The organism is Salipiger sp. PrR007 (genome assembly GCF_010499845.1).
GTDB lineage: Bacteria > Pseudomonadota > Alphaproteobacteria > Rhodobacterales > Rhodobacteraceae > Salipiger > Salipiger pacificus_A.
Map to the genome: position 1 here is coordinate 1 of NZ_JAAGOZ010000021.1, position 55,196 is coordinate 55,196.

Sequence of the window (55,196 nt, forward strand, 5' to 3'; positions counted from 1 at the left end):
TCGAGTGATGCGCTTCTGCCCGGTCCTCGGACCGGGCGGGCATTGCGAAGGGGCCGCCCATCGGGCGGCCCCTTTTCGTTGGCCAGTTGTTGCACGCCGTGGCCGCCCCTGCGGCGCCCGGATCATGAACCGGCACACGAAAAGGCCGACCCGCGAACGGACCGGCCCTCGCGCCGCGATCGGCGCATCTGGGGCTGCGGAAGCCGCAGCCCGGAGTGGCTTATTGCTCTGCCTTGAACTGCAGCGACTTGATCAGCGCGCGGGTCACACCGGCTTTCTTGGCGGCGCCGCCGTCGGTGTTCTGCAGGGTGCCCGCGACGGCCACCAGCTGCTCGGTGCTCAGCGCCGAAAGATCGGTGCCGGGCAGCGCGCTTTCGATGATGTTGGTCGCGTTCGCAGCGGTGGAGGCAGCAGATGCTGCACCGGTCAAGGCTGCGGTGGCGATCAGGGCGGAGGTGATGAGGGTTTTCATGGGAGGATCCTTCCGTAACATTTTGAGCGGCATTCTTCGATGCCATTTGGGGAGGCGCCGAGGCGCTGGGGACTGTTGCCCCGGGGAGGGGCGGGTCGTTCAGTTCGGACGGCCCGCCGTATCCGTCACGCGAGGTGTCGCGTGAAGGGGAAAGCGAGGGCGCGTGGGAGGACGCGCCGCGCCGCTCACTGCAGCGATTTGATCAGGGCCTCGCCGGTGCCGATCTTCTGCGCGGCGCCGTCGACGCGGTCCATCGCCTGGGCAACCGAGACGATCTCGGCGGCGGTCAGACCCGACAGTTCTGCCTGCGGGATCAGGGACAGGATTTCCCTCTGTGCGGCAGCGGAGGTCGAGGTTGCTGCGGAGGCAGCGCCTGTCAAGGCAGCGGTGGCGATCAGTGCGGATGCGATGAGAGTTTTCATGACGACATTCCTATTTCTTGCGGTTGATTGCGGTGGCGTCAGGCGTCGCCGCATCCCTTCTTGCGTCGGGGATGAGAAGTAAATCGTTGTTCTGAGGACATTTATCAAATCACCGGATTGCTCACGGCTGATCGCGAAATCGTGGGCTTGAAAGTGAGCGACCGGCTTCCCATAGGGCGGGAACCTGCAGATTTTCTGAGGAAATGAACTGAGGGGTTTAGTTTCAGGCGCAGATTTTTTGTGAACTAAACTTAAAAAACCCTAGGGTTTCCAAAAAATCACCAGGCCCTGTGCGTTTTTGAACAGCCTGGATCGACGCCCGGGTCCACCCAGTGGAGTCCTTGAAATGGCGTCGAATTTCCGCGCAACCGGAGCGCTTGTCCTTTGCCTGATCCGGTGTACTTTCTGGCCCATGCAAGAGCTTGTCCCACACCCCGAAAACCTGATCGAAACCGGATTCGTGCTCTCGGGGCCGGAGCGTGGGCGGCGCCTGCTACCCCCAGAGGCCCCGGAGGTGTTGCGCAGCGACACGCTGGGCTGGGTGCACCTGCGCGCCGCGCATCCCGATGCGCCGGGGTGGATCGTGGATAACCTCTCGTACCTCGACCCGACGATCATCGACGCGCTGGTGGCCGAGGAAACCCGGCCGCGCATCACCCGCATCGGTGACGGGCTCATCGTCATCCTGCGCGGCATCAACACGATCGAGGGGGAAGACCCCGAGGACATGGTCTCGATCCGCCTGTGGATCGACGAGAACCGCATCGTCAGCCTGTCGCGCCGAAAGGTGCGGGCGGTGGAGGACATTGCGCAGGCGCTCGAACTGGGCAGCGGTCCCGAGGATTGTGCCGCGTTCCTGTCGCTGCTGGTCGAGCGGCTGACCTACCGGATCGAGGCCTTCTGGAGCGGCATCGAGGACGAGGCCGACCAGCTCGAGGAGGACGTGCTCGAGGAGGGGCACGAGGCGATGCGCCAGCAGCTGGTCGAGTTGCGCCGCCGCGCCATCATCCTTCGGCGCTACCTGCTGCCGCAGCGCGACGCCCTGCGGGCCTTGCAGAGCAGCCATCCGGACTGGCTTGAGATCGACGACCTGCGCCAGCTCGAGGAGGAGCTGGATGCGCTGGAGCGGGTGGTGGAAGATGCCGACGCGATGCGCGAGCGCATGGCGCTGGTGCGCGACGAGCTGGCAGGGCAGCTCTCGGACCGGCTGAACCGCAACATGTACATGCTGTCGGTGCTCTCGGCGCTCTTCCTGCCGCTCGGCTTTCTGACCGGGCTCTTCGGGATCAACGTCGCGGGGATGCCGGGCGCAAGCGAGCCGGTGGCGTTCTGGCTGTTCTGCGGCGGACTTCTGATCGTCGTCGCGCTGCAAATGCTGATCCTGCGCAAGCTGCGCTGGATCTGAGGGCATCCACGCCCGCGCCGACCTCAGGCGTGGTCAGGCCAGGTTGAGCTCCTTGGCGATCATGGCCGCGTGGGTGCGATTGCGCGCCTCGAGCTTGCGGCTGAGGGTCTTCACGTGCAGCTTTATCGTCACTTCCTGCAGGTCGAGATCGCGGGCGATCTCCTTGTTGGACTTGCCGGCGCAGAGGCCACGGAGCACCTCGCGCTCGCGCGGTGTCAGCTCGGCGGCCTTGCCGTCGGGAACCTGGGTCATGAAGCTATAGGGGGCAAAAACCTCGCCCGCGGCCATCACCTGCGCGGCGCTGACAATCGTCTTGGAGGGCAGGGTCTTGGGAATGAATCCCGCCGCGCCGGAGCGAATCGCCGCCTGGGCGATGTCGGCCGTCGCGGTGCCCGAAAGCAGCGCCACGGGCACACCCGCGCAGGCCTCGCGCATGCGGTCGAGCCCCGTGAGGCCGGACATGCCGGGCATATTGTAGTCGAGCAGGATCAGGTCGAAGGAAATGCCTCGGTCGACAAGCGCGATCGCCTCGTCCAGCGTTGCCGCAGTGTCCACGTCATCGATACCCTCCGAGCGCAGGAAGGCGGCAATCGTTTCTCGGACGAGGTCGTGGTCATCGGCGACCAGAATACGCATATGTCCTCCGGGTGCGGCCTATGCCACAAGCGATTTCTGGCGCAAAATTATTACCGGTTGGTTTCGCTAACTGGTTCGGTCACTCGCAATATGGTAGCTCTTTGCGCTTGGGTAACTGGCTCGTATGATATTGAGCGGCAATAAGGTTCGCAAGGAGGTTGAGCGTCATGTTCCGTTGGGTAGCTTGCTGTGCGTTTCTCCTTCTCAAAACCGTTCCGGCGTTTGCCATTTCGCTGGAAGCGCCCCAGGGGCCGGTGCTGCTGACGGTGACCGGCGCGGTGCCCGTGACAAACGCTCCCGAGGGCGCCCAATTTGATTTGCACATGCTGGAATCCATCGGGACCACGACCTTCACCACCGCCACCATCTGGACCGAGGGAGCGCAGCGCTTCACCGGCGTGTCGCTGCACGATCTGATTCAGGCGCTGCAGGTGACCGAGGGGTCGCTGCGGGCGGTGGCGATCAACGAGTATTCCGCCGAAATTCCGCTCGAGGACGCGGTTCCGGAGGGGCCGATCATCGCCTGGGCCCGCAACGGCTCGCTGATGAGCGTGCGCGACAAGGGGCCGCTCTGGATCGTCTACCCCTTTGACGACTATCCCGAGTACCGCAGCGAGATCATCTTTGCGCGCAGCATCTGGCAGCTCAGCCGGATCGTTATCGAGCCGTGAGCGCCGCAACCTCCTCCGAAGAGGGCAGTAGCCTTCCAACCCGCAAACGCTGGGCCGCGCTGAGCGCGCCCTTTATCGTTTTGTGTCTCGCGGCCTTGGTGTTGCTGACGGTCGATGCCGCCCGGCAGATCCAGGGGCTCGCCACCGCCAATTCGGACAATGGTCAATGGTCGCTGGCGCAAATGGAGGTGGAATTCAGCCGCCTGCAAAGCGAGCTGGACCGGCCGGTCGAATATCTGCGGATCGACGAATTGCGGTTGGCCTTCGACATTTTCTTCAGCCGTTACCAGACCGTTTCGCGGGGCGCGCTTTACGCCGGGATCGTGAATACGCCGAACGCGCAGCAGCCGATGGAGACGGTGAGGTCCTTTCTCGACCGGGCCGTGCCATATCTAGATGGCCCCGACAGCGGGCTTCTGGCTGCGCTGCCGAAGCTGCGCACCGAGGCCGAGCAGGTGCGGCTTGCCGTGCGGGAGGTCTCGCTCTCGGGGGTGCGGGCCTTCTCGGCGGCTTCGGACATGCAGCGGCGCAAGGTGATGAATTCGCTCGTGCGCCTCTCGGGCATGGCGCTGATCCTCGTGCTGGCGCTGGCGCTCGGCGTCGTGGCGCTGTGGCAGCTGATGCATGTGGCGCGCGACCAGGCGCAACGGCGGGCGAAGGCAAACCACCGGCTCGAGGCGGTGGTCTCCACCGCGCTCGACGGGATCGTGGTCACAGATCGTGACGGGGTCATCCTGCAGTTCAACGGTGCGGCGGGCTGTATCTCGGGCCATGACCGTCGGCAGGTGCTGGGCCAGCGCGTCTCGACGCTGCTGTTTCCGAAAGACAGCGAAGAGGCCAAAGGTCAGGGCCTTGGACGCCACGCAGGGCGCGGGCGGGTGCGGTGCGAGGGGGTGCGGGCCGATGGCAGCCGCTACCCGATGGAACTCTCGGTGACCGAGACCGAGCACGAGGGCGATCTGCTGCGGGCGATCTACTTCCGCGATATCACCCGCGACATCAGCGCCGAAGAGGAGCTGGTCGAGGCGCGGGACCGCGCAGTCGAGGGGGAGCAGGCAAAGGCCCGCTTCATCGCGATCATGAGCCACGAGATGCGCACCCCGCTGAACGGGATGATCGGCGCGCTCGAGCTGCTGAGCGAGACCGAACTGGGCCGCGATCAGCGCGAATACCTGCAGATCCTGCGCCGCGCCGGCGACGTGCTGCTGCAGCACGTGAACGACGTTCTCGACCATTCGCGGCTCGAGAACGGGCGGTTCAGCTTCGCCCGCACGCCCTATTGCCCGGTGGATCTGGTGCGCGAGGTCGTCGACGTGCTGCGCCCCACCGCCGCTGCGCGAGGCAACATGCTGCAGGTCCGGCTGCCCGATGAGACCGTCCCGCTGCTGATGGGTGACCGGGCGCGGCTTCGGCAGGTGCTGGTGAACCTCGTCGGCAATGCGATCAAGTTCACCGAGAACGGCGAGATCCAGCTCTCGCTCTTCGCCCTGTCGCAGGACGGGAGGTTGACCTTCGAGGTCGACGACAACGGCATCGGCATTCCGCAGGACCAGCTTGAACGCATCTTCGAGGATTTCGTCACGCTCGACTCCTCCTACATGCGGGCCGCCGAGGGCACCGGGCTCGGCCTTGGCATCGTACGGAGGCTGGTGCGGGCCATGGGCGGCGAGGTTTCGGTCGAGAGCGATCCGGGCGAGGGCACGCGGTTCCATGTCTCTCTGCCCGCCGAGCGCGCGCCGAAGAAGACGGTGCTGACGCAGCCGGTCGAGTCCATCCCCGAGATGGCCCCTTCGCGGGTCCTCGTGGTCGAGGACAACCCGGTGAACCGCCTCGTCGCGACGGCCATGCTGCGCAAGATGGGCCATTCGGTGACCGAGGCGCATGACGGCGCCGAGGGGCTGCGCATCGCCGCGACAGAGCGTTTCGACATCGTGCTGATGGATATTTCCATGCCGGGTCTCGATGGGGTCGAGACGACGCGGCGCATCCGCATCGGCGGCGGCGCCAACGTCGAGACACCGATCGTCGCACTCACGGCCCACGCGTTGCCGGCCGACGTGGCGCGCTTCCGCGATGCTGGCATGAGCGCCACGCTGACCAAGCCGATCACCTGGCGCGCGTTGGCCGAGGTGATCTCCGGCCTCGCGCCGAGGGCGGACAGCAGCACCGACCGCTCCGGCACCGGCGCGGATGGCCCACCAGGGACGGCCGAGGATGTGCTCGACGACGTCGCGCTCGGCGCGGCGGCAGAGTCGCTCGGGCCCGAGCTTTTCGCCACCCTGCGCGACCGTTTCCTGCAGGAAACCGAGACCGGCCTCGCCGGTCTGGCCGAGGAGCTGGGCGCGGGGATCGAGCCCGAGCGCTACGCGGAAAAGGTTCACCGCATCGCCGGCTCCGCGGCGGTCTTCGGCGCCAGTGCGCTGCACCGAGTGCTGCGCCTTCAGGAGGACAGGGCGCGCGCGGGTGCGCAGCTGCCTCCGGACAGCCTGGACGTGGTCCTGCCGGTCTGGCGCGCCACGCGCACGGCGCTGCTCGGGCTGGAGCTTCAGGACTGAGGTTCAGCCCTGGCTGCGGGCAAGGTCCGTGAGGATCGGGCAATCCGGGCGGTCGTCGCCGTGGCAGGCCTGGACCAGATGCGCAAGCGTGTCGCGCATCTGCTGAAGCTGGGAAAGCTTCTCGTCGATCTGCGCCAGATGCTCCTCGGCGATGTGCTTCACCTCGGCGCTGGCGCGGCTTTCGTCCTCGTAGAGGGCGAGCAGAGCGCGGCAGTCCTCGATGGTGAACCCGAGCGCGCGGGCCCGTGCCAGGAAGGCCAGCTTGTGCACGTCCCGTTCGGTGAAGGCGCGGTACCCGTTGCTGCCGCGGTGCGGGGTAACGAGGCCGATGTCCTCGTAATAGCGGATGGTCTTGGGCGGCAGCCCGGCGCGGGTCGCGACGTCTCCGATGTTCATGCCTGCGCCTCCTCGTGGCTGTGGCCTTGTGCCCGGTGCGGGCGGGTCTCTGGCGGCATGGCGGGGACGAGCCGTCGCAACCGCAGCGCGTTGCTCAGTACAAAGACCGACGAAAGCGCCATCGCCCCCGCCGCCAGCATCGGCGAGAGCAGCGTGCCGAACGCCGGGTAGAAGACACCCGCCGCCACCGGGATCAGCGCGACGTTGTACCCGAAGGCCCAGAAGAGGTTCTGCCGGATATTGCGCAGCACCGCGCGGCTGAGATGCACCGCCTCGACCACGCCTTTCGTGTCACCCGAGACCAGCACCACGTCGGCGCTTTCGATGGCGACATCCGTGCCGGTGCCCATGGCGAGACCCACCTCGGCCTCGGCCAGCGCCGGGGCGTCGTTGATGCCGTCCCCGACGAAAGCCACGGCGCCATGCGCATCGCGCAGCGCCCGCACCGCGTCGCGCTTGCCTTCGGGCAGCACCTCGGCCTCGACGTGGTCGATGCCGAGCTCGGCGGCGATGGACCGCGCCGTGGCGCGCGTGTCGCCGGTGATCATCGCGGTCTTGAGCCCCATCTCGTGCAGCTTCGCAACCGCTGCCCTGGCCCCGGGCTTGACCTTGTCGGCGACGGCCAGCGCCCCGGCGATCTGCCCATCGACCGCAACCAGCACGGGCGTCTGCCCGGCACCGGCGATCTCGTCATGCGCGGCGCTGAGAGGGCCGAGCTCTATGCTCTCGCGCGCCATCAGTCGGGCGGCGCCAACCAGGATGCGGCGGCCCTCCACGGCGGCGCTGAGACCATGCCCCGCGATCGCCTCGACGTCCTCGGCCTGTGGAAGGGGGCCCTCGGCGGCGCGCTCCAGCGCCCGTGCGATGGGATGCTCCGAGCTTCGCTCGGCGCTGGCGGCAAGGCGCAGCACCTCGGCCTCGGCGAAGCCCGGCGCGGCGACGCTGCGGACCAGCTCGGGACGGCCTTCGGTCAACGTGCCGGTCTTGTCGAAAGCGACGATGCCGACGCTTTCCAGCCGTTGCAGCGCGTCCCCCTTGCGGAAGAGCACACCCAGTTCGGCCGCCCGCCCGGTGCCCACCATGATCGAGGTCGGCGTGGCGAGCCCCATGGCGCAGGGGCAGGCCACGATCAGCACCGAGACCCCGGCGACCAGCGCGTAGGTGAGGGCGGGGGAGGGGCCGAAGATGAGCCAGGCCAGAAAGGTCAGCGCAGCCACGGCCATGACCGCGGGCACGAACCAGATCACCACCTTGTCGGCGAGCGCCTGGATCGGCAGCTTGGCCCCCTGCGCCTCTTCGACCATGGCGATGATCCGCGCCAGCATGGTGTCTGCGCCGACAGCCGTCGCCCGGAAGCTGAGTGCGCCCGCGCCGTTGACCGTGCCGCCAACGACGGTGGCGCCTTCGGATTTCTCGACGGGCACAGCTTCGCCGGTGATCATGCTTTCATCGACGTAGGAGCGCCCGGTGAGCACCTCGCCATCGACTGCGATGCGCTCGCCGGGGCGGACATGAAGCACATCGCCGAGCGTCACCTCGGCAATTGGCTGCTCGGTGATCTCGCCGCCGCGCTCGACCCGCGCGGTCGAGGGTTTCAGCCCGACCAGCCGCTTGATCGCCGCACCGGTGAGGCCCTTCGCCCGTGCCTCGAGGAATCGACCGAGCAGGATCAGCGTGACAATGACCGCCGCGGCCTCGAAATAGACCGCCCGCGTGCCCTCGGGCAGCAGCCCGGGCAGGAAAAGCGCGACGGTGGAATAGAGCCAGGCCGCCAGCGTGCCGAGCGCAACCAGCGAATTCATGTCCGGAGCGCCCTTGAGCAGCAATGGCAGGCCGATCTGGTAGAAGCGCCGGCCCGGCCATACGAGCACGGCGGTGACCAGCACGAACTGAATCAGCCAGGCGCTGGTGGTGCCGATGGTCGAGGCGATCAAATGATGCACGCCGGGGATGAAATGCCCGCCCATCTCCATTAGGAAGACTGGCGCTGTCAGCGCCGCGGCAATGATCAGGTCACGCTTCAGCGCCGCCTGCTCGGCGGTCTTGCGCGCCGCCTGTTCGGCGCTGTCGTCGCTGGTGAGGCTGGCCTTGTAGCCCGCCCCCTCGACCGCGCGGATCAGCGCGGGTGCCTCGGCGGAGCCCGCGAGCAATTTCACCTCGGCGGTCTCGCTGGCGAGGTTCACATTGGCCGAGAGCACACCCGGTACACCCGCCAGCGCCCGCTCCACGCGCCCCGCACAGGAGGCGCAGCTCATCCCCGCGATACCAAGCCTCAGGGCGGCCTCGCGCGCTGGGTAGCCCGCCTTGTCGAGCGCGGCGCGCAGGGCAGGGACGCCGGCGCTGCCCTCGACCCGGGCCATCTTCGTCGCGAGGTTTACCGAGGCGTCGGTCACCCCCTCGACCCCCGCGAGCGCCCTTTGGGCGCGCCCGGCGCAGCCGCCGCAGGTCATCTTCATCACTTCGAAGCGCAGGCTGTCTTGGGCCATGGCGCGACTCCTTCCAATACTGGTCGGCTCCCTACATAGGGGTTCCAGTCACTGGAAGGTCAAGGGGCGCAGTGTCGCATTGTGCGATGGAGGCAGCGGTCAGTTGAGCGGACACTCCAGCCGCCTGCGGCATTCCTCGCAGAGCAGCGGCAGCCCGACCCGCTCGGCGGCATTGGCGAGCGGCAGGATATGCGCCGGCAGCACCAGCATGGCGGCCTCGGCCAGCGCGAGGTCGCGGTCCTGCTCGGTGGCGGTCATGACGAAGCGGGCGATCGCGCGCTCGTCGTCCGAGACACCCAAGGCGTCGGTGGGCAGAATCAGCGGCCCGTGCCAGCCGTGGCGGGTCAGGATCTCGGCGAAGTCCCCAAAGGCGCGCAGGCAGGAACGCGCGCGGCTGAACCCGAGCGCATCGCGCAGCTCGAGCTGCGCAGTGGCCTCGTCCGCCTCGCGCCAGAGCCGCAGCAGCTGTACCACCCGCGTTTCCGCGGGGCGCAGAGCCACCCGGTCGAACCTTTCATGTCGCATGGAACCTCTCCCAGCCAGTCGCCCCTGAAGGGCCGTCGATCCGGGCTGTCCCGAAGACGGGACTGGCTGGGTGAGGTAATCCTGATTGTTTAAATCAGGTAAGTCAAGCCGCGCCGCCGAGGCCAGTCTCGGCCTCGATTTGCTTGCGCGATTTGCGGGCGCGTTCGGTGGCCGATTTCAGCTGGCCGCAGGCGGCCATGATGTCCTCGCCGCGCGGGGTACGGATCGGCGAGGCGTAACCTGCCTTGTAGATGATGTCGGCGAACTGCTTGATCCGCGGCCAATCCGAGCGCTGGTAGGGGGCGCCGGGCCATTCGTTGAACGGGATGAGGTTGATCTTGGCGGGAATGCCCTGGATCAGCTTCACCAGGCGGCGCGCATCGGCATCCGTGTCGTTCACGTCCTTGAGCATCACATACTCAAAAGTGATGCGCTCGGAGTTCGACAAGCGCGGATACTCGCGAAGGGTGTTCAGCAGCTCCTCGATGTTCCAGCGCTTGTTGATCGGCACCAGCTTGTTGCGCACCTCGTCGGTGGTGGCGTGGAAGCTTACGGCCAGCAGGCAGCCGATCTCTTCGGCGCATTTGGCGATCTCCGGCACCACGCCCGAGGTCGAGAGGGTGATGCGGCGGCGCGACAGGGCGATGCCCTCGCCGTCCATGGCGATCTTCATCGCGTCGCGCACGTTGTCGAAGTTGTAGAGCGGCTCGCCCATGCCCATCAGCACGATGTTCGACAAAAGGCGCGGCCCGCTCTCGCCGGTGCCTGTACCGGGTTCGGGCCACTCGCCGAGGTCGTCCCGCGCCAGCATGACCTGGCCGATGATCTCGCCCGCGGTGAGGTTGCGCACCAGTTTCTGCGTGCCGGTGTGGCAGAACGAGCAGGTCAATGTGCAGCCCACCTGGCTCGAGATGCAGAGCGTGCCACGGTCTTCCTCGGGGATGTAGACCACCTCGACCTCGTGTCCGCCGGCGATCCGTACGAGATACTTGCGGGTGCCGTCTTCCGAAACCTGTTTCGAGACGATCTCGGGCAGGTCGATGGTGAACTTGTCGTCGAGCAGCGTCCGATAGTCCTTGGCGAGGTTGGTCATCTCGGCGAAGTCGCGCACGCCCCAGTGATAGACCCACTGCCAGATCTGACCCACACGCATCTTCGCCTGCTTCTCGGGCGTTCCGGCCTCGATCAGCGCGGCGCGCAGGGCGTCGCGGGTGAGCCCGACGAGGTTCAGCTTGCCGTCTTCCGGCAGCTTGCGGGGGATCGTCACCACGTCCTGGGTGATCGGCGCGCTGGCAGTCATCACGTCATCCTCGGAAAAAGAAGGCCTCTCCATACAGGATTCGGCTGCAATAAGTCAAAGGGAACGCGCAGGCGCGTTCCCTCGAAGAAGCTCATCTGTGGATGGCCCCGGAAAAATTCAACAGACCTGCGGCCTTTCGGCCCCGAGGGCGACGTGCCTGCGGCTCAGCCGCTGCAGCGCTTCTGGGCGTCTTCCACCGCGGCCGTGAAGCCGAGCAGCGAGAAGGTGTCCTTGGTCTTGGTGCCGCGGCTCGAACCGGCGCTGAGCACCGCGTCGGAGCCGCGCTTCATCGCCGCGATGATCTTGGCATCGTCCTGCGGAGTCGCCGGCCAGGCCCATTCCCCCTCGGTGTAAAGGTCGAACTTCTCGCCCGAGATGTCCACGGCCACGGTCGAGCCGCCCGCAAAGGGATAACCGCCGGTGAAGGCCACCTGACCCATGACATTGGCCTCGGGACGGTAGAAGACCATAAGCAGGATGTCGCCGCGCTTCACCGATACGACGCGGCCGTCCTTGGTGTTGACGCTTTCCTTGTAGGTGGTCACCGCCCAGCATTCGCGGGGGCTCTGCCCCTCGAAGACCGACCAGTCGGTGATCGCGTTCACCCGGTTGGTGCTTTCCTCCTGCGCAACCGCAGCCGTCGCGCCAAGCGCGAGCGCCGCGCCCAGAACCCCACCGAGAATTGACTTCATACCTGCAGCCTCCAGCCGTGCTTGCCTCTTGTTGCCCGTTCGCGCCCCGACCTGTGACAGCTCTGTTCCAGACATCTGTCGGTCTCTTGACCGGCGCGACCATTCGTGCTCGACGGCGGGACAATAGACCGAAACACGCGGGGCGAGAAAGCCCCGATGGCAGAATATCGCTTGTTTGTGAGGACCCACATGCCCCAAGACACCGTCACCGCTGCCGTGCCCCTCGTCGAGGTTCGCCGCGGACCGCTGACCGAGAGCCTGCACCTTGGCCATGCGGTCATCTGTGACACATCCGGCGGCATCGTCGAGGCCTGGGGTGACCCGCAGGCGGTGGTCTACCCGCGCTCCTCGTCGAAGATGATTCAGGCCCTGCCGCTGGTCGCCTCGGGCGCCGCCGAGGCCTGGCATCTAACGCCGCCGCAGCTGGCGCTCGCCTGCGCCTCGCATCAGGGCGCGCCGATGCACGTGGGGGCGGTCGAGGCCTGGCTCGCCGACCTCGAGCTCTCCGACGACGACCTGCGCTGCGGCCCCCAGCCGAGCCGGGACAAGGCGCTGAAACTGCAGATGATCCGCGAGGGCAAAAGCCCCTGCCGGGTGCACAACAACTGCTCGGGCAAACACGCCGGCTTCCTGACATTGAGCCAGTATCTTGGCGCGGGCCCGGACTACGTTCTTCCCGAACACCCGGTGCAACTTGCAGTGCGCGACGCCTTCGAGACCGTCACCGATGAGGTCAGCCCCTGCTATGGCATCGACGGCTGCTCGGCGCCAAACCTTGCCACCTCGATGCTTGGCATGGCGCGGGCCATGGCCTGGTTCGCCGGCGCGCATCACCGCTACGACGGTCTCAGCCGCGCCGGGGCGCAGCTGGTCGAGTCGATCTACACCTATCCCGATCTCGTCGCCGGCGAGGGCCGCGCCTGCACGCTGCTGATGCGCGCCGCGCTCGAGCCGGTTGCCATCAAGACAGGCGCCGAGGGGTATTTCGTCGCGATCCTGCCGCAGCGTGGCCTCGGCGTTGCGGTGAAGATTCTCGACGGCGCAACCCGCGCGGCGGAATGCGTCATGGCCTCGCTTCTGGTGCGGCTTGGCGTCGCGGATCCGGCGCATCCCGACGTGCACCGTTTCCTCAACCCCGAGCTGTGCAATTTCGACGGGCTGGTGACCGGCGAGGTCCGCCCCCTCGACACGCTCTTTGCCGCATGAAAGGATAAGGGGCGCCAAGAGTGCCCCTTCTTCTCTTTGCAATCGCGCCGGGGTGAGTTGACCGAAGGCCAAGAGGGTCTGATCCCCCCTTGCTCCTTCCCCAATCGCCGTCCGTTCAGCCCTCGAAATCGCTGCGGGCATAGCCCTGCAGGAACAGCAGCGCCGTCAGATCGCCGAGGTTCACCCGCAGGTCGCACTCCGCCTGAACCGAGGGTTTTGCATGCAAGGCGACGCCAAAGCCGGCACGGCCGAGCATGCCCAGGTCATTCGCCCCGTCGCCCACCGCCAGCACGTCTGCCTCGGAGATGCCGAGCCGCGCGCTGATCTCCTCCAGCGCCTGCACCTTGGCCTCGCGCCCCAGGATCGGCTGCGCCGGCACGCCGGTCAGCTTGCCGTCTTGCACCAGCAGCGTGTTGGCGCGGTTCTCGTCGAAGCCGATCCTCTCGGCAACGCGCGCGGTGAAGGCGGTGAAGCCGCCCGATACCAGCGCGGCATAGGCGCCATTCGCCTTCATCGTCGCGACCAGCTCGGGCCCGCCCGGCATCAGCGTGATGCGGGTCTCGAGCACCTTGCCGATCACACTCTCAGGCAGGCCCTTAAGCAGCGCAACGCGCTCGGTCAGCGCGCCCTCGAAGTCGAGCTCGCCGTTCATCGCGCGGGCGGTGATCTCTTTCACATGCGCGCCGACCCCGGCTTCCTCGGCCAGCTCGTCGATGCATTCCTGCTGGATCATCGTGCTGTCCATGTCCGCCAGCAGCATCTTCTTGCGGCGCCCCTCGGCGGCCACGATGTTGACGTCGGCTTGCGCGGTAAGCGAGCTGCGCACCTCCTCGAAATTGCCGGGCATTGACTCGACCGGGAATTCCGCCGCCTCACCGTCCGAGAGCACGGTGACCGGACCGCCGCCGAAGGCGTTGCGCAGGCTCTCGACCAGCGCGGTATCCAATGTGCCGGGGCGGGCGATGAGCGAGACGATCTGCATGAGGAGCACTCCAATGTCTGACGCGGCGGCTTCTGGCACGGCGCGCGGGGCTTTTCCAGCCTCCGCGGCGGGGAGGGCGGCGGCATGTGCGTGAGATGTGCACGAAATGCGCACGCGAAGCGCACTGGCCCGTGACTTGCAATCGCGCCCTTGCCCCGACATATCCAAGGGCACTGGAGGACCGCACAATGCTCCGAAACATCCTGATCATTCCCGCATTTGCCATCGCCGTCACCGCAGCCCCGGCCCTCGCCGAGAGCCAGGTTCCGCAGAGCCAGGCGGAGATTTCCCTCTCGTTCGTACCACTGGTGAAACAGGCCACCCCCGCGGTGGTGAACATCTACGCCAGCCGCGTGGTCGAGGCCCACAGTCCGTTTGCAGGAGATCCTCTTTTCGGGAACCTTTTCCAAGACTTCCGCGGCCGCCCGCGGGTACAGAACTCGCTCGGCTCGGGGGTGATCCTGTCCGAAGACGGCATCGTCGTGTCGAACTACCACGTGGTCGGCCAGGCCACCGACATTCGCGTGGTGCTCAACAATGGTGCCGAATACGACGCCGAGGTGCTCTTGGCGGACGAGGAGGCCGATCTCGCCATCCTCAAGCTCGACGGCGCCAAGGGCATGCCGTTCCTGCCGCTGCGCGACAGCGACACCGTCGAGGTGGGCGAGCTGGCGCTGGCGATCGGCAACCCCTTCGGCGTGGGGCAGACCGTGAGCTCGGGGATCGTCTCGGGGCTCGCCCGCTCGGGCACCGCGACCGGCAATGCCCGCGGCTATTTCATCCAGACCGACGCGCCGATCAACCCGGGCAACTCCGGCGGTGCGCTGATCGACGTGAAGGGCCAGCTCATTGGCGTGAACACCTCGATCCTCACCCGCTCGGGCGGCTCCAACGGCATCGGCTTCGCCATCCCCTCGGCGCTGGTGAAGCAGTTCGTCGAGCAGGCCGAGGCGGGCAAGACGTCCTTCGAGCGGCCTTGGGCGGGAATGAGCGGGCAGAGCGTCGACGCAGACCTCTCGCAGAGCCTCGGCATGGGGCTGCCCGGCGGCGTGCTGGTCTCTGAGCTCCACGAGGCCAGCCCCTTCGCGCAGGCCGGGATGGACGTTGGCGATGTGGTGCTGGCGGTGGACGGGCAGGGGGTGAACACCCCCGCCGAGATGCTGTACCGCATGTCGGTCACCGGGCTCGGCCACAAGGCAGAGGTCACCTATCTGCACGACGGTACGCAGCAGCAGGCCAAGGTCGCGATGATCGCCGCCCCCGACGATCCGCCGCAGCAGCGCGTGACGCTGGACGAGCGCGCGGTGCTGCCCGGCCTCACGCTGGCGCGTGTGAACCCGGCGGTGCAGACCGAACTCGGCCTGCCTCTGTCGGGCGGTGAGGGCGTGGTGGTCGTCGATCCCGGCCCCTGGGGCGCCCGGATCGGGCTGCAGCGGGGGGACCTACTGCGCGCGGTCAACGGCCACGGCATCGAGCTGCCGGGCGACGTTGACGGGCTGCTGAAGAGCGCCGCCCCGCGCGTCCAGATTGATGCGCAGCGCGGCAATGGCCGCATCTCGCTGCGCTTCCGCGTCTGAGGGCACCGCGCGTGGCCGATCTCTTCGACGACCCCCCGGGCAGTCGCCCCGAGCCCGAGCGGAGCGGTCCCCGCCCGCTGGCGGATCGGCTGCGTCCGACGGCGCTCGGCGAGGTGATCGGCCAAGCCCATGTGCTTGGTCCCGAGGCGCCTCTCGGCATCATGCTCGCCTCGGGCGCGCTCTCGAGCCTGATTTTCTGGGGTCCGCCCGGAGTCGGCAAGACCACGATCGCGCGGCTGCTGGCGGATGCCACTGACCTGCATTTCGTCCAGATCAGCGCCATCTTCACCGGCGTGCCCGAGCTGAGGAAGGTCTTCGAGGCCGCCCGTATCCGCCACCGCAACGGCCAGGGCACGCTGCTCTTCGTCGACGAGATCCACCGGTTCAACAAGGCGCAGCAGGACGGTTTTCTGCCGCATATGGAGGACGGCACGATCCTCCTTGTCGGCGCCACCACCGAGAACCCCAGCTTCGAGCTCAACGCGGCGCTGCTGTCGCGCGCGCAGGTTCTGGTGCTGGAGCGACTCTCGCGAGACGATCTCGAGCGTCTCGCACAGCGCGCCGAGCAGGAGTTGGGCCGCCCCCTGCCGCTTGACGGGGCCGCCCGCGCGGCGCTGGTGGAAATGGCTGACGGCGACGGTCGCGCGCTGCTCAACTTGATCGAGCAGATCGCGGCCTGGACTGTCGAGGGCGTGCTCTCCACCGACGCGCTTTCGACCCGGCTCATGCGCCGCGCCGCGCAATACGACAAGTCCGGCGACGGGCATTACAACCTGATCTCGGCGCTGCACAAATCTGTGCGCGGCTCGGACCCCGATGCCACGCTCTACTGGTTCGCCCGTATGCTCGAGGCCGGGGAGGACCCGCGCTTCCTCGCTCGGCGCATCACCCGCATGTCGGTCGAGGACATCGGCCTTGCCGATCCGCAGGCGCAGGCGATCTGCCTGCAGGCCTGGCAGACCTACGAGCGGCTCGGCTCTCCCGAGGGCGAGCTGGCGCTGGCGCAGGCGCTGGTCTACCTCGCGCTGGCGCCGAAATCGAACGCCACCTACGTGGCCTACAAGGCCGCTCGCGCCGCTGCGAAGAAGACCGGCTCGCTGCCGCCGCCCAAGCACATCCTCAACGCCCCGACAAAGCTGATGAAGGAACAGGGCTACGGCAGCGGCTACGCCTATGACCACGATGCCGAGGACGGCTTTTCCGGCCAGGACTACTTCCCCGAGGAGATCGGCAGGGACAGCTATTACACCCCGGTCGAGCGCGGCTTCGAGCGCGACCTGAAGAAGCGCCTGGAGTATTTTACCAAGCTGCGGAGGGAGCGGTCCCCTTGAGCTTCTCCTAGGCGGAAATATCCCGGGGCAGTCGCGGCGTGGCCAGAGCGCTCTCTCGGCGCGGCGCGTGCCGGACGCGCGCACATGGCGGCCATGCGCCGCAGCATTGGCTCCGAACCCCCGAAAATCTTGACATTCCGCGCCCCCTCGCACATGTCCCGCGGATGATCCTCACGGTCTTACAAGTTGCGCTCGGGGGAGCGCTTGGCGCCAGCGGGCGCTATCTGACCGGCCTCGCCATGACGCGGCTGCTCGGAAGGGGATTCCCGTGGGGGACGCTGACGGTGAACATCCTCGGCTCCTTTGCCATGGGGGCCCTCGTGGTGATCCTCGCCAATACCTCCAACCGCTTCGCGCCGTTCCTGATGACCGGCGTGCTGGGCGGGTTCACAACCTTCTCGGCCTTCTCTCTGGACTTCGCCACGCTCTACGAGCGCGGGGATGTCGCGCAGGCGGGCCTTTACGTGGCGGCCTCGGTGGCCGTCTCGCTGGCAGCACTCTTCGCGGGGCTGCTGGTCACTCGGAGTTTCTTCGCATGAGCCGCGTTCAGACAGTCACCGTGGGGCCGGGCGACGGCGATCAGCGCCTCGACCGCTGGATGAAGCGGCATTTCCCGCACGTCCCGCAGGGCCGCATTGAAAAGATGTGCCGCAAGGGCGAGATCCGGGTTGATGGCGGTCGGGTGAAAGCCTCGACGCGCCTCGCGGTGGGCAACCAGGTGCGCATTCCGCCGCTGCCGGAGCCCGAGGAGATGGCCAAACTCGCAGCGACGCCGAAGTCCAAGGTCTCGGATGCAGACACCAAGCTGATCCAGTCCTGCGTGCTGTGGAAGGACGATCACATCATCGCGCTCAACAAGCCGCCGGGCATGCCGACGCAGGGCGGCTCCAAGCAGACCCGCCACGTCGACGGGCTGTCGGAGGCGCTGAAGTTCGGCAGCGACGAGAAGCCGCGGCTGGTCCACCGGCTCGACAAGGACACCTCGGGCGTGCTGCTGCTTGCGCGCACCCGCGAGATGGCGCAGGCGCTTACCGCCGCGATCCGCCACAAGGAAACCCGCAAGATCTATTGGGGGCTGGTGGCCGGTGTGCCGACGCCCTACCTCGGCGAGATCAAGTACGGGCTGGTGAAGGCCGGCGGCCATGGCGCCTTGGGCGAGGGCGAGAAGATGCGCGCGATCCACCCGCGCGACATCGACAGCACCCCCGGCGCCAAGCGCGCGCATACGCTTTATGCCACGCTCTACCGGGTTGCCGGGCGGGCGAGCTGGGTGGCGATGGAGCCCGTGACGGGCCGCACGCACCAGCTGCGCGCGCATATGGCCGAGATCGGACATCCGATCATCGGCGACGGCAAATACGGCGGCTCGGGGCAGGAGAACCTTGGCGACGGCTGGGGCGCGCAGCTCGGCGGCATCATCTCGAAGAAGCTGCACCTGCACGCGCGCTCGATGACCTTCCTGCATCCGGTCACCAAGAAACCGATGACCGTCACCGCGCCGCTGCCAGACCACATGGCACAAAGCTGGGAGACCTTCGGCTGGACCGAAGAACTCGCCGCGGACGATCCCTTCGAAGAGCTGCACTGAGGGGGCGGGTGCCATGGATCTGAAGCTGATCATCTTCGACGTCGACGGCACGTTGGTCGACAGCCAGGCGGATATTCTCGCGTCGATGCGCGGGGCCTTTGCCCAGGTCGGCATGGAGGCTCCGAGCCGCGAGGAGATCCTCGGCATCGTGGGGCTGTCGCTGCCTCTGGCCGTGGCGCGGCTCGCACCGGGCGTCGATGCCGCCACCCTCGAGGCCATGGTCGAGGGCTACAAAGCCTCCTACATGCGCCTGCGAACCGAGAATGGCACCGAGGCCAGCTCGCCGCTCTACCCGCACGTCCGCGAGGTGCTGGACGCGCTGCACGCCCGACCCGAGTGGCTGCTCGGCATCGCCACCGGCAAGTCGCGCCGCGGGCTCGACCGGCTGGTCGACGCGCATGGCATCCGCCGCCTCTTCGTCACCCAGCAATGCGCCGACGATCATCCCTCGAAGCCGCATCCCGCGATGATCGAGGCGGCACTGGCCGAGGCCGGCGTCGCGCCGCATCAGGCGGTGATGCTGGGCGACACCAGCTTCGACATGGACATGGCGCGCGACGCCGGGGTCCACGGGATCGGTGTCAGCTGGGGCTATCACGACCGCGCGCGGCTTGCGTCCGCGCGCACCATCATCGACGACATCCGCGCGCTTCCGGCGCTGCTGGACCAACTCTGGAGCCAAGCCGCATGAGCGAATGGGCCCCCCGCCGCTTCTACAAGGACGCCACGGTCGAAACGGCCGAGGGCGGCTTCATCGTGCATCTCGACGGTCGCCCGCTGCGCACGCCGGGCAAGGCGCCGCTGGTGGTGCCGAGCCGTGGGATCGCCGAGGCCATGGCCGAGGAATGGCGCGCGCAGGACGAAAAGATCGACCCGCGCACCATGCCCTTTACCCGCACCGCCAACAGCGCCATCGACAAGGTCGCGCCGCAGCACCCCGAAGTGGCCGACATGCTGGCGGAATACGGCGACAGCGATCTGCTGTGCTACCGCGCCGAGAGCCCGGCGGAACTGGTCGCGCGGCAGGCCGAACGCTGGGATCCGCTGCTCGACTGGGCGGCGCGCGAGATGGGAGCGCGGCTCGAGCCGCGTGCCGGGATCATGCATGCCGCGCAGCCCGAGGCGGCGCTGCGCCGTCTTGCGGAGCGCACCCACGCGTTCAGCCCGTTCGAGCTGGCAGCTTTCCACGACCTCGTTGCGCTGACCGGCTCGCTGGTGCTTGGTTTTGCCGCCACTCGAAGCGAGCACGATGCCGAGGAACTCTGGGCACTGTCGCGTCTCGACGAAACCTTCCAGGAAGAGCTTTGGGGAGAGGACGAGGAAGCGCAGCAAGCGGCGGAAATCAAACGCCTGGCATTCCTGCACGCGCACCGGTTTTTTGCCCTCTGCCAAGCTGCCTAATCTCAAACCTCTCAAGGGATCCTTGCGTAAGATCCGGGCATTTGCATGCCCTTTTCGCGCCGGAGCGGCTTGACCTAGCCAAAACTTTCCTCCCAAACTCCCCTCAGCACAGGGAGGGAGCCCCTGGCTAATAAGCCGATCCAGCAAGGATCAAGGAACCGGCTCAAGAGGGCCGGACAACAGGAAGAGGTTAACATGAAAAAGACCGTAACTCTCGGCGCTCTGACCGTCGCCGCACTCGCGGCCGGTGCAGCCGGCGCCGCGACCCTGGACGACGTGAAAGCGCGGGGGGAGCTGAAGTGCGGTGTGTCCACGGGCCTCGCCGGTTTCTCGGCGCCCGATGCAAACAACGTGTGGCAGGGCTTTGACGTGGCATATTGCCGTGCGCTCGCCGCAGCGGTCCTTGGCGATCCGATGAAGGTTGCCTTCACGCAGACCACCGGTCAGACCCGCTTTACCGCGCTGGCGTCCGGCGAGATCGACGTGCTGGCCCGCAACACCACCTGGACCTTCTCGCGCGACGTCGACCTGAAGTTCGAATTCATCGGCGTGAACTACTACGACGGCCAGGGCTTCATCGCTCCGAAGTCGCTGGGTGTGGCCTCGGCCAAGGAACTCGATGGCGCCACCGTCTGCATCCAGACCGGCACCACCACCGAGCTGAACCTCGCGGACTTCTTCCGCGCCAACAACATCAGCTACGAGCCGGTTCCGATCGAGACCAACGCCGAAGCGCAGCAGCAGTACCTTGCCGGCGCCTGTGACGTCTACACCACCGATGCTTCGGGCCTCGCCGCCACCCGCGCCACTTTCGAGAACCCGTCGGATCACGTGATCCTGCCGGAAATCATCTCGAAAGAGCCGCTCGGTCCGCTCGTTCGCCACGGCGACAGCGAGTGGGGCGACATCGCCCGCTGGACTCTCAACGCGCTGATCGCGGCCGAAGAATACGGCGTGACCTCGGCCAACATCGCGGAACTGTCCTCGGCACCGACGAACAACCCCGAGATCAACCGTCTGCTCGGCACCGAGGGTGAACTGGGCGCGATGCTCGGCCTCGACGCCGAATGGGCCCAGCGTGCCATCATGGCCGGCGGCAACTACGGCGAGATCTTCGAGAAGAACATCGGCGAAGCCACCCCGATCGGCCTGTCGCGCGGCCTGAACGCGCAGTGGACCGAAGGCGGCCTGCTCTACAGCCCGCCCTTCCGCTAATACCGGATTCGGCGAGGGGCGCAGGGACAACCTGCGCCCCTTTCCACCTATCAAGACGATTTCGCCTTCATAATACGAAAGCGCGCTTCCGGCAGGACAGACGGTGGAGCAACCACCGCGGTATCCTTCGGTGACGGAAGCGTCCGGGGAGAACTAAATGGCGACCATCTCGGATCCGCCGGAGCGTGGCTTCCGGCTGAGTCAGCTTATTTTCGACACGCGCTACCGCTCGATGACCATCCAGGTCGTCGCGATGGTCCTGATAGGGCTGCTGCTGTCGTGGCTGATTTCCAACACGATCCATAACCTCGAGGCACTGGGCAAGGACTTCAACTTCGGATTCCTGTCGCAGCCCGCAGGCTATGACATCAACCAGCAGCTCATCGACTACAACAACCAGATGACCCACGGTCGGGCGGCGCTGGTGGGCATCCTCAACACGCTGCTCGTGGCTGTCCTGGGCTGTGCCCTTGCCACGGTGCTGGGCGTGATCGCGGGCGTGCTGCGCCTGTCCAACAACTGGGTCGTCTCGCGGCTGACCGCGGTCTACGTCGAGGGCTTCCGGAACGTGCCGCTGCTGCTGTGGATCGTGCTGATCTTCGCGCTGATGACCGAATCCATGCCGTCCCCGCGGGACTTCCGCGGCGAGGACGGCTCCTCGATGCTGCTGGGTGAGAGCGTGGCGATCACCAATCGCGGCGTCTACATTCCCAACGTGGTGTTCAGCCGCTCGCTGGGGGGCAACGAGATCGCCGCCCCCGAGCCAGAGGCGCCCGCCGCGGCCGCAACGCCCGGCACCAACATGGCCGGCACCTACGGCGCGAGCCGCATCGCCACCGGCGGGGCAGGCGTACAGACCGGTCAAAATGACACCGCAGCCGGCTCGGGCAGCGCCTCGGGGGATGGCGCCGCAGGCGGCGCTGAAGTCGGCGAGGTCATCCCGACCTCTTCCTTCTGGGACTGGCTGCTGATCATCGCGGTGCTCATCGCGGGCGGGATCGGCGCAAAATTCCTCGGCAAGCGCGCTGCGCGCATCCAAGAGGCCACGGGCAAGCGACCGATGACCCTGCCGCTGCAGATTGCCGCGATCCTGGTACCGCTTATCGTGGTCCTAGTGGGGCTTGGCGCCTCGCTCGACAAGCCCGAGCTGGGGGGCTTCAACTTCGACGGCGGCGTGCACCTGCGCAACTCGCTGATCGCCCTGTGGCTGGCCCTGTCGCTCTATACCGGCGCCTTCATCGCCGAGATCGTGCGCGGCGGTATCCTCGCGATCTCCAATGGCCAGACCGAGGCAGCCTACGCATTGGGCCTGCGTCCGGGCACGACGATGAACCTGGTGATCCTGCCGCAGGCGCTGCGGGTGATCATCCCGCCGCTGATCTCGCAGTTCCTCAACCTCACCAAGAACAGCTCGCTCGCCATCGCGGTGGGCTACATGGACGTGCGCTCGACCCTCGGGGGCATCACCATCAACCAGACCGGCCGCGAGCTCGAGGGCATGCTGCTGCTGGGCCTGTTCTATCTGGTGCTGAGCCTGCTGATCTCGGGCGTGATGAACGTCTACAACTCCTCTGTGAAGCTGAAGGAGCGGTGACATGAGCGATACCCACGCACAGACGGTCCCCTTTGTCCGCGACACCATGCTGGACCAGCAGGATCCACCGCTTACCCAGATCGGTGCGGTGAAGTGGATCCGCGAGAACCTCTTCTCGAGCTGGCTGAACATCCTGCTCACCCTGCTCTCGCTCTGGGTGATCTATGCCGCCCTGAGCCACCTTCTGCCCTGGGCGCTGCGGGGCATCTGGGATGCCTCCAACTTGTCCGAGTGCCGCGCGCTGGCGGCAGAGCGCTATGGCGCCGATGCCTCGGTTGCCTGCTGGGCGGTGCTGGCAGAGCGCTGGCCGCAGCTTGTCTTCGGCTTCTTCCCCAAGGAGCTCTACTGGCGCCCGATCCTGGCCTTCCTCCTCTTTCTTGCCGCGGTCGCCCCGGTGCTGTTCAGCTCGGTGCCGCGCAAGATGCTCTGGGTTACGGCACTCGCGCCTTTCTTGCTCTTCTGGCTGATCTGGGGTGGCTCGCTCTGGGGGCCGATCGCGGCGGTCCTCGGCTTCGTCATCAGCTGGGCGATCATGACCTATGCCGCGCCGAAGATCGGCGCGCTGCTGTCGGTCATCCTGGCGATCGTCGTACCGGTGCTCTACTGGCTGTTCGTCTGCGGCCCGCTCGCCGACGCGCTGGCCTCGGTTGTGCCGCTGGCGTTGCAGCCCGTGGCGACCCAGAAGATGGGCGGCTTCCTTCTGGCCACGATCATCGGCGTGTCGGGCATCGTCCTGTCGCTGCCGCTGGGTATCCTCCTGGCGCTGGGGCGGCAGTCGGACATGTTCATCATCAACAAGTTCTCGGTTGCCTTCATCGAGATCATCCGCGGCGTGCCGCTGATCGTCTGGCTGTTCACCGCGTCCCTGCTGCTGAACTACTTCCTGCCGCCGGGCACCAACTTCGACCTGATGCTGCGCGTCATCATCATGGTGACCCTCTTCTCGGCGGCCTATATCGCCGAGGTGGTAAGGGGCGGTCTTGCCGCCCTGCCAAAGGGCCAATACGAGGCCGCCGACGCGCTGGGGCTGGACTACTGGAAGTCGATGCGGCTGATCATCCTCCCGCAGGCGCTGAAGATTTCGATCCCGGGGATCGTGAACACCTTCATCGGCCTGTTCAAGGATACGACGCTGGTCGTTTTCATCGGCCTTCTCGATCCCATTGGCCTGTCCAGCTCGATCCGGGCAAGCACCGATTGGAATGGCGTTTACTGGGAACTCTTCGTCTTTATCGGCCTGTGCTTCTTCATCTTCTGCTTCAGCATGGGCCGCTATTCGCTCTTCCTCGAGAAAAAGCTCCGTAGAGAGCACCGCTAAGGAGACCTTTTATGTCTGAACTTGCAACACGCGAAGTCGATCGCAGCCAGATGAAGGTCTCCGACGAGGTGGCCATCCAGATCACGAACATGAACAAGTGGTACGGGACCTTCCACGTGCTCCGCGACATCGATCTGACTGTCTATCGCGGCGAGCGGATCGTCATCGCCGGGCCTTCGGGGTCGGGCAAGTCGACGATGATCCGCTGCATCAACCGCCTGGAGGAGCACCAGTCGGGCAGCATCGTTGTCGACGGCATCGAGCTGAGCTCGGATCTGAAGAATATCGACAAGATCCGCTCCGAGGTCGGCATGTGCTTCCAGCACTTCAACCTCTTCCCGCACCTGACAATCCTCGAGAATTGCACGCTCGCGCCAATCTGGGTTCGCAAGATTCCCAAGAAGCAGGCGGAAGAGACCGCGATGCATTTCCTCGAGAAGGTGAAGATCCCCGAGCAGGCCAACAAGTACCCCGGCCAGCTGTCGGGCGGCCAGCAGCAGCGCGTGGCGATCGCCCGCTCGCTGTGCATGAAGCCGCGCATCATGCTCTTTGACGAGCCCACATCGGCGCTCGACCCCGAGATGATCAAGGAAGTGCTCGATACGATGGTCGAACTGGCCGAAGAGGGGATGACCATGCTCTGTGTCACGCACGAAATGGGATTCGCCCGGCAGGTCGCGAATCGGGTCATCTTTATGGATGCCGGACAGATCGTGGAGCAGAATGAGCCGGAGGAATTCTTTAATAATCCGCAGCACGAGCGGACGAAACTCTTCCTAAGCCAAATTCTCGGGCACTAATCCACAGAAAAAACCTGAAATTTAGTCACGAGCCCCATTAAATTGGGGCTCGTTTTTTTGTCATTTGTGTTACAGTCCGTTACGAAGCGTCTCAGTTTTGACGCTTTTGGCCAAGAGCCGAAAGAAATCTGTACCGGTTTTCAAGAAGGGACTTGCGCAACGTGGTCGACCGAGCGTCGGCCGAGATCGGATCGCCGTAGGGGAGGATGTGCGATGCGATGCGGCTGACCCGGACCACGTAACGTCAGGGACTTCGCCTAGTGACCGGCACAGCGGCGCTCGCGATCCTTTGGGAGGGGGATCGCGGGCGTCACTTTTTTCTGCGTATCGCGGTGTCAGCGGCTTCTCAGGACAGTAATTCGCGCGGCACGGTAAACGCATGGCAGCGGGCGCCGCCCATGCGCGCGCCCGACCACTCTCCTATCTCGAAATCCGCGACCAGCGTGGCCCCGGTGGGGTAGGTGCCGAATCTCGGGTGCTCGGGAGCGCGCGCAACGAGTCCCCGCGCGAAATCGCCGATTCCCGGATTGTGCGCGAGCATAAGAACGGTACTGCCCTTCGCGCCCTGCAGGCTCTTCAGCAGCGTTGCCGGCTCTGCGAGGTAGAGCCGGTCCTCGAACCGTGTCGCAACTTCTCCAAGGTGCAGCAGGTCCAGGGTCTCGCGGGTGCGCGCGGCTGACGAGCAGAGCACCTGATCGGGCAGGATATCCTGCGCCCGGAGCCAGACCCCGAGCGCCTCGGCGCTCTTGCGCCCGCGCGGGTTGAGCGGTCGCGCGTGATCGGGCATGCCGACCGACCAATCGGATTTCGCGTGGCGCATGAGGATGAGACGTTTCATAGCCCTCTCCCTTCAGGCCACGCGCCGCCGTTCAGCTGCGTGGGCGCGCGGGTTCCAGATCGGCACGGCGGATCAGCGACCCCGCGCCATGCTCGGTGAAAAGCTCGAGCAGGCAGGCGTTGGGCACGCGTCCGTCGAGGATGACCACCGCGCGCACGCCTTCCTCGACCGCCTTCAGCGCGGTCTCGGTCTTGGGGATCATGCCGCCGGCAATGGTGCCGTCCGCGGTCATGGCGCGGACGTCTTCGGGAGTCATCTGGGTGACAACGTCGCCGGCCTTGTTCTTGACGCCCGACACGTCGGTCAGCAGCAGCAGGCGATCGGCCTTCAGCGCCGCGGCGAGCGCGCCGGCGGCGGTGTCGCCGTTGACGTTGAAGGTCTCGAGGTAATCCATGCCGGTGGCGACCGGTGCCACCACGGGGATGATCCCGGCGGCGAAGAGGTCGTGCAGCACCTGCACGTTGCACTCGACGGGGCGGCCGACGAAGCCCAGCTCCGGATCGTCCGCCTCGCAGACGATGAGATCATCGTCCTTTCCCGAGAGGCCAACTGCGCGGCCTCCTTCGTCCATGATGGCCTGAACGATGCGCTTGTTCACGAGGCCGGTCAGCACCATCTCGACCACCTCGACGGTGGCCTGATCGGTGACCCGTTTGCCGCGCTTGAACTCGGACTGGATGTTCAGCTTGGCAAGCATGTCGTTGATCATCGGGCCGCCGCCATGCACGACGACCGGGTTCACGCCGACCTGACGCATGAGCACGATATCCCGGGCAAATTCGGCCATGGCGTCGGTGTCGCCCATGGCATTGCCGCCGAATTTCACCACCACGATCGCGCCCGTGTAGCGCTGCAGGTAGGGCAGGGCTTCGTTCAGGGTGCGGGCGGTGGCGATCCAGTCTCGGTTCATCGTCTGCTTCTTCATCTGGGGTGCATCCTCGATGCGGGAAAGGCTCTGGATGGCAGAACTAGTCCCAACGCCGGGAATTGCGAAGAGGAAATTCAGGAAAGGCCGGCGATGATTGCCCTCAAAGTGGGAATGCCGTCGCCCTTTTCCGAGCTGGTGAGCACGATCTCGGGATAGGCCGCGGGGTGCTTCGAGAGCTTTTCGCGCACCTGCGTCAGGATCTTGTCGAGGTCATTGGCCTTGAGCTTGTCGGTCTTGGTCAGGACCGCCTGGAAGGTCACGGCGGACTTGTCGAGAAGGTCCATGATCTCTTCGTCCACGGCCTTCACCCCGTGACGGGCGTCGATCAGCACGAAGGCGCGGCGCAGAGAGACGCGACCCGAGAGATACTGCTTGAGCAGACGCTGCCATTTCTCGACCACCGCGACGGGTGCGTTGGCAAAGCCGTAGCCCGGAAGGTCGACGAGATAGTGGCTCTCGTTCAGCGTGAAGAAGTTGATCTCCTGCGTCCGGCCCGGCGTATTCGACGCGCGGGCGATCCCCTTGCGTCCGGTCAACGCGTTGATCAGGCTTGACTTGCCGACATTGGAGCGCCCTGCAAAGCAGACCTCGGGGCGGTCGTCGGGCGGCAGCCCGTCCATGGCGACCACGCCCTTGAGGAATTGAACGTCACCGGCAAAGGCCTTGCGCGCCGCCTCGCGGGTCGCGTCATCGGGCTCTTCGGCGATGGGAAAGGGAAGGGGGGTCGTCACAGCAGGGTCACCTCGTCGTCATGGGCGATCTCGCCGCCCGTCGTCACTTCGGCCTGCACCGAGAAATCCGTATGTCCCCAGTGACGCAGCGCACCAAGCGTATCCGCATCGCGCTGGCCTGTCTCGGGGTTTGCAGTGGTGGCGGCGCAGCGGCCGGTCCGTTCGCGCACGATCAAGGTCGCGCCGCCGATGCGAATCTCGCGCCCGACCCAGTCGAATTCTTCCCAGGGCCCGAGCCCGTCCAGCCAGATATTGCCACGCCAGCGGTGAATCGACAGCGGCTGGCCGATCTGGGCTTCGACCGCGCGGTGCGAGGCCATGTTGCACAGGGTGATCGAGGGGAAGGCCGCGTCGGTCATGCCGCGCGCCTGCGCCCGGATCAGCCGCGCCGATTGCGTGCGGTCCTCGGGCATCAGCGGGCGGACCCAATCGAGGAACGTCTCGCCGTCGCGGTCGGGATCGATGGTCAGGTCGGGGCGGTCCGGGTGGTGCAGGGTGATGGTGCCCGCCGCCTCGTTCATCTCGGCGCTGATCGCCATGAGCTGGGGCGCCTTGGCGCCCCGGCTGAAGTTGCCGCAGCGGACCCATTCGGAGCCGTCCGCGTCCGAGAGCTCATGCGCCACGGCCCAGGCCCTATCGAAGGGCAGGCATTCATGGGCGCGCAGGGTCACCCGGTCCAGCGCCTCGCGGCCATGGGCCTTGATCGGGTGGCGCCAGATCTGGGTGACCCGTCCGATCATTTGCTGTCCGACTTGGCGTCCTTGGGCTTGCGCTTGAAGCTCGACCTGATGTTGCCGAAGACATCAGGCTTGGCCCCGTGGCTGCGCATGATCAGGTACTGCTGGGTGAAGGTGATCGTGTTGTTGGTGATCCAGTAGAGCACCAGGCCGGAGGCGAAGCCGCCGAGCATGAACATGAACACCCAGGGCATCCAGGCAAAGATCATCGCCTGCGCCGGATCGGTCGGCGTCGGGTTGAGCTTCTGCTGAAGGAACATCGAGATGCCGAGCAGGATCGGCAGGATGCCGATGAAGATCAGCGCCAGCGTGCTGCCCACCTCGGGCGCTGCCCAGGGCAGCAGGCCGAAGAGGTTGTAGAGCGACGTGGGGTCAGGTGCCGAAAGGTCCTGGAACGGGCCAAAGAAGGGCGCGTGCCGCAGCTCGAACGCGACAAAGATCACCTTGTAGAGCGAGAAGAAGATCGGAATCTGCAGCAGGATCGGCAGGCAGCCCGAGGCTGGGTTGACCTTCTCGCGCTTGTAGAGCGCCATCATCTCTTGCTGCAGCTTCTGGCGGTCGTCGCCGGCCTTCTTCTTGAGCTCCTCCATCTGCGGCTGCAGTTCCTTCATCTTCGCCATGGAGACGTAGGATTTGTAGGCCAGCGGGAAGAGCAGCGCCTTGAGGAAGATGGTCAGCGCGATGATCGACACGCCCATGTTGCCGATCCACTGGTGCAGGTGGTGCAGCAGCCAGAAGATGGGCTTGGTGAGGAAGAAGAACCAACCCCAGTCGATGCTGTCGACGAAGCGGTCGACGCCCTGGTCCTGGTAGGCATTGATCACTTCCCAGACCTTGGCGCCCGAGAACATGCGGGTCGAGACCTCGGCGGTGGCGCCGGGGGCGATGGTCTGCGTCGGCAGAACGATCTCTGCCTGGTAGATGTCGCGGGCTTCGTTGTACTTGATCGCCTGGCGGTAGCTGGTGCCGCTGTCGGGGATCAGCACGGTTTCCCAGTAATGCTCGGTGAAGCCGATCCAGCCGTTTTCCGAAACCTGGTAGGTCTCGGCGCGGGTGCCCGCCTCGGCCGCCGGGTCAAAGTCGCGGATTTTCTTGTACTTGTTCTCGGCGAGGGTGCCGTCGGTCATCGACATCGCGCCCTCGTGCAGAACGAAGAAGTTCTTCAGGTCCTTCGGTTCGCCGTGGCGGGCAAGGATGCCGTAGGGCGCGGCCGAGACCTCGGCGCCCGAGGTGTTCTCGACCGATTGGGTCACGCGGAACATGAACTTGTCGTCCACCGTGAAGGTGCGGCGGAAGATCAGGCCGGCGGGGCTCTCCCAGCGCAGGGTGACCGGGCTGTCCACATCGAGGGACTCGCCGCTTTCCACGCTCCACTCGGTGTTCGGGCCGGGCACGTCGCTGACCTGCAGACCATTGCCGGGCGCCCAGCCGTAGACGGCGTAATAGGGGCTGTCGCTGCCCACGGGCTCGAGCAGCGTCACCATGGGCGAGCTCTCGTCGTTGGTCTCGTGGTACTGGCTCAGCTTCAGATCGTCGATCCGGCCGCCGGTGAGGGCGATGGAGCCGATCAGGTTCGGTGCGGCGATGTCGACGCGCGCAGTCTCGAGCGCGGGGGCCGGGGCCGCGGTGCCAGCGGTGGTGGACGCCGCCGGGTCGGTCGCCGTCGTCGGCGCGCTCACGCCGGGCGCGGTCTCGAGCGTCTGCTCGGTGGTTTGCGCCGTCTCGTCCACCGTGGCTTCGGGTGGCGGGAAGAGCACGAACCAGACGAGGATCACGACGAAGCTCAGCGCCGTAGCGATGAGCAGATTCTTGTTCTGATTGTCCATGCGAGAGACCGCCACCTGTCCTTGGAAAGTCAAGGCCGGGTTCAACAGGGCGGACCCCCAAAGGTCAAGCCGAATCATGACAGGCAAGGGGGTTTGTCGGCGTTTCGGACCATGGAGCGTGGCGTTACGAAGGGGTGGGGCGGCGCCGGCAGGTTGGATCAAGCAAGCCAAGCGCAGACCGTTCCGCCAAGTTCGGCTGGGCAGAGGCTTGCCGGGACGCTCCGGTTGCGTGACCTAGGGACCCGCATTCAGCATGTCCTCTCCACGACTTCGGCGGAGCAGGGCAGATGTCTGGCCGGCATGGGCGCCCGCGTGGACGTCGATCTGGGCGGGTCCGGGGTCCTGGCGGCGGTCAGATGGGGCGGCGCTGCAGGTCAGCCGTTGCTGCGCCCGAGTCTTTGCGCGGCCGCGATGCGCTGCGCGTGTGCGCGCGCCCAATCGGCGAGCTGCGGTGCGGGCATGGGGCGGGCGATTCCGAATCCCTGTGCGTGGTCGCAGCCGAGCTGGGCCAGAAGGGCGTGTTCGCCGCTGCTTTCGACGCCCTCGGCCACGGTTTCCAGACCCAGACGGTCGGCCAGCCCGAGAATCGCCGCGAGCATGCGCCGCTGGTCCTCGCTCCGGTCGATGCGGGCGACGAAGCTGCGGTCGATTTTCAGCCGGTGCACGGTGACCCGGCGCAGCGCCCCGATCGAGGCGTGGCCGGTGCCAAAATCGTCCAGATCGATGCGGCAGCCGATCCGCGCCAGGGCGGAGATATTGCGCGCGATGATGCCGTCAGAGCTCTCGGCGATCACCGTTTCGAGCACCTCGACTCCAAGCCGGGTCGCGGGCAGGCCGAAGCGGTCGAGATCCCATTTCAGCCGGTCCACGAGCCGCGGGTTTCGCAGCTCGACCTCGGAGAAGTTGATGCTGACGCGGGGAATGCGCAGCCCGTCCTGATCCCAGCCGCGCAGCGCTGTCAGGCTGTGGTGCAGCACCGCGTCGCTGAGCTGTTCCATGCGGCCCGACTCCTGCAGCGCGTCGAGAAACCGGGCGGGCGGCACGATGCCATGCTGCGGGTGCAGCCAGCGCACCAGCGCCTCGACACCGCTGATCTCGCCGGTCGAGGTGCAGAGCTGGGGCTGGTACCAGGGCTGGATTTGCCCCTTGGCCAGGGCGGTTTCGACCTCCGAAAGCAGGGCAGTGCGCGCGCGGCGCTCGGCGCGCATCCCCTCGCTCCAGGGGCGGATGGCGGAGGGGGCATTGTCCATCGCCTCGCGCAGCGCGGCCTGGGCGCAGTCGAGCATGTCGGAGCCCCCGGCGCCCTTGCGCAGCCGCGAGGAGCCGCATAAACCCACGGCGACCGAAAGGTAATGCACGCCCGTGTCGGTGGTGGCGGGCTCTTCCAGCGCGTGCTGAAGCCGGTCGGCGAGGGCGAGCAGGGTCTCGAGATCGAGGCGAAGGCCGGGGGCGATCAGCGCCATGAAACGCGAGTCGCCGATGCGCATCGCGCTGTCCTCAGGGCGCAGCGTCTCGCGCAGGCGGTGGAGGAACAGAGCCCGCAGGGTTTCCGCCACATCCTCGCCCATGCGGCGCGAGATGGCCTCCAGCCCCTCGGCTTCGAAAAGTAGGCAGGCGGTGTGCGTTTCCGCGGCGCGGGCGCGCTCGAAGCTGTGTTCGGCAAGCTCCTGGGCCATGGCCATGCTGACGAGGTCGCCGCCGCCGCGGGCGGAGCCGAGCGCGGCCGCAGAGTCGCCGGTGAGCAGAAGCCCGTAGATCAGCGGAATGGTCAGGGCCAGTGCCAGCAGCAGGACTTCCCCGCCGAGCCAGAAACCGGCGAGAGAGATGGCGGGGAGGAAGGCCAGCATGTGCGGCCCGAGCATCCAGCGGTGCAGGACCCGACGCGCCCGCGCCGCGCCCAGGCGGAAAGATGACCTATGTGCGAGATCCGGCGGCATGATGCGCCCCCTACGTCATCAGAGACGGGACCACATCTAGCGCAAAGGGGTGAGGCGAGGCTTAACGCAGGTCGGGAATCCCGTCGTCGGCATCCGGGGCGCGCGCGGTCATGTCGCGCATCAGCCCGGCGAAGTCGAAGAGCTTGGAATCCATCATGTGCGAGGGGCGGACGTTGGTCAGCGCCTTGAACATCACCTGCCGGCGGCCGGGCGAGTTCTTTTCCCAACCGTCGAGGATTTGCTTCACCTGCTGACGCTGCAGACCGTCCTGCGAGCCGCAGAGGTCGCAGGGGATGATCGGGTAGTTCATGGCGCGGGCGAATTTCTCGCAATCGGCCTCGGACACATGCGCCAGCGGACGGTAGACGAAGAGGTCGCCCTCCTCGTTGACCAGCTTCGGCGGCATGGTCGCGAGGCGCCCGCCGTGGAAGAGGTTCATGAAGAAGGTTTCGAGGATGTCGTCGCGGTGGTGGCCGAGCACGACCGCAGAGCAGCCCTCCTCGCGAGCGAGGCGGTAAAGGTTGCCGCGGCGCAGGCGCGAGCAGAGCGCGCAATAGGTGCGGCCCTGCGGGACCTTGTCCATGACGATCGAGTAGGTGTCCTGATACTCGATCCGGTGCGGCACGCCCATCTTCTCGAGGAATTCGGGAAGCACCGTCGCGGGAAAGCCCGGCTGGCCCTGGTCAAGGTTGCAGGCCAAGATGTCCACGGGCAGCAGGCCGCGCCACTTCAGCTCGTGCAGCACCGCGAGCAGCGTGTAGCTGTCCTTGCCGCCCGAGAGGCAGACCAGCCACTTTGGCAGGCTGCCATCCTCGCGGCGCTCGATCATGCCGTATTGCTCGACGGCCTCGCGCGTGTTCTGCACGATGCGCTTGCGCAGCTTCTTGAACTCGGTGCTCTTGGGGGCGCCGTAGAACAGCGGGTGGATGTCGTCGGCGTCGTCGTCGAACATGGGCGGCCTCAATCGGGGACATTGTCGATGCCGGACCCGCCGAGCGGGTGGCAGCGCAGGATGCGGCGGATCGTCAGGTAGGAGCCCTTCACCGCCCCGTGCCTTTCAAGCGCTTCCAGCGCGTAGGCGGAGCAAGTCGGTTGAAAGCGGCAGCCATGGCCGACCCAGGGCGAGAAGATCAGGCGATAGGCGCGGACGGGCAGGGCGGCAATATGCGCGAGCGGGCTCACGATTGCGGCTTCCGGGGTTTCCGGGGCGCATGAATCTGCCGCACCGCTTGCACAAGCTCGCCCTGCAGCGCGGTGAATTCGCGCTCGGCGGTGGCGCCGGCGCGGCCGATCAGAACGTAATCCCAGCCCGGCTTGCCGAGTTCTGGCAGACCGAGGCGCGCGATCTCGCGCAGCCGGCGCTTGGCGCGGTTGCGGGCGACGGCATTGCCGACCTTCTTCGAGCAGGTGAAGCCCACGCGGATAAGGTCCGAGCCGTCATCTCGATAGCGCGCCTGCAACAGGAAGGACGGCACCGGCTGTCGCCGGGCACGCGCCGCCGCGAGGAAATCGCTGCGCTTGCGCAGGACCTCGAGCTTCGGGGTGTCCGTCCCCATCAGGGCATCGCCTTGGGGGTTGCTGAGTTCCGCATCCGCACGCACGCCAAGCGCAAAGGCCGCCTCGGTCTGTCCCGAAGCGGCCTTGGCCGGTGTCTTGTGCACACGCTCCGCCATGGGCAGAGCGCGCGGCTCAGGCGCTGAGCTTCTTGCGGCCGCGGCCGCGGCGCGCGTTCAGAATCGCGCGGCCAGCTTTGGTGGCCATCCGTGCGCGGAAGCCGTGGCGGCGCTTGCGAACGAGGTTCGAAGGCTGAAAGGTGCGTTTCATCGCGCTCTTCTCCGTCTGATCTGGCCTCGGGGGAGGCCGGTCTGTCTACATGGTCTCATTGCTGCCTGCGGCGTCCGCCCGGTGCGCCAGTGGATTGGCAGCAAGAGCTTACATCACAGAAGGCCCTAAGCGGATTCGCCGGGCCGGGTCATTCGAGGCCCGTGCTATAGGCAGGAGTGGCCCCCATGTCAAACCTCTAACCGGGGCTGAAGGCAAGAATTCCGGTGCGGCGCGCGGTGTGCCTTGGCGCCGTCGGCGCTCGGGGCGCAAAATCGCCCGCAGGGGCAGGTCGTGATCAAGGCCGCGTGATAGGGCTGTGCGCGGGCGATTCCACACGCCATTCTAGGGGGATGACAGATCAGGACCCCACGCCTTCGCCGACCCGTGCGCGGCTCCTGCGGCACCTGCCGCTGGCGCTCATAGCAATTGTGGCGGTGACTGGTGCGCTCACGCTGCGCGACTACATCAGTTTCGACACGCTGCGCGAGAATCGGGTGGCGCTGCTGGCGCTGCGTGACAGCAACTACCTGGCGGTGGCCGGGGGATTCGTGGCGGCCTATGTCGCCATCGTGGCCTTCTCGCTGCCCGGGGCCGCCGTCGCCTCGGTGACCGGCGGTTTTCTTTTTGGCCTCGTCCCGGGCACAGCGCTGAACGTGCTGTCGGCCAGCATTGGTGCCGTCGTCATCTTCCTCGCGGCGCGTGCCGGGCTCGGGCGGGTGCTTTCGGCCAAGCTCGACGGGTCCGAGGGCAAGCTCCGGGCGCTGCGCGACGGGCTGCGGCAGAACGAGGTGAGCGTGCTTCTGCTGCTGCGGCTGGTGCCGGCAGTGCCCTTCTTCGTGGCGAACCTGCTGCCCGCGCTGGTGGGGGTCAAGCTCTGGAACTTCGCCTGGACGACCGCTTTGGGCATCATCCCGGGAGCGCTGGTCTTCACCTCGATCGGGGTAGGAGTCGGCTCGGTCTTCGATCGGGGCGAGACGCCGGACCTGAGCCTGCTCTGGGCGCCGCAGGTCATCGGCCCGCTGCTGGGGCTTGCCGCGCTGGCGGCGCTGCCCATCGTTTTGAGAGCCTGGCGCCGGCGCAAGGGTATCTGAGATCAAGGGACCAGTTCGATGGAAACGATTAAGACCGACCTTCTGATCATTGGTGCGGGCTCGGGCGGGCTCTCGGTCGCCGCGGGCGCGGTGCAGATGGGGGCCAGCGTGGTGCTGGTCGAGCGCGGCGAGATGGGCGGGGATTGCCTGAACTACGGCTGCGTGCCCTCCAAGGCGCTGATCGCCGCCGCGGCGCAGGCCCATGCGGCCGAGGTGTCGGGGGCCTTCGGCGTCGATCTTGCGCCGGCACGGGTCGACTGGCCTCGCGTCCGCGCGCATGTGCAGGAGACGATCACCCGCATCGCCCCGGTGGATTCGCAGGAGCGTTTCGAAGGGCTGGGCGTGCGGGTGATCCGTGCGCAGGCGCGCTTCGTGTCCGACCGCGAGGTCGAGGCAGGGCACCACCGCATCATCGCGCGCCGCATCGTGCTTGCCACCGGCTCGGCCCCCGCCGTGCCGCCGGTCCCGGGGCTGGCTGACGTTCGATACCTGACCAACGAGACCCTGTGGGAGCTGGAAGAGCTGCCCGCGCATCTGTTGATTCTCGGCAGCGGCCCCATCGGCATGGAGATGGCGCAGGCCTTCCGCCGCCTCGGGGCGCAGGTCACCGTGGTCGAGGGGGCCCGGGCGCTCGGGCGCGAGGATTCTGAAATGGCGGCAATCGTGCTCGATCACCTGCGCGGCGAGGGGGTGACGATTCTCGAGGGCGAAACCGTGACGGCGGCGCGCCAGCAGGGCAGCGCCATAGAGTTGCGACTGGACAGCGGCAAGAGCCTCACCGGCTCGCATCTGCTGGTGGCAGCGGGGCGCCGGTCGAACACCGAGGGCCTCGGCCTGGAGGCGGCCGGGATCGAGACAACAAAGTCGGGCATCAAGGCCGACGCCGGTCTGCGCACGACGAATCGCAGGGTCTATGCCATCGGCGACGCGGCGGGCGGGCTGCAGTTCACCCATCTCGCGGGCTACCACGCCGGCATCGTCCTGCGCTCGGCGCTCTTCGGCCTGCCGGCCAAGGCCTCGACCCACCACATCCCGCGCGCCACCTACACGCGGCCCGAGCTTGCCCATGTCGGCCTGACCGAGGTCGAAGCGCGGCAGCGCTACGGCGACAAGCTCGAGGTGCTGCGCGAGGCGCTGCAGCACAACGACCGCGCCATCGCCGAGCGGGAGACCGCCGGGCTCGCCAAGGTCATGGTGCACAGGGGGCGGCCCGTGGGGGCCACAATTGTCGGCGCGCAGGCCGGAGATCTTATCTCCACATGGGCGCTTGCGATCTCGGCGAAGGTGAAGATCGCGCAGATCGCGGGCATGGTCGCGCCCTATCCGACGTTGGGGGAGCTTAACAAACGGGTTGCCGGATCCTATTTCACACCCAGATTGTTTGAAAACCGCACGGTCAAGGCTGTTACACGAACAGTTCAACGCCTGCTCCCCTGAAAGCTCAAGACCGCCCTTCATGTTCAACTCGCTCTCAGGCCGCTTTCTTGTCCTCACGACTGTTTTCGTGATGCTGGCCGAAGTGCTGATTTTCGTGCCCTCGGTGGCGCGATTCCGGCAGGATTTCCTCACCGACCACCTCGAGCGCGCGCAGATCGCCTCTCTGGCGCTGCTGGCCGACGATGTACTGGCTCCCGAGCTCGAGGCCGAACTGTTGGACAACGCCGGGGTCTACAACGTGGTGCTGCAGCGCGACGAGCGGCGCGAGCTGGCGCTCTCGTCGCCGATGCCGGGCTCGGTGGACGAGACCTACGACCTGCGCGAAGCGGGGCCGCTGATCCTGATGAAGGACGCGCTGCTTCGGCTTGTCGATACCCAGCCGCGGCTGATCCGGGTTCTGGGCTATCCCAAGGACGACGGCGGCGAGCTGATCGAGGTCACCATGGACAGCCTCCCGCTGCGCACCGCGATGATCGACTTCGGCCTCGGTGTCCTGCTGGTCTCGGCGCTGCTGTCGCTGATCACTGCGCTGCTGCTCTTCCTCGCGGTGCGGGTGCTGCTGGTGAAGCCGATCAAGGGCGTGGTGGGCCACATGCAGCGCTACGCCGAGGATCCCGAGGACGCGCGGCGGATCATCAAGCCCATCGCCAGCGTGCGCGAGATTCGCGAAGCCGAGGAGGCGCTGCAATCGCTCGAGACCCAGCTTTCGCAGTCGCTGCGGCAGAAGGAGCGGCTGGCGCAACTCGGCGGCGCCGTGGCGCGGGTCAGCCACGACCTGCGCAACATCCTGAGCTCGGCGCAGCTGTTCACCGACCGCATCGAGATGTCGGAGGACCCGGCGGTGAAGCGCATGGCACCCAAGCTGGTCAGCTCGATCACCCGCGCCGTGTCGCTCTGCGAGACCACGCTGGCCTTCGGCAAGGCCGAGGAGCCCGCGCCGATGCTCACCCAGTTCAACCTCGCCGAACTGGTCAACGAGGTGCTCGAGGCCGAGCGCTTGGCGATCGGCGAGCACGAGGTGAGCCTGTCGGAGGACATTCCCGCCTCGATGCAGGTTCGCGGCGATCCCGAGCAGATCTACCGCGCCATCGCGAATCTCGTGCGCAACGCGCGGCAGGCGATCACCGGCTCGGGGGTGGAGGGTGAGATTGCCGTCTCGGCCCGCGCCGAGGAGGACGCCTGGGTGATCGAGGTCACCGACACTGGCCCAGGCCTGCCGCCGAAAGCGCGCGAGCATCTGTTCCAGCCCTTCCAGGGCGGTGCGCGCAAGGGCGGGGCGGGACTCGGTTTGGCCATTGTCGCCGAGCTTGTGCGGAATCACGGCGGGAAACTGCAGCTGCTGCGCTCCGACAAGGGCGGCACCTGCTTCGAAATTCGCCTTCCGAACGGTGACTTAGGGTAAGATGGGAAGTTTTTTCGAAATCTCTCTTGCGCATCCTCCGAACAAACTCTAAACCCCGCCCTCACGGACCGATAGCTCAGCTGGATAGAGTACTTGACTACGAATCAAGGGGTCGGGGGTTCGAATCCTCCTCGGTCCGCCACTCCCCACCGGGGGACGGCAAAAAAAGAAGGTCACCGCGATGCGGTGGCCTTCTTTTTTGTGTTTGCGCCCCCTCACGTCAGGCGGAGGAAGCCTGCGTTTCAAGGCTTTGCGCGATCAGTTCGGGGATTTCCGGCCAGTCGATGAAGGCGGGAAGCACCGGGCCTGCGAAGTCCGCCTCCGCCAGCGCCTCGGGAACATCTTCCAGCATGTGGCCGGCGTTGAGCGCGAATTGCGGCAGGCAGATCGCCTGGCCGAGTCCGCGGGCCGACTCATTCAGGTAGGGGGGCTCTTCCACGTAGCCGACGCGCGCTTTGGCGAATCCGATCTCGGCCTCCAACGCGGCGGCAAAGTCGCGCGCGCTCTCGGCACTGGTGCGAGACACGTTGCTGCCATGCGCGGCGACCAGCAGAGTTGTCTCTGCCGCCTGCCAGCCCTTGTCGCCAAGCGCGCGCTGCAGCGCATGGGCGGCGCTGGTCACCAGCGCGGGCTCGGTGCCGAAGGGCTCCAGCACCCGCAGGCCCAGAGGCTCTGCACGTTCGGCGAGCACCTTCTTGGTGAAATAGCCGCGTGCCATGAAATAGGGGTAGATCCAGGGAGCCCCGAGGTCGGCTACCGCCGCGTCGAAGGCCCCTTCCTTCGCCAGGGTCGCGCCGCCGATGCGCCAACCGGGCAGCAGAGCACCGACGCGCGCCGCGAGATCCTTCAGTGCCGCTTCCTGCGGATCGGGATCGGAGGGACTGCCATGGGCGACAATGAGGGCGGATCTGGTCATGTCATCAGGTCTCGATAGTCTGTCCTGCGGCGTGACGTAGCACCGCAAGTGTTTTCGAAAACTCTGGCAAGGTCTTTCGATGGACCTTGCCCGGCTCAGTCGCGGAACGCCCCGGCGAAGGGCTCGGGCAGGTCGAACTCCTGCAGCACCCGCGCGCGGCCCTCAGGCGACATCTTTAGCGCGGTCTTCTCGACGATGCGCTGCAGCGCCTCGGCGTCGCGCCCCTCGGCGAAGGGCGAGAAATACCACTTGAGGAAGGTGAAGCAGATCACGTCCTCCAGCGCCTGCACCTCGGCGTCGCGCTTGATACCCTCCTTGCGCAGCAGCACACCCACGCGCTCTTGCGCCTCGGTGTCAAAACCCGCCTTGGACATCATCCCGGCGAGCCGCGCGGCGTGGCGGCGGCCTTGCTCCTTGCGCCAGGCAAAGTAGCCGGCGCGGTCCATCGGGTAGGAGTCGCGGGGCAGCAGCCAGCGCTCGACGTGCTGGCCGCGCGCGGCGATCTGCAGCACCTCGGAGGCCTCGGGGAAAAGCCGAGCCAGCTCCGCGCTCATCCGCTCGCCGTAGAGCAGCGCGGCGGGTTGGCCTTCTTCGCGGTTCGGGTCCTGTGCATTGGCGGAATCGATCTCGGACAGAACGTCTTCAAGCGCGCTCATGTCCGGGCTCCTGCGCGGTTAGGGGGCTGGGGCATAGGGGAAATCTCCTGTCCGGCTGCTGCAAGCAAGGTGGCACGCGCAATCTTTTGGCGCAATCTCCGGCGCGGCGGTCGCGCATGTTTCGCCGGGTTGCCCGCGGAGCAGACCGCGAAAACGGCGTCAGAGTGACGCGTGGGGTGGCTTGGGGTTGAAACCCCGGCGGATCATCTATCACATTGAGCGAAAAACGGATTTTCTAACGGAGCCGCCATGTCTTCAGACCCTGAGCCAGAGCGGTCGCGGGCCGAGAGCCTGCTCGGCGCCGAGGCGCGGCACCAGCTGAACCTGGCTGGGCGCCTCTCCGCGCTCGCTGCCGCGCTCTGGCTGCCGCAGGCTGCCGCGCTGGCCTGGGGCATTGCTGGCTGGGCCGAGGGTGCGCCGCTTTCGCGCACGCTCTGGATGGCGCTCGCCTTCGCCCTGGTTGGGCTCTTTCGCGGCTGGGCGGAGCGCCGGGCCGCAAGGCTGGCCTATCGCGCCGCCGACGAGACGCTGCACGCTCAGAGGCAGGCGCTGCTGAATCGCGAGGCGCTGCGCGTGGGAGAGTCGTCTTCGGCGGCGCTTGCGGCCCTACTGACCGAGAAGCTGGCTGTGCTCGGCCCCTGGATCACCCGCTTCCGCCCGGCCATGGCGCGCGCCCGGGTGCTGCCGTTGCTCTACCTTGCGGTGATCCTGCCGATCTCCTGGGCGGCGGGGCTGGTGCTGCTGGTCGCCGGGCCGCTGATCCCGCTCTTCATGGCGCTTGTGGGCATGGCGGCGCAGGACGCGAGCCGCAAGCAGATGGTCGAGCTGGGCGCGATGAACACGCTGCTGATCGACCGAATCTCGGCGCTGCCGGACCTGCTGCTTCTCAACGCCGCCGAGGCCTCGCGCGCCGCGTTCGAGGTCCGCGCCGAGGCACTGCGGAAACGCACCATGGCGGTGCTACGGGTGGCCTTCCTCTCCTCGACCGTGCTCGAGCTCTTCTCGGCGCTCGGGGTGGCCATGGTGGCGGTCTACGTCGGGTTCTCGCTGCTGGGAGAGATCGGCATCGGCACCTGGAGGCTCTTCGGGCCGGAGCTGACGCTGTTTCAGGGGGTGTTTCTGCTGCTCCTGGCACCCGACTTCTTCCAGCCTCTGCGCGATCTCGCCTCGGCGTGGCACGACAAGGCGGCGGCCGAGGCGGTGGCGGACGACCTTGCGGCGCTGCACGCCTCGGAGGCGATCCCGGTGCTGGGGCAGGGGGCGGAGGCCGTGGCATTGGCCGGGCCTGCTACGGTGACGTTGACCGGGGTGCGGGTCCGGCGGGGCGCGCAGTGGGTGGCGCTGCCGGACGTCGAGGTGGGGCCGGGCGGCTCGCTGGCGCTGCGCGGGCCGAGCGGGGTTGGCAAATCCACGGCGCTCGACCTGATCGCGGGGCTGCTCGTGCCGAGCCAGGGTGAGCTGCGGGTGGCCGGGCAGGCGCTCGACCACGCGACCGCCGACGCCTGGCGTGCCCGCCTCGCCTATGTGCCGCAGCTGGTGCATATCCCCGAGCTCTCGCTACGCGCCTTCTTGAGCGGCAGGCCGGACGGCGAGGTGCCTCTTGAGGCGCTGCGCCGGGTCCGAGCCGAGCGCTTCGTCGCGGCGCTTCCCGAGGGGCTGGAGACGGTCCTCGGCGAAAGCGGGGCGGGGGTCTCGGGTGGCGAGGCCCGGCGGCTGCTGCTGGCCCGCGCGCTCATCCGTGGCGCCGATGTCATCCTTGCCGACGAGCCCACCGCCGATCTCGACGCCAGCACCGGCGCCGCGATCATCGCGCTGCTGAAGGGGCTCTCCGACGAAGGGCGCACGGTGATCGTCGCCACCCATGACCCTGCGCTGGCCCGGGCCATGGACCGGATCGTCGACTTGGAGCCCGCCCCATGCTGAAGCTCTGGCAGGTCCTCCGCCTGCTGTGGCGGGCGCATCCCTTTGCGATGTGGCGCGGCGCGGTGCTCGCGGTGCTCGTGCTGCTGATGGGGGCGGCGCTGCTCGGCCTCTCGGGGTGGTTCATCACCGCGACGGGTATGGCGGGTGTCGCAGGGGTGGGCATCGCCTTTGACGTCTTCCGGCCGAGTGCGGGCGTGCGCGGGCTGGCACTTGGCCGGGCCGCGGCGCGCTACGGCGAGCGCCTGCTGACCCATGACGCCACGCTGCGCGCCCTCGCGGCGCTGCGGGTCACCTTACTCGGGCGGCTCGAGCGCTTTCCCGTGAGCGACCTGCGGCGCTTGCGGGGCGCCACAGCACTGACCCGGATCACCGCCGACGTGGACGCGCTCGACGGGGTGGTGCTGCGGCTGGCGCTGCCCATCGCCGCGGCACTGCTGACCCATGTCGCGGTGTTCTTCGGGCTCTGGGCGCTGACCTCGCATGGCATCGCGCTCTCGGTCGCGGGGGGGTACCTGCTGGGCGGCGGCGTGGTGCTCTGGCGGGTGGCGCGCGCGACGCTGCGCCTCTCGGCGCGGGGAGAGGAGGCCTCGCAAGACCTGCGGCGCCGCGCCATCGGACTGTTCCGCGGACGGCGCGAGGCGATCCTGCAGGGGGCGTTGCCGCTTTGGCGCGCAGGGCTGGACCGGGCGGAGTCCGAGGCGCGCGACGCCATGGACCGTCTCGATCGCATCGACACCGGCGCAGGGCAGGCGCTTTCGGCGATCGTGACGTTGGTCGCGGCTGGGGTCTTCGCGCTGGCGGGCTGGTTGGTGGCCGAGACCGACCTCGACCCGGCGCTTGCCGCCATCGGCGTCTTCGTGGCGCTGGCGCTTGGCGAGACGCTCGTGCCGCTGCGCAGGGGCATGGCCGAGATCGGCCGGATGCGCGACGCGGCGGGCCGGGTTCTGGCCGAGCCGCCGGTGCGGTCTCTCTCCCCCAAGGCTCGCGTCGCCGCCCCCGCAGCGGTAATGTCGGAGCAGGTTCTGGCCTTGCGGCACCTCTTTCTGGCGCGGCCCGGATGGTCCCGGCTCCTGCTGCACGACCTTTCGCTGTCGGTGCGGGCGGGGGAGACCCTCGCCCTTCGCGGCGCCTCGGGGCTCGGAAAATCGACCCTGCTCGACGTTGTCGCCGGATTGGAGCCCGTGACGGCGGGAGAGGTTCTGTTGCTGGATCGCCCCCTGGCCGCGTGGCGCGACAAAGAACTGCGCCAAGTGCTGACCCTCGTGCCGCAGCGCGCGGCGTTGGTGTCTGGCACGGTTCTCGAGAATCTCGCGCTCGCCCGCCCGGGGCTGAGCGAGGCAGAGGCGATGGACGCTCTGGAGGCAGTGCATCTGGCGCAGACGGTCGCGGAGCGAGGCGGTCTCTGTTCACCTTTGGGTGAGGGCGGGGCCGGTCTTTCGGGCGGTCAGGCCCGCCGCCTGGTGCTGGCGCGGGCGCTGCTGCGCCGCCCGAAGCTGCTGCTTCTGGATGAGCCAACCGAGGGGCTCGATCCGGAAGCCGCCAGGCAAGTCTTGGCAGGGGTGAGGAAATTTCTGCCAGCCGCGGCGATTGTCACGGCCTCGCACCGCGCCGCGGAGCTGGCGGCTGCCGATCAGGTGATCGATCTCAAAAGCTATATCCCAGAAACATGATGAACTTGATGCAGATCAATCCGCTGTCACAATGGCGGGGTGTAGCAGGGCACCTGAAGGGTGTCGTTCGGTAAAAAGTAGCCGCCCACCTCGAAATTTAACTTGTGGACCAGAGGGCTCGGGGCCGCCGTTCGGGGGGCCAGACTCCAGGTCACATGCGCAGAGGAGTACTGACATGGAGCTCGATGTTGTCGAGCTGTCGCGTTTGCAGTTTGCGATGACGGCCCTTTATCACTTCCTCTTCGTGCCGCTGACGCTGGGTCTGTCGATCCTCGTCGCGATCATGGAGACGGTCTACGTGATGACGGGGCGTCCGATCTGGCGACAGATGACGAAATTCTGGGGCACGCTGTTCGGGATCAACTTCGTTCTCGGGGTGGCCACGGGGATCACCATGGAATTCCAGTTCGGGATGAACTGGAGCTACTACAGCCACTACGTCGGCGACATCTTCGGCGCGCCGCTGGCGGTCGAGGGGCTGATGGCCTTCTTCCTCGAGGCGACCTTCGTCGGGCTGTTCTTCTTCGGCTGGGACAAGCTGTCGCGCGTCGGGCATTGTATCGTCGCCTGGCTGGTGGCGATCGGATCGAACTTCTCGGCGCTCTGGATCCTCATCGCCAACGGTTGGATGGTCAATCCGGTCGGGGCCGAGTTCAATCCCGAGACCATGCGCATGGAGATGACCAACTTCGCCGAGGTGGTCTTCAACGAGGTGGCGCAGGCCAAGTTCGTGCACACCGTCTCGGCGGGCTATATCACCGCCTCGATCTTCGTGCTGGGCGTGTCCTGTTGGTACATGCTGAAAGGCCGCCACGTGGAGCTGGCGCGCCGGTCTATCTCGGTCGCGGCCTCCTTCGGGCTCGCGGCCTCGCTGTCGGTGGTCGTGCTGGGAGACGAGTCGGGCTACTCGGCCAGCCACACCCAGAAGATGAAGCTCGCCGCCATCGAGGCGATGTGGGAGACCGAGCCCGCCCCCGCGCATTTCACCCTGATCGGCTTTCCCGACCAGAACGCGCGCGAGACCCATTACGCAGTGCATGTTCCCTGGGTCATGGGGCTGATTGGCACCCGCTCGCTAACCGAGGAAATCCCCGGCATCAACGAGTTGGTCGCGGAATCCGAGCAGCGCATCCGCTCGGGCATCATCGCCTATGACGAGCTGATGACGATCCGCGCCGAGCGCAACGCCACCCCGGAGGAGGTGCGGGCGAGCTTCGAGCGGCACTCGGCCGACCTTGGCTACGCGCTGCTGCTGAAGCGCTATGTGGACGACCCGCGCGAGGCGACCGAGGAGCAGATCAAGATGGCGGCCGATGACACCGTGCCGGGCGTGGCACCGCTGTTCTGGTCGTTCCGCATCATGGTTGGCCTCGGCTTCTCGTTCATCGCGCTCACCGGGCTTTTCTTCGTGCTCAGCAACTTCCGACGCGGGACCTATCCCCGCTGGGCGCTGATGCTCGCCGTTGCGTGGATCCCGATGCCCTGGATCGCCGCCGAGATGGGCTGGATCGTGGCCGAATACGGCCGCCAGCCCTGGACGGTCGACGGCATCCTGCCAACCGCGCTCTCGGCCTCGCACCTGAGCGTTGGCGACTTGCTGTTCACCCTGGCGGGCTTCGCGCTCTTCTACACCGTGCTCTTCATCATCGAGATGGGCCTCATGCTGAAATACATCCGCAAGGGCCCGCAGGAGGATGTCGAGGAAACCGAACAATGGATGACGCGGCACGAGCACCGGCTGCGCACTCATGACGGCAAGGGTCCCTTTGCCGATGTACCTGCGGAGTAACAGTCATGATCTTGCATGATCTTATCAGTTTCGAAGTTCTCCGCCTGATCTGGTGGGCGCTGCTCGGGGTGTTGCTGATCGGCTTCGCGCTCACCGACGGCTTTGACATGGGGGTCGGCGCGCTGCTGCCTTTCGTCGGCCAGACCGATGTCGAGCGCCGCGTGGTGATCAACACCATCGGCCCGGTCTGGGAGGGCAACCAGGTCTGGTTCATCCTCGGCGGCGGCGCGATCTTCGCCGCCTGGCCGCCGCTCTACGCGGTCAGCTTCTCGGGCTTCTACCTCGCGATGTTCGCCATCCTCGCTGCGCTGATCCTGCGCCCGGTAGGCTTCAAGTACCGTTCCAAGCGCGCGAGCGCGCGCTGGCGCAGCGGCTGGGATTGGGCGCTCTTCGTCGGCGGCGCGGCCCCGGCGCTGCTCTTCGGTGTGGCGGTGGGCAATGTGCTGCTGGGCGTGCCCTTCCACCTGACCGAGGACCTGATGCCGATGTACGACGGCACCTTCTATGGCAAATTCCTCGGGCTGCTGCGGCCCTTCGCGCTGCTCTGCGGAGTTGTGTCGCTGTCGATGCTGATCATGCACGGCGCGGCCTGGCTCTCGGTGAAGACCAAGGGAATGGTCGCCTTCCGCGCGCAGCGCATCGGCACCGTGGCCGGGATGATTGCCGCCGGTGGGTATGCGCTGGCGGGGCTGTGGTTGGCTTTCGGCATCGACGGTTTCCACATCACTTCGGAGATCGTGACGGACGGCCCCTCGAATCCGCTCTTCAAGCAGGTGGCGCACGAGGGCTCGTGGCTCATGGCCTATGCCGAGCGCCCGTGGATCCTGATCGCGCCGATCCTCGGCTTCAGCGGCATGTTCATGGCGGTGCGCGGCCTGCGCGAGGGCTTCGAGGTTTCTACCTTCCTGTGGTCCAAGATGGCAATCCTCGGGGTCATCTCGAGCGTCGGGCTGACCATGTTCCCGTTCATCCTGCCGTCGACCGTCGATCCACGTAGCTCGCTCACCGTCTGGGACAGTTCGTCCTCACATTTGACGCTCTTTGTCATGCTGGTTGCGACGGTGATCTTCCTGCCGATCATCCTGGCCTACACGGCCTGGGTCTACAAAGTGCTCTGGGGCAAGGTCACCGAGGAAGACGTGACAAGCTCGCACAGCGCCTACTGAAACAAGGAGAGACCTTATGTGGTATTTCGCCTGGATCCTCGGCCTCCCGCTGGCGGCACTCTTCGCGGTGATGAACGCGATGTGGCTCGAACTGCGCGAGGACGCGCGCATGGTGGCCGAAGCCGAACGCGAGAGCTGATCACGCCAAGTGCTTCTGCCTGGGGGCGGCCCGGATCGGGTCGCCCGTTGCGGTTTCTGCGCCCCGCATTGTCCGTCGTCACATCCCGGTTACATTGCTCACGTAACAGGCTTGGGTTTCCCAACAGGTATCGGACGGAATGACCTCACTCGGTGAGCAGATCGCGGCGCTTCCCATGCAATGGGACAAGACCGGAAAGCTTCGGGTGCTGATGGTGACCTCGCGCGATACCGGGCGCTGGGTGATGCCCAAGGGCTGGGAGATGGACGGCAAGAAGCCCTGGGCTGCGGCCGAGATAGAGGCGCTCGAGGAAGCCGGGGCCAAGGGGCATATCGGCAAGAAAGAGATCGGCGTCTATCACTACCCGAAGCAGCGCGATGACGGCACGGCGCTGCGCTGCCGTGTGCGGGTCTATCCGATGATCGTCGACACGCTCTCGCGCGACTGGAAAGAGCGCAAGGAACGCAAGCGCAAGTGGTTCACTCCCAAAGCCGCCGCCAAGCGGGTGGACGAGCCGGAGCTTTCCGAGCTGTTGCTCACTCTTTGCGATGCGCCGCACAAGATTCCTCTCATCTCCGCGCTGCTGGGCTGAACTGTCGCCCCGGCGACCATGCGGCATTCCAGCAACGACAGCGTCGCGATCGTGGCCCGTGCGCACGCGTGAGCTCTTTGAATGTGGCGAAAATAAGGTAACCCCGGTGCAGGAGCGCGGTCGCCGGTCCCATTACAAGAGCGGCCCGGTTCAGGCAGAGCAGTGCGATCTTCGACGAGTGCGGCTACGGCGCGTCCTGACCGGCGCGCCGTAGCCGCCTTGCCACGTCCGGGGCAAGTGGCGCCGGGCGGTGGGATTTCTCGCCCTGCGGGATTGTAGGAGAGCGGCGCGTTGCCGCGTGTGTTGAACGAGTGATCGAGGGGAGGAGAGATGCGTGCATCGTCTTTCCGTCTGGGCTGCGGCATTGCGCTGGTCGCGTTGCTGCCCGGATGCATGCAAGTATACACCAACGCGGGTTCGGACCCCGGCGGGACGACCGCGCCGCAGGCCATGCGCCTGCGCGCAGACGGTCGGGGCACAGTGATCGGAACCTTGGCGCAAAGACCGGGAGCAATTCTGCCCGGGACGCCCTACGCGGCCATCGCGCGTGCGGTGCTGGAGGGCGGCGGCTTCCGGTCGGCCTCCGAGCTGCGCCTGGCCTGGCTGCGTGGCAAGGCCGACGAGTTGGACTGGCTGCCCGATCTCGGCCCGCACCTGTCGCTGGCAGTGCTGGCGCATTTGTCCCAGAGCGTTCAGTCCCGGCCCGAGCGCTTCGACACGCCGCGCAAGCAGGCGGAACGCGACCTCGCCCTGGCCGAGATTGACCAAGCCGCGCTGACGCTGGTGGACGAGGCAAACGCGCAGGTCTTCGAGGCGATCGGTCAGCATCTCGATGCCGAAGAGGCGCGCGCTCGAGCGGACCTGCTCGAGGCGGCCTATCGCGATGTCGCCTCGCTAGACTGGCCGATTGCGCGGGCGGTTGCGGCGGGCCTCGTCCCCGCGCAGCGCCTGCAAGAGCTGCGCATCCGGGTGGCGTGGCTGCGCGCGGAAGGGGTCAATGCCCGGGCAGAGGCGCAGCGCGCCCGCTCCGGGTTGGCGGCGATGGGTGACAGCCGGCTCGGCGGAGTTGCGGGCATCGGCGCGATACGCGAGTTTGTCTCGCCGCCGCTGCTCTCGGATCTGCAGGCCGGTATCCTGCGCGCCGGGGTGGAGGCGCAGGAACGCCGGACCCTTAACATGTTGTTCGATGGCCTTGATGCGCGCCGCTCGCCCGAGGAACTGGCCGCGCTGGAGGAAGCCTTTGGCTATGACGGCGAGGGCAGCGAGGCGGGGGACTGGGCTCCGCCCACCGCGGGCCCCCGCTGGTCGCCGGTGGAGTCACCCCCGGGCGACTTCGAGATCGCTGCGGCGGCACAGGAGCGCGAGGCCCTACGCATTGGGCTCGGCGAGGCGGAAAAGATGCGGGCTTCGGCCGTGGCGGAGGCGGTTCGCACAAGGCAGATGGAACGCACCGGGCAGATGACCGCGGCGGACCTCCTCGGCCCTCTTTCGAGCGCGCTGCGGGCGCAGGAGGAAGAGATCACCCAGAGGTACGCGCTGGCCCGTGCAGATCTGCGGCTGGCCTACCTGCGCGGGACGCTGGTCGACGGGTCGGCTCTGTGATCCGGCGGGGCTTCAGTCCTCGCTGTCCATCCAGATCGTCACCGGCCCGTCGTTGAGCAGCGCCACCTTCATGTCGGCGCCGAAGCGGCCGGTGGCGGTTGCGATGCCCTGCGCCGCCACGCGCCCGGCGAAATACTCGTAGAGCCGCTCGCCCTCCGCCGGGGCGGCGGCGGTGGAAAAGCCGGGGCGGTTGCCGCGCTGGGTGTCCGCGGCGAGGGTGAACTGGCTGATCACCAGCGCCGCGCCTCCGGTGTCGAGCACCGAGCGGTTCATCCGCCCCTCGTCGTCGCGGAAAATGCGCAGCTTGGCGATCTTGGCGGCGAGCTTGTCGGCCTGCGCCTCGGTGTCGCCCTGCATGGCACAGATGAGGATCAGCAGGCCCGGGCCGATCTCGCCGACCACTGCGCCTTCGACCGTCACGCTGGCTTCCGAGACGCGTTGGATCAGCGCCCTCATGCGCCGGCCTCCAGTTCGTGCGCCCAAGGCGGGTTGGCGCCGGCGCGGCTGACGGTCACCGCTGCCGCCCGCGCGCCGAGTGCAACCGCCGGGCGCAGTGCGTCGAGGGTGGCCTCGCGCAGGGCGGCGCGGGTTAGCAGGCGGTCCCGCTCCAGCCCCGCCAGCAGCCCTGCGTTGAACGTGTCGCCGGCGCCGACGGTGTCGACGACCGTCGCACGGGTCGCGGGCACGTCGATGCGGCCGCGCGCGGTCACCGCGAGCACGCCCTCGGCACCACGGGTCTCGAGCACGAGCGCGGTGCCGCCCGCGATCAGCGCCTCGGGAGTGGTGCCGAGCCACTCCATGTCCTCGTCCGAGATCTTCACGATATCGGCCCGCGCCAGCATCCCGGCGAGCCGGGTGCGGTAGCGCGCCTCGTCCTTGATGAACCCGGGGCGGATGTTGGGATCGATCATCACCACCCGCTCTCCCGCCCGCGCGCAGAGCGCGGCATAGGTGTCGGCGCAGGGCTCAGACACAAGGCTGATGCCGCCGAAGAAGAGCGCCGAGGTCTCATCCCCGAGCCTGGGCAGGTCAGACTCCGCCAGCGTCCGTCCGGCGGTGTTCTCGTCGTAAAAGGCATAGCGCGCGTGCCCGTCGACCAGGGTCACGAAGGCCAGCGTCGTGGGGCGGTCGGAGCGCGGGCAGGCGGTAAAATCCACCTGCGAGGCGGTCAGCGCCTCGGCGAGGATGGTGCCGAAGAGGTCGGTGGACAGCCCCCCGAAATAGCCCGCAGGCGCCCCCAGCCGCCCCAGCGCTATGGCGGTGTTGAACACCGCGCCACCGGCCACCGGGGCAAAGGCGGGCTCGCCGCCGGAGCTGGTCCGGGGCAGCATGTCGATCAGCGACTCGCCACAGCAGAGGATCATCTCGCGCTCCCTCGTGTTCTGAGATGTGTTAGCGCTATACCTAGCGCGGAGCCCCGGTCGCGCTCAATAGCCAATGGGCACCGTGAAGCCGCCACTGCCCTGCGACTGTGACAACATGTAGCCGATCAGCGCTGCGGCGATGGTGCCGAGGATGATCGCCACGGCGATCTTCCAGGCCGACCACGGGCGCTCCCCCTGCACCCGCCCGGTGGTGCCATTGACCACGAAGCGGTAGGTCTGGCCGCGGAACTTGTAGGCCGCCAGCCAGACCGGCAGCAGCACGTGCTTGAAGGTGACCTCCGAGACCTGCGTGTCGACCGAGGTGATCCGCTGCTGGTCGCCTCCGATGTCGAACTTGATGTCGCGGGTGATCTGCCGGTCCATGAGGTGCCGCGCCTCGACGAAGCCGGCGTCAAGGTCGACCTGGTAGCCCTCGGCGCGGAACCCGGCGAGAAACTCGGGGCGGTAGGGCTCGAGCCGGCTGAGGTCCCAGGGCTCGAGCGCGTCGGTGAAACGCTTGGGCAGCGACTTCGAGGCCAGCACCAGCACGTCGTCGAAGAACCGGGCCACCCGTCCCCGCACCGGGGTCCAGCGCACCTTGGGCACCTGCACTTGCTGGCGCTTGCCATCGCGGATGACGGTATGGGTTTCGTAGTAGACGGTGCCGCGCGCGCCGCTGTACGCGCTGCGGGTCTTGGCGTCGAAGGTCCAGTAGGGCACGTAGATCCCCTGCATCTTGCGACCCTTGCGCGCGTAGTCCCTGAGCCCGTTCGGCGCGAACCAGAGGCGCCCGAGCCAATCGTTCATCGCCTTGTGCGCAGTCGTTTCGTCGAGCGCGAAGGGCAGCACACCCTTGGGCTTGATCTGCCGGTTGGTGCCGGTGTCGGCAACCACTGGCGTCGCGCAGAAAGGGCATTCTGTGGCATGGGCATCTGGGTCAAACTCCACCTCGGCGCCGCAGTTCGGGCATTTGGTGACCCGCAGCTCCTCCATCTCCTGCAACGGCAGGAGGTTGTCCATGGCGGCGCGGAAGTCGAGTTCGCGGATGTCGCTTTTCCAAGGACCGGCGGATTCGACCGGCTGGCTGTGGCCGCAGTGGTCGCAGACCAGTTCGTTGGACGCCGGGTCGAAGCGGTAGTCGGCGCCGCATTGTTCGCAGGGAAAACGGTGGGTTTCGTTCATGCCCGAAGGTCCTCCAGATCCGCCTTTTTCCGGCAGGGCCACCCTAGGCGGAGCGGGCGGCGGTGAAAACCGGTTTTGATACGGGGCTCTTGCCTGCAGAGGTTTCGCCGTCCCGTTGCGCGCGCCCCCGCCTTGAGGAAGGCGCGCACACGACAAGTTCACTCTCGGCACTTTTGCATTCCGAGCCGCAGTGTCTACGCTGATGCGCATGCGAGGCACGGCGGAGCAGTACATGCGGAGTTGGACGAAAGGCGCGGGCATTGCGGCGCTTGCGGTGGCGGGCTGGCCGGGCACGGGGCTGGCCTCGGATCTGGCTTGGCGCTTCGAGTGGCGGGGCAACGGCGGCTACGAGATGCGCGGCGCGATCGCGATCGACGCAGCACTGGCCGAGCGGGACTATGTCTATGCCGAGGACGTCGAGTGCTTCATGGTCGAGGGCTATTTCGAGGACGAGCCGATCGGCCGCTGGGCGCTCGGGATGAAGACCAACGAAACCAGTTGGTCGCTGACCTTCCGCCCGAAACAGGACGCCTTCGAGGTATTCAGCGAGCAAAGCCTGATGCCGCAGGCGTGGAACATGAACGGCTTCGGCACGGACTGCGGGCGCGAGGGCTTCGGCTTCAACATCGGCAACGCGGCGCAGGACCTGTGCCTGAACGGACGGTTGGTGATCGCCTCGCAAGTGAGCCCCACGCGACCTTTCCCGGCGACGCGCGAGGACGCGGTGAGTTTCCCGGTGGATGCCTGCCTTGCCCCGGCGCTGCTGGGGCAGGCGGAAACGGAGGCGCCGGTGCCCGCCTCCTACAGTCCCGTCACGCTCCCGGCGGAGGCGGCGGCAGAACGGTGAAGAGCTGTGCCAGCTCGGTCACGTCCTCGGCGCGCTTCCAGCCGTCCTGCCCTTGGGTCCAGACATAGCTTTCACGGGTCAGCTGTCCCTCGGTCACCATCCGGCCCATGCGCGCCTTGGAGAAAGGCCCCTGCGTCTCGCCATTCGCAGCCACGTGCCAGACGTGCTCGACCGGCGGCGGCGGGGGGGGAGGCGGAGCGGCGGCAGCACTTTGCTGCGGACGCGCCCCCCACGGCCCTGCCTGAGCGCCGGTCATCGCGCCCCCCATCGCCATGCCCATGCCGGCGCCAAAGCCGGTGCCCATGGCCTGCCCGGCGGCCGATCCTTCGGCCCCCAGCGCCTCGGCAGCCTGGAAGCGGGTGTAGGCATCGAGATCACCGACCACCCCCATCGAGGTGCGCTTGTCGAGCGCCCGTTCCACAGCGTCGGGCAGCGAGATGTTCTCGATGTAGAGCTCGGGCAGGGTGAGCCCGTATTCCGCGATGGTGGCCGAGATGCCCTTGGACAGCATCTGCCCCAGCTCCTGCGTGTTGGCCGCCATGTCGAGCACGGGGATCCCCGAGGAGGCAATGAGGCGTGAAAACTCCTGCACGATGATGTTGCGGATCTGGAAGCTGATCTCGCCCGAGGTGAACTCGCCATCGGTGCCGACGATCTCGACGAGGAATTTTGCCGGATCCGAAACCCGCACCGAATAGGTGCCATAGGCCCGCAGCCGTACGGGGCCGAACTCGGGGTCGCGGCAGATGATCGGGTTCTTGGTGCCCCACTTCAGCCCGTTGAAGCGCGTCGTGTTGACGAAATAGACCTCGGACTTGAAGGGCGAGCGGAAGCCGTGATCCCAGTGCTGCAGGCTGGTCATGATCGGCATGTTGTTGGTCTCGAGCATGTAGAGACCCGGGGTGAAGACATCGGCGATCTGGCCCTCGTGGACAAAAACCGCTGCCTGCCCCTCGCGCACCGTCAGCTTGGCGCCATACTTGATCTCGTGCCCCTCGCGCTCGAAGCGCCAGACCATCGTGTCGCGGGTGTCATCCGTCCAGTGGATGACGTCGATGAACTGTCCCGAGAGGAAATCCAGAATACCCATGATCGTCTCCTGTCTTGGTCTGACCTTGTGGTGGCCCGTCGTCTTGACCCGCTCTCAGCTCGGCCCGAGCCCGCCGGTGAGCTGCGCGGCAAGCTCCGCCACGATCGGCCGCGTGGCGGCGGCATCCATGCCGGGCTTGAGCTGGGGGTCGTAGAGGATTTTCAGCATCATCTCGTCCATGCTGGTGAGCAGGGCGAACTCGTCGTCGTCGTTGAAGATCGAAGGCCGCGCTTCGGGGCTGTCGTTGCCAAGGCCAAGACCCTGCGCCACCTCCTCGTGCACGCAGGAGCGGCGCAGCAGATCGGGGTGCTCGGAGCGGATCACCGCGATCGCCTGGCCGTAGGCATAGCCGCCCGGTTCCTCGGAGAAGGCGATGACAAGGCAGTGGATCTCGCGCGGGAGGTTGTCGAAGACCGACAGCGCGGTGGGGTTCACGTCGGGCACGAGCTGCTTGATGCGCGGGGCGACATCGGCCTTGTCGTCCTGCGACATGAAGAGCACGTGGAAGTTGGGTCGATTGGTCGACATGGAAATCGGGTGGCCGGTGATCTTGGCGAGCCTGCTGACATAGGAGCCGAGCATGTTGCTGTCGGTCACCTTTTGGTCTTCCGGCACGTGCGCGCCGAATTCGATCGAGACCCGCACCGGTTGTTCCCATTTCTTCACGCGGCCTAGCTCGCCGCGCGAGGGTTTCAGCCCCTCGCCGCGAGCGTATTCCTCGGCCAGCGCGATGCGTTCGAAGTTGCGCGCCAGCATGGTGTCGGTGATCGGGGTGTCGGGACCGCCGCCATCGGTGCGCAGCAGCCCCTGCGAGAGCAGGTCTGCCTGCACCCTCGCGTAATAAACCTCGAGATCGTAGCTCGCGAGGGATTGGCGCGGGGGGGCGATCGCGGCCGGCGGTTCGGGCCTCAGTCCCGACGGGCGGGGCTGGGGCATCACGCCGGTGCTGCGCGGTGCAAGGGCGGAACTGTCGCAGGCCGCGAGGCCCGCGCAAACCAAGATACCCAGTACGAAACGAGCCCACCTCCGCATATGGTCACGACCCCGCGGGAACCGAGGTCGCCGCCACGTCGCCGGTGCCGGTGGAGCGGGCCTTGGCCGAGGCCAGCGTGTCGCGCAGCTCGGCCTCCATGTGCTTGAGATCCTGCTCTGCCTTGGCGCGGCGCGCCTTGCCTTCGTCGGCGATGCGCAAGCTGTCCTCGATCGTGGCGATCAGGTCGGCGTTGGCCTGCTTGACCGACTCGATGTCGAACACGCCGCGCTCCATCTCGGTGCGGATGGCGGCGTTGCTCTCGCGCAGGTTCTTGGCGTTCGAGGTGAGCAACTCGTTGGTCAGGTCGTTGGCGTCGCGCACGGCGGCGGCGGCCTCGGACGAGCGCTGGATGGTCACCGCCTGCGCCAGCTGGGTCTCCCAGAGTGGCACGGTGTTGACCAGCGTCGAGTTGATCTTGGTGACGAGGCTCTTGTCGTTTTCCTGCACCAGCCGGATCGAGGGCAGCGACTGCATGGTCACCTGCCGCGTCAGCTTGAGGTCATGCACGCGGCGCTCGAGATCGTCGCGGGCGGCACGCAGGTCGCGCAGTTCCTGCGCTTTCATCACCTTCTGGTCCTCGGAGGCGGCCTCGACGGCGGCTTCGCGGGCGGGAATGTCGGTGGCGTCGATTTCCTGGAGCTTCTTCTCGCCGGCGGCGATGTAGAGCGCCAACTCGTCGTAGAAGTTCAGGGTCTTGATATAGAGCATATCCAGGGACTTGATGTCCTTGAGCAGCGTATGCTCGTGCTTCTGGAGGTTGTCGGTGATCTTGTCGATCTGGGTCTGCACCTCCTCGTAGCGGGCGGTGAACTTGGCCATTGGGGCGGCCTTGCCGATCAGCTTCTCCCACCAGCTGCGCTTGCGGCGCACGTCCAGTTCCGAGACAGAGAACCCGCGGATGGTGGTGACGATGTCGCGCAGGCTGTCGCCCGCCGGGCCGACGTCCTTGTTGCGCACGTCGGAAAGCATTGCCTGGCTGATCTCCTGCAGCTCGGCCTGGGCGGCGGAGCCGAAGGAGACGATCGACTGGGTGTCCTCCATGTCGATCTCGTCCATGCGCGCGCGAATCTCCTCGGTCACCTCGGGCGAGGCAGCCTCGAAGCTCTCAACCTCATCCGCGGGCTTGGGGTCGGGCAGGATCACAGCATTCACCTCTTCCACCAGTGCCAGCTCCTGCTGGGCCTTGGTTCTCACATTCTCGGACATCGGACTTCCTCCGTGACTGTCTCTCATTCAGGCTTTTTCAGTCGCACGCCTTCGCGCTGCAACCTGTCGCGCAGCACGTCGATTTCCACCGTAAGATCGGCATTGTTATCCAGCAGGAGCTTCTGGTTCTTCTGGCCGAAGCTCTCTTCGAGGTCGGTCAGCAACATCATGAAATCGGATTTCGCACCACGGTCCTGGGTGCGGCTGTAGATGTCGGCGAATTTCACCGCGGCATCGCGCGCGCCCATCATGTACACGCCCAGGTACTTGCGCGCGGCGGTCAGGTCGCGCGGGTCTTCCTCGACGGTGCGGATGAGGTCCTTGGCCTTGGAATGGAAGCGCTGCACGCGCGCCTCGACCTGGCGGTCGCCAGCGCGGCGCACCGCGTCCTCCATGGCGGTAAGATAGCTCTCCGCGTCGTCCACAACCTTGGCAACGCGGTCCTGCTGGAAGGTGTCGACGCCTTCCATGCCCTTGTGCTTCATCGGATCGATGCCGAAGGCGCCGATGTGCAGAGCAAAGGCCGACAGGCCGTAGAGCACCGGGGCGACCATGCCGGGATCGGTCTTGAGGGCGGCGAGGCCGACGCCGACACCGGCGCAGACCGCGGCGAAGAATTTCCGGGGAATCGCCGGGCGGCGGGCGATCTTGCGCTCGTCGTAGGCGGCTTGGGCACGCAGCCCGTCGCGCAGCAGCCA

At 66.8% G+C, this 55,196-nt stretch carries 53 protein-coding genes and 1 tRNA gene (1 of these 54 running past the window's edge); 26 read left to right on the plus strand and 28 right to left on the minus strand.

Annotated elements, in window-relative coordinates:
* Positions 1–220 precede the first annotated feature (220 nt).
* Both G0Q01_RS10135 and G0Q01_RS10140 read right to left on the minus strand, forming a co-directional pair.
* Positions 221–472, minus strand: coding sequence for a hypothetical protein (locus tag G0Q01_RS10135; protein ID WP_108967212.1), 252 nt, complete (start codon positions 470–472; stop codon positions 221–223).
* Positions 473–657: 185 nt separating this feature from the next.
* The gene (locus G0Q01_RS10140; protein ID WP_108967210.1) at positions 658–894 is read right to left on the minus strand and encodes a hypothetical protein; all 237 of its coding nucleotides are present in this window, start codon (positions 892–894) and stop codon (positions 658–660) included.
* Positions 895–1,306: 412 nt separating this feature from the next.
* On the opposite strand from G0Q01_RS10140, the gene G0Q01_RS10145 reads away from it, so the two are divergent.
* Complete coding sequence (locus G0Q01_RS10145; RefSeq protein ID WP_164194356.1) at positions 1,307–2,299, plus strand: zinc transporter ZntB; 993 nt, start codon at positions 1,307–1,309, stop codon at positions 2,297–2,299.
* A gap of 33 nt (positions 2,300–2,332) precedes the next feature.
* Here the strand turns inward: G0Q01_RS10145 and G0Q01_RS10150 are convergent, their stop codons facing one another.
* The gene (locus G0Q01_RS10150; RefSeq protein ID WP_108967206.1) at positions 2,333–2,935 is read right to left on the minus strand and encodes a response regulator transcription factor; all 603 of its coding nucleotides are present in this window, start codon (positions 2,933–2,935) and stop codon (positions 2,333–2,335) included.
* A gap of 167 nt (positions 2,936–3,102) precedes the next feature.
* On the opposite strand from G0Q01_RS10150, the gene G0Q01_RS10155 reads away from it, so the two are divergent.
* Positions 3,103–3,606 (plus strand): molybdopterin-dependent oxidoreductase, encoded by a 504-nt coding sequence (locus G0Q01_RS10155; RefSeq protein WP_164194360.1) that lies wholly within the window; start codon positions 3,103–3,105, stop codon positions 3,604–3,606.
* On the plus strand, positions 3,603–6,161 hold the full coding sequence (locus G0Q01_RS10160; protein WP_164194363.1) for an ATP-binding protein: 2,559 nt from the start codon (positions 3,603–3,605) through the stop codon (positions 6,159–6,161). Before G0Q01_RS10155 ends, G0Q01_RS10160 begins: the two co-directional genes overlap by 4 nt.
* A gap of 3 nt (positions 6,162–6,164) precedes the next feature.
* Here the strand turns inward: G0Q01_RS10160 and cueR are convergent, their stop codons facing one another.
* From cueR to G0Q01_RS10185, 5 genes are all read right to left on the minus strand, one after another.
* Entirely contained in the window at positions 6,165–6,557 is a 393-nt protein-coding gene (gene cueR, locus G0Q01_RS10165; RefSeq protein WP_164194367.1) for a Cu(I)-responsive transcriptional regulator, read from the minus strand.
* Positions 6,554–9,043, minus strand: a complete 2,490-nt coding sequence (locus G0Q01_RS10170) for a heavy metal translocating P-type ATPase (RefSeq protein WP_164194371.1) — start codon at positions 9,041–9,043, stop codon at positions 6,554–6,556. Before G0Q01_RS10170 ends, cueR begins: the two co-directional genes overlap by 4 nt.
* Positions 9,044–9,142: 99 nt before the next feature.
* Positions 9,143–9,568 carry a hypothetical protein gene (locus tag G0Q01_RS10175; protein ID WP_164194376.1) on the minus strand — a complete coding sequence of 142 codons (426 nt, stop codon included), beginning with the start codon at positions 9,566–9,568 and terminating at the stop codon, positions 9,143–9,145.
* A gap of 103 nt (positions 9,569–9,671) precedes the next feature.
* Positions 9,672–10,868, minus strand: a complete 1,197-nt coding sequence (gene rlmN / locus G0Q01_RS10180; RefSeq protein ID WP_108967194.1) for a 23S rRNA (adenine(2503)-C(2))-methyltransferase RlmN — start codon at positions 10,866–10,868, stop codon at positions 9,672–9,674.
* A gap of 164 nt (positions 10,869–11,032) precedes the next feature.
* Positions 11,033–11,560 carry an invasion associated locus B family protein gene (locus G0Q01_RS10185; protein ID WP_193989037.1) on the minus strand — a complete coding sequence of 176 codons (528 nt, stop codon included), beginning with the start codon at positions 11,558–11,560 and terminating at the stop codon, positions 11,033–11,035.
* Between the two features lie 189 nt (positions 11,561–11,749).
* On the opposite strand from G0Q01_RS10185, the gene G0Q01_RS10190 reads away from it, so the two are divergent.
* A complete protein-coding gene (locus G0Q01_RS10190) occupies positions 11,750–12,766 on the plus strand; it encodes an asparaginase (RefSeq protein WP_108967192.1) in 1,017 nt (338 codons plus the stop codon).
* 115 nt (positions 12,767–12,881) lie between these two features.
* On the opposite strand, the gene serB is transcribed toward G0Q01_RS10190, so the two are convergent.
* Entirely contained in the window at positions 12,882–13,748 is an 867-nt protein-coding gene (gene serB, locus G0Q01_RS10195) for a phosphoserine phosphatase SerB (protein ID WP_164194379.1), read from the minus strand.
* A gap of 188 nt (positions 13,749–13,936) precedes the next feature.
* On the opposite strand from serB, the gene G0Q01_RS10200 reads away from it, so the two are divergent.
* The 10 genes from G0Q01_RS10200 (at position 13,937) to G0Q01_RS10245 (ending at position 24,572) form a co-directional block, all read left to right on the plus strand.
* Positions 13,937–15,325 carry a trypsin-like peptidase domain-containing protein gene (locus G0Q01_RS10200; protein WP_164194382.1) on the plus strand — a complete coding sequence of 463 codons (1,389 nt, stop codon included), beginning with the start codon at positions 13,937–13,939 and terminating at the stop codon, positions 15,323–15,325.
* An 11-nt stretch (positions 15,326–15,336) separates the two neighbouring features.
* Positions 15,337–16,656 (plus strand): replication-associated recombination protein A, encoded by a 1,320-nt coding sequence (locus G0Q01_RS10205; RefSeq protein ID WP_164194385.1) that lies wholly within the window; start codon positions 15,337–15,339, stop codon positions 16,654–16,656.
* A 164-nt stretch (positions 16,657–16,820) separates the two neighbouring features.
* Complete coding sequence (crcB, locus tag G0Q01_RS10210) at positions 16,821–17,195, plus strand: fluoride efflux transporter CrcB (RefSeq protein WP_108967185.1); 375 nt, start codon at positions 16,821–16,823, stop codon at positions 17,193–17,195.
* Positions 17,192–18,244: an RluA family pseudouridine synthase gene (locus G0Q01_RS10215; protein WP_164194389.1), complete on the plus strand. Its 1,053-nt coding sequence runs from the start codon at positions 17,192–17,194 to the stop codon at positions 18,242–18,244. The genes crcB and G0Q01_RS10215 overlap by 4 nt, the downstream gene beginning before the upstream one ends.
* Before the next feature lie 13 nt (positions 18,245–18,257).
* Positions 18,258–18,935: an HAD-IA family hydrolase gene (locus G0Q01_RS10220; protein ID WP_164194393.1), complete on the plus strand. Its 678-nt coding sequence runs from the start codon at positions 18,258–18,260 to the stop codon at positions 18,933–18,935.
* On the plus strand, positions 18,932–19,645 hold the full coding sequence (locus G0Q01_RS10225; RefSeq protein WP_164194396.1) for an ATP12 family chaperone protein: 714 nt from the start codon (positions 18,932–18,934) through the stop codon (positions 19,643–19,645). The genes G0Q01_RS10220 and G0Q01_RS10225 overlap by 4 nt, the downstream gene beginning before the upstream one ends.
* Before the next feature lie 195 nt (positions 19,646–19,840).
* Positions 19,841–20,860, plus strand: a complete 1,020-nt coding sequence (locus G0Q01_RS10230) for an amino acid ABC transporter substrate-binding protein (RefSeq protein WP_164194401.1) — start codon at positions 19,841–19,843, stop codon at positions 20,858–20,860.
* Positions 20,861–21,017: 157 nt separating this feature from the next.
* Positions 21,018–22,454: an amino acid ABC transporter permease gene (locus tag G0Q01_RS10235; RefSeq protein ID WP_164194404.1), complete on the plus strand. Its 1,437-nt coding sequence runs from the start codon at positions 21,018–21,020 to the stop codon at positions 22,452–22,454.
* Position 22,455: 1 nt separating this feature from the next.
* Positions 22,456–23,772: an amino acid ABC transporter permease gene (locus G0Q01_RS10240; protein ID WP_164194407.1), complete on the plus strand. Its 1,317-nt coding sequence runs from the start codon at positions 22,456–22,458 to the stop codon at positions 23,770–23,772.
* Between the two features lie 11 nt (positions 23,773–23,783).
* Positions 23,784–24,572, plus strand: a complete 789-nt coding sequence (locus tag G0Q01_RS10245; RefSeq protein ID WP_108967173.1) for an amino acid ABC transporter ATP-binding protein — start codon at positions 23,784–23,786, stop codon at positions 24,570–24,572.
* Between the two features lie 346 nt (positions 24,573–24,918).
* Here G0Q01_RS10245 and G0Q01_RS10250 read toward each other — a convergent pair whose 3' ends face one another.
* The 10 genes from G0Q01_RS10250 to rpmH all read right to left on the minus strand — a co-directional run bounded on the left by G0Q01_RS10250 (position 24,919) and on the right by rpmH (position 33,393).
* Positions 24,919–25,410 (minus strand): histidine phosphatase family protein, encoded by a 492-nt coding sequence (locus G0Q01_RS10250; protein ID WP_164194410.1) that lies wholly within the window; start codon positions 25,408–25,410, stop codon positions 24,919–24,921.
* A 31-nt stretch (positions 25,411–25,441) separates the two neighbouring features.
* Positions 25,442–26,335 carry an acetylglutamate kinase gene (gene argB, locus G0Q01_RS10255; RefSeq protein ID WP_108967169.1) on the minus strand — a complete coding sequence of 298 codons (894 nt, stop codon included), beginning with the start codon at positions 26,333–26,335 and terminating at the stop codon, positions 25,442–25,444.
* A gap of 77 nt (positions 26,336–26,412) precedes the next feature.
* Positions 26,413–27,069: a ribosome biogenesis GTP-binding protein YihA/YsxC gene (yihA, locus tag G0Q01_RS10260; protein WP_108967167.1), complete on the minus strand. Its 657-nt coding sequence runs from the start codon at positions 27,067–27,069 to the stop codon at positions 26,413–26,415.
* Complete coding sequence (locus G0Q01_RS10265) at positions 27,066–27,809, minus strand: MOSC domain-containing protein (protein WP_164194414.1); 744 nt, start codon at positions 27,807–27,809, stop codon at positions 27,066–27,068. The genes yihA and G0Q01_RS10265 overlap by 4 nt, the downstream gene beginning before the upstream one ends.
* Entirely contained in the window at positions 27,806–29,632 is a 1,827-nt protein-coding gene (gene yidC / locus G0Q01_RS10270) for a membrane protein insertase YidC (protein ID WP_164194417.1), read from the minus strand. Before yidC ends, G0Q01_RS10265 begins: the two co-directional genes overlap by 4 nt.
* Before the next feature lie 374 nt (positions 29,633–30,006).
* Positions 30,007–31,569 carry a bifunctional diguanylate cyclase/phosphodiesterase gene (locus G0Q01_RS10275; RefSeq protein ID WP_235940030.1) on the minus strand — a complete coding sequence of 521 codons (1,563 nt, stop codon included), beginning with the start codon at positions 31,567–31,569 and terminating at the stop codon, positions 30,007–30,009.
* A 61-nt stretch (positions 31,570–31,630) separates the two neighbouring features.
* Positions 31,631–32,521, minus strand: a complete 891-nt coding sequence (ttcA, locus tag G0Q01_RS10280) for a tRNA 2-thiocytidine(32) synthetase TtcA (protein ID WP_164194421.1) — start codon at positions 32,519–32,521, stop codon at positions 31,631–31,633.
* An 8-nt stretch (positions 32,522–32,529) separates the two neighbouring features.
* Positions 32,530–32,751, minus strand: a complete 222-nt coding sequence (gene yidD, locus G0Q01_RS10285) for a membrane protein insertion efficiency factor YidD (protein ID WP_164194425.1) — start codon at positions 32,749–32,751, stop codon at positions 32,530–32,532.
* A complete protein-coding gene (rnpA, locus tag G0Q01_RS10290; RefSeq protein ID WP_108967806.1) occupies positions 32,748–33,125 on the minus strand; it encodes a ribonuclease P protein component in 378 nt (125 codons plus the stop codon). Before rnpA ends, yidD begins: the two co-directional genes overlap by 4 nt.
* A 133-nt stretch (positions 33,126–33,258) precedes the next feature.
* On the minus strand, positions 33,259–33,393 hold the full coding sequence (rpmH, locus tag G0Q01_RS10295) for a 50S ribosomal protein L34 (RefSeq protein WP_066102660.1): 135 nt from the start codon (positions 33,391–33,393) through the stop codon (positions 33,259–33,261).
* 350 nt (positions 33,394–33,743) lie between these two features.
* Between rpmH and G0Q01_RS10300 the strand changes: the two genes are divergently transcribed.
* The 4 genes from G0Q01_RS10300 (at position 33,744) to G0Q01_RS10315 (ending at position 37,465) form a co-directional block, all read left to right on the plus strand.
* Complete coding sequence (locus tag G0Q01_RS10300; RefSeq protein ID WP_164194430.1) at positions 33,744–34,484, plus strand: TVP38/TMEM64 family protein; 741 nt, start codon at positions 33,744–33,746, stop codon at positions 34,482–34,484.
* 18 nt (positions 34,485–34,502) lie between these two features.
* The gene (locus tag G0Q01_RS10305) at positions 34,503–35,921 is read left to right on the plus strand and encodes an NAD(P)/FAD-dependent oxidoreductase (protein WP_164213320.1); all 1,419 of its coding nucleotides are present in this window, start codon (positions 34,503–34,505) and stop codon (positions 35,919–35,921) included.
* Positions 35,922–35,940: 19 nt separating this feature from the next.
* Positions 35,941–37,323 (plus strand): HAMP domain-containing sensor histidine kinase, encoded by a 1,383-nt coding sequence (locus tag G0Q01_RS10310; protein ID WP_164194438.1) that lies wholly within the window; start codon positions 35,941–35,943, stop codon positions 37,321–37,323.
* A 65-nt stretch (positions 37,324–37,388) separates the two neighbouring features.
* Positions 37,389–37,465, plus strand: a tRNA-Arg gene (locus tag G0Q01_RS10315).
* A 78-nt stretch (positions 37,466–37,543) separates the two neighbouring features.
* On the opposite strand, the gene G0Q01_RS10320 is transcribed toward G0Q01_RS10315, so the two are convergent.
* Together G0Q01_RS10320 and G0Q01_RS10325 are read right to left on the minus strand one after the other, a co-directional pair.
* Positions 37,544–38,239: a CbiX/SirB N-terminal domain-containing protein gene (locus G0Q01_RS10320; protein ID WP_164194441.1), complete on the minus strand. Its 696-nt coding sequence runs from the start codon at positions 38,237–38,239 to the stop codon at positions 37,544–37,546.
* 95 nt (positions 38,240–38,334) lie between these two features.
* Positions 38,335–38,895, minus strand: coding sequence for a DUF4202 domain-containing protein (locus G0Q01_RS10325; RefSeq protein ID WP_164194445.1), 561 nt, complete (start codon positions 38,893–38,895; stop codon positions 38,335–38,337).
* A gap of 249 nt (positions 38,896–39,144) precedes the next feature.
* Here G0Q01_RS10325 and cydD point away from each other — a divergent pair, with 249 nt between their 5' ends.
* The 7 genes from cydD (at position 39,145) to G0Q01_RS10360 (ending at position 47,776) form a co-directional block, all read left to right on the plus strand.
* A complete protein-coding gene (gene cydD, locus G0Q01_RS10330) occupies positions 39,145–40,818 on the plus strand; it encodes a thiol reductant ABC exporter subunit CydD (protein WP_164194449.1) in 1,674 nt (557 codons plus the stop codon).
* The gene (locus G0Q01_RS10335; protein WP_164194452.1) at positions 40,812–42,488 is read left to right on the plus strand and encodes an amino acid ABC transporter ATP-binding/permease protein; all 1,677 of its coding nucleotides are present in this window, start codon (positions 40,812–40,814) and stop codon (positions 42,486–42,488) included. Before cydD ends, G0Q01_RS10335 begins: the two co-directional genes overlap by 7 nt.
* 175 nt (positions 42,489–42,663) lie before the next feature.
* Complete coding sequence (locus G0Q01_RS10340) at positions 42,664–44,277, plus strand: cytochrome ubiquinol oxidase subunit I (RefSeq protein WP_164194456.1); 1,614 nt, start codon at positions 42,664–42,666, stop codon at positions 44,275–44,277.
* A 5-nt stretch (positions 44,278–44,282) separates the two neighbouring features.
* Positions 44,283–45,443 (plus strand): cytochrome d ubiquinol oxidase subunit II, encoded by a 1,161-nt coding sequence (cydB, locus tag G0Q01_RS10345; protein ID WP_164194459.1) that lies wholly within the window; start codon positions 44,283–44,285, stop codon positions 45,441–45,443.
* Positions 45,444–45,459: 16 nt separating this feature from the next.
* On the plus strand, positions 45,460–45,582 hold the full coding sequence (gene cydX, locus G0Q01_RS10350) for a cytochrome bd-I oxidase subunit CydX (protein ID WP_164194462.1): 123 nt from the start codon (positions 45,460–45,462) through the stop codon (positions 45,580–45,582).
* A 139-nt stretch (positions 45,583–45,721) separates the two neighbouring features.
* Positions 45,722–46,174: an NUDIX hydrolase gene (locus G0Q01_RS10355; RefSeq protein ID WP_108967139.1), complete on the plus strand. Its 453-nt coding sequence runs from the start codon at positions 45,722–45,724 to the stop codon at positions 46,172–46,174.
* A 330-nt stretch (positions 46,175–46,504) separates the two neighbouring features.
* Complete coding sequence (locus G0Q01_RS10360; RefSeq protein WP_164194466.1) at positions 46,505–47,776, plus strand: hypothetical protein; 1,272 nt, start codon at positions 46,505–46,507, stop codon at positions 47,774–47,776.
* Positions 47,777–47,788: 12 nt separating this feature from the next.
* On the opposite strand, the gene dtd is transcribed toward G0Q01_RS10360, so the two are convergent.
* The 3 genes from dtd to G0Q01_RS10375 all read right to left on the minus strand — a co-directional run bounded on the left by dtd (position 47,789) and on the right by G0Q01_RS10375 (position 50,322).
* A complete protein-coding gene (gene dtd / locus G0Q01_RS10365; protein WP_164194469.1) occupies positions 47,789–48,232 on the minus strand; it encodes a D-aminoacyl-tRNA deacylase in 444 nt (147 codons plus the stop codon).
* Complete coding sequence (locus G0Q01_RS10370) at positions 48,229–49,140, minus strand: carbohydrate kinase (protein WP_164194473.1); 912 nt, start codon at positions 49,138–49,140, stop codon at positions 48,229–48,231. Before G0Q01_RS10370 ends, dtd begins: the two co-directional genes overlap by 4 nt.
* A gap of 63 nt (positions 49,141–49,203) precedes the next feature.
* On the minus strand, positions 49,204–50,322 hold the full coding sequence (locus tag G0Q01_RS10375) for a TFIIB-type zinc finger domain-containing protein (protein WP_164194476.1): 1,119 nt from the start codon (positions 50,320–50,322) through the stop codon (positions 49,204–49,206).
* A 232-nt stretch (positions 50,323–50,554) separates the two neighbouring features.
* Between G0Q01_RS10375 and G0Q01_RS10380 the strand changes: the two genes are divergently transcribed.
* Positions 50,555–51,169, plus strand: a complete 615-nt coding sequence (locus G0Q01_RS10380) for a hypothetical protein (RefSeq protein ID WP_203594973.1) — start codon at positions 50,555–50,557, stop codon at positions 51,167–51,169.
* Here the strand turns inward: G0Q01_RS10380 and G0Q01_RS10385 are convergent.
* The 4 genes in view from G0Q01_RS10385 to G0Q01_RS10400 are tightly spaced (at most 54 nt apart) and all read right to left on the minus strand, a layout consistent with a single transcriptional unit that may run on beyond the window.
* Positions 51,135–52,259 (minus strand): SPFH domain-containing protein, encoded by a 1,125-nt coding sequence (locus G0Q01_RS10385; RefSeq protein ID WP_108967129.1) that lies wholly within the window; start codon positions 52,257–52,259, stop codon positions 51,135–51,137. The genes G0Q01_RS10380 and G0Q01_RS10385 overlap by 35 nt on opposite strands.
* A gap of 54 nt (positions 52,260–52,313) precedes the next feature.
* Positions 52,314–53,291 (minus strand): DUF2927 domain-containing protein, encoded by a 978-nt coding sequence (locus G0Q01_RS10390; RefSeq protein ID WP_164194481.1) that lies wholly within the window; start codon positions 53,289–53,291, stop codon positions 52,314–52,316.
* 4 nt (positions 53,292–53,295) lie between these two features.
* A complete protein-coding gene (locus tag G0Q01_RS10395; protein WP_164194484.1) occupies positions 53,296–54,498 on the minus strand; it encodes a toxic anion resistance protein in 1,203 nt (400 codons plus the stop codon).
* 23 nt (positions 54,499–54,521) lie between these two features.
* Positions 54,522–55,196, minus strand: the 3' portion of a protein-coding gene (locus G0Q01_RS10400; RefSeq protein WP_164194488.1) for a 5-bromo-4-chloroindolyl phosphate hydrolysis family protein. The gene runs 225 nt beyond the window's last position; 675 of the gene's 900 nt are visible here — the last part of the coding sequence; the start codon falls outside the window, past its right edge; it ends in the stop codon at positions 54,522–54,524.

What these genes read in the sequence shown, in the direction of transcription:
- G0Q01_RS10380 (WP_203594973.1), top strand. Translation starts at nt 50,555, where the DNA reads ATGCGGAGTTGGACGAAAGGCGCGGGCATTGCGGCGCTTGCGGTGGCG.
- G0Q01_RS10375 (WP_164194476.1), bottom strand. Translation starts at nt 50,322, where the DNA reads ATGAACGAAACCCACCGTTTTCCCTGCGAACAATGCGGCGCCGACTAC.
- rpmH (WP_066102660.1), bottom strand. Translation starts at nt 33,393, where the DNA reads ATGAAACGCACCTTTCAGCCTTCGAACCTCGTTCGCAAGCGCCGCCAC.
- dtd (WP_164194469.1), bottom strand. Translation starts at nt 48,232, where the DNA reads ATGAGGGCGCTGATCCAACGCGTCTCGGAAGCCAGCGTGACGGTCGAA.
- G0Q01_RS10275 (WP_235940030.1), bottom strand. Translation starts at nt 31,569, where the DNA reads ATGCCGCCGGATCTCGCACATAGGTCATCTTTCCGCCTGGGCGCGGCG.
- G0Q01_RS10155 (WP_164194360.1), top strand. Translation starts at nt 3,103, where the DNA reads ATGTTCCGTTGGGTAGCTTGCTGTGCGTTTCTCCTTCTCAAAACCGTT.
- yidC (WP_164194417.1), bottom strand. Translation starts at nt 29,632, where the DNA reads ATGGACAATCAGAACAAGAATCTGCTCATCGCTACGGCGCTGAGCTTC.
- G0Q01_RS10220 (WP_164194393.1), top strand. Translation starts at nt 18,258, where the DNA reads ATGGATCTGAAGCTGATCATCTTCGACGTCGACGGCACGTTGGTCGAC.
- G0Q01_RS10370 (WP_164194473.1), bottom strand. Translation starts at nt 49,140, where the DNA reads ATGATCCTCTGCTGTGGCGAGTCGCTGATCGACATGCTGCCCCGGACC.
- cydD (WP_164194449.1), top strand. Translation starts at nt 39,145, where the DNA reads ATGTCTTCAGACCCTGAGCCAGAGCGGTCGCGGGCCGAGAGCCTGCTC.
- G0Q01_RS10335 (WP_164194452.1), top strand. Translation starts at nt 40,812, where the DNA reads ATGCTGAAGCTCTGGCAGGTCCTCCGCCTGCTGTGGCGGGCGCATCCC.
- ttcA (WP_164194421.1), bottom strand. Translation starts at nt 32,521, where the DNA reads ATGTTCGACGACGACGCCGACGACATCCACCCGCTGTTCTACGGCGCC.
- G0Q01_RS10145 (WP_164194356.1), top strand. Translation starts at nt 1,307, where the DNA reads ATGCAAGAGCTTGTCCCACACCCCGAAAACCTGATCGAAACCGGATTC.
- G0Q01_RS10240 (WP_164194407.1), top strand. Translation starts at nt 22,456, where the DNA reads ATGAGCGATACCCACGCACAGACGGTCCCCTTTGTCCGCGACACCATG.
- G0Q01_RS10225 (WP_164194396.1), top strand. Translation starts at nt 18,932, where the DNA reads ATGAGCGAATGGGCCCCCCGCCGCTTCTACAAGGACGCCACGGTCGAA.
- G0Q01_RS10395 (WP_164194484.1), bottom strand. Translation starts at nt 54,498, where the DNA reads ATGTCCGAGAATGTGAGAACCAAGGCCCAGCAGGAGCTGGCACTGGTG.
- G0Q01_RS10150 (WP_108967206.1), bottom strand. Translation starts at nt 2,935, where the DNA reads ATGCGTATTCTGGTCGCCGATGACCACGACCTCGTCCGAGAAACGATT.
- G0Q01_RS10190 (WP_108967192.1), top strand. Translation starts at nt 11,750, where the DNA reads ATGCCCCAAGACACCGTCACCGCTGCCGTGCCCCTCGTCGAGGTTCGC.
- G0Q01_RS10175 (WP_164194376.1), bottom strand. Translation starts at nt 9,568, where the DNA reads ATGCGACATGAAAGGTTCGACCGGGTGGCTCTGCGCCCCGCGGAAACG.
- G0Q01_RS10340 (WP_164194456.1), top strand. Translation starts at nt 42,664, where the DNA reads ATGGAGCTCGATGTTGTCGAGCTGTCGCGTTTGCAGTTTGCGATGACG.
- G0Q01_RS10310 (WP_164194438.1), top strand. Translation starts at nt 35,941, where the DNA reads ATGTTCAACTCGCTCTCAGGCCGCTTTCTTGTCCTCACGACTGTTTTC.
- G0Q01_RS10245 (WP_108967173.1), top strand. Translation starts at nt 23,784, where the DNA reads ATGTCTGAACTTGCAACACGCGAAGTCGATCGCAGCCAGATGAAGGTC.
- G0Q01_RS10355 (WP_108967139.1), top strand. Translation starts at nt 45,722, where the DNA reads ATGACCTCACTCGGTGAGCAGATCGCGGCGCTTCCCATGCAATGGGAC.
- G0Q01_RS10235 (WP_164194404.1), top strand. Translation starts at nt 21,018, where the DNA reads ATGGCGACCATCTCGGATCCGCCGGAGCGTGGCTTCCGGCTGAGTCAG.
- G0Q01_RS10135 (WP_108967212.1), bottom strand. Translation starts at nt 472, where the DNA reads ATGAAAACCCTCATCACCTCCGCCCTGATCGCCACCGCAGCCTTGACC.
- serB (WP_164194379.1), bottom strand. Translation starts at nt 13,748, where the DNA reads ATGCAGATCGTCTCGCTCATCGCCCGCCCCGGCACATTGGATACCGCG.
- G0Q01_RS10305 (WP_164213320.1), top strand. Translation starts at nt 34,503, where the DNA reads ATGGAAACGATTAAGACCGACCTTCTGATCATTGGTGCGGGCTCGGGC.
- G0Q01_RS10390 (WP_164194481.1), bottom strand. Translation starts at nt 53,291, where the DNA reads ATGCGGAGGTGGGCTCGTTTCGTACTGGGTATCTTGGTTTGCGCGGGC.
- G0Q01_RS10325 (WP_164194445.1), bottom strand. Translation starts at nt 38,895, where the DNA reads ATGAGCGCGCTTGAAGACGTTCTGTCCGAGATCGATTCCGCCAATGCA.
- argB (WP_108967169.1), bottom strand. Translation starts at nt 26,335, where the DNA reads ATGAAGAAGCAGACGATGAACCGAGACTGGATCGCCACCGCCCGCACC.
- G0Q01_RS10230 (WP_164194401.1), top strand. Translation starts at nt 19,841, where the DNA reads ATGAAAAAGACCGTAACTCTCGGCGCTCTGACCGTCGCCGCACTCGCG.
- cydX (WP_164194462.1), top strand. Translation starts at nt 45,460, where the DNA reads ATGTGGTATTTCGCCTGGATCCTCGGCCTCCCGCTGGCGGCACTCTTC.
- rlmN (WP_108967194.1), bottom strand. Translation starts at nt 10,868, where the DNA reads ATGACTGCCAGCGCGCCGATCACCCAGGACGTGGTGACGATCCCCCGC.
- G0Q01_RS10385 (WP_108967129.1), bottom strand. Translation starts at nt 52,259, where the DNA reads ATGGGTATTCTGGATTTCCTCTCGGGACAGTTCATCGACGTCATCCAC.
- G0Q01_RS10300 (WP_164194430.1), top strand. Translation starts at nt 33,744, where the DNA reads ATGACAGATCAGGACCCCACGCCTTCGCCGACCCGTGCGCGGCTCCTG.
- G0Q01_RS10215 (WP_164194389.1), top strand. Translation starts at nt 17,192, where the DNA reads ATGAGCCGCGTTCAGACAGTCACCGTGGGGCCGGGCGACGGCGATCAG.
- cydB (WP_164194459.1), top strand. Translation starts at nt 44,283, where the DNA reads ATGATCTTGCATGATCTTATCAGTTTCGAAGTTCTCCGCCTGATCTGG.
- G0Q01_RS10185 (WP_193989037.1), bottom strand. Translation starts at nt 11,560, where the DNA reads ATGAAGTCAATTCTCGGTGGGGTTCTGGGCGCGGCGCTCGCGCTTGGC.
- G0Q01_RS10360 (WP_164194466.1), top strand. Translation starts at nt 46,505, where the DNA reads ATGCGTGCATCGTCTTTCCGTCTGGGCTGCGGCATTGCGCTGGTCGCG.
- G0Q01_RS10200 (WP_164194382.1), top strand. Translation starts at nt 13,937, where the DNA reads ATGCTCCGAAACATCCTGATCATTCCCGCATTTGCCATCGCCGTCACC.
- cueR (WP_164194367.1), bottom strand. Translation starts at nt 6,557, where the DNA reads ATGAACATCGGAGACGTCGCGACCCGCGCCGGGCTGCCGCCCAAGACC.
- G0Q01_RS10140 (WP_108967210.1), bottom strand. Translation starts at nt 894, where the DNA reads ATGAAAACTCTCATCGCATCCGCACTGATCGCCACCGCTGCCTTGACA.
- G0Q01_RS10250 (WP_164194410.1), bottom strand. Translation starts at nt 25,410, where the DNA reads ATGAAACGTCTCATCCTCATGCGCCACGCGAAATCCGATTGGTCGGTC.
- rnpA (WP_108967806.1), bottom strand. Translation starts at nt 33,125, where the DNA reads ATGGGGACGGACACCCCGAAGCTCGAGGTCCTGCGCAAGCGCAGCGAT.
- G0Q01_RS10170 (WP_164194371.1), bottom strand. Translation starts at nt 9,043, where the DNA reads ATGGCCCAAGACAGCCTGCGCTTCGAAGTGATGAAGATGACCTGCGGC.
- crcB (WP_108967185.1), top strand. Translation starts at nt 16,821, where the DNA reads ATGATCCTCACGGTCTTACAAGTTGCGCTCGGGGGAGCGCTTGGCGCC.
- G0Q01_RS10320 (WP_164194441.1), bottom strand. Translation starts at nt 38,239, where the DNA reads ATGACCAGATCCGCCCTCATTGTCGCCCATGGCAGTCCCTCCGATCCC.
- G0Q01_RS10265 (WP_164194414.1), bottom strand. Translation starts at nt 27,809, where the DNA reads ATGATCGGACGGGTCACCCAGATCTGGCGCCACCCGATCAAGGCCCAT.